The sequence below is a fragment of the Streptomyces sp. XD-27 genome, from assembly GCF_030553055.1.
In the GTDB taxonomy this organism is placed as follows: domain Bacteria; phylum Actinomycetota; class Actinomycetes; order Streptomycetales; family Streptomycetaceae; genus Streptomyces.
Genome location: NZ_CP130713.1, coordinates 4,846,375 through 4,904,045, shown reverse-complemented (window position 1 = coordinate 4,904,045; position 57,671 = coordinate 4,846,375). Strand labels below are relative to the sequence as shown.

Annotated in this window: 43 protein-coding genes and 4 pseudogenes (2 of these 47 only partly in view); 20 read left to right on the top strand and 27 right to left on the bottom strand. The window is 73.5% G+C overall.

Features of this window, described 5'->3' with window-relative positions:
• A protein-coding gene (locus tag Q3Y56_RS21275; protein ID WP_304463450.1) for a FadD3 family acyl-CoA ligase crosses the window boundary here: on the bottom strand, positions 1-1,181 show its 5' portion. 421 nt of this gene lie to the left of the window's left edge; the window shows 1,181 of its 1,602 coding nt (coding positions 1-1,181); its start codon is at positions 1,179-1,181; the stop codon falls past the left edge of the window.
• Between the two features lie 146 nt (positions 1,182-1,327).
• Between Q3Y56_RS21275 and Q3Y56_RS21270 the strand changes: the two genes are divergently transcribed.
• The 3 genes from Q3Y56_RS21270 to Q3Y56_RS21260 are packed head-to-tail and all read left to right on the top strand — an operon-like array spanning position 1,328 to position 3,711.
• The gene (locus Q3Y56_RS21270) at positions 1,328-2,479 is read left to right on the top strand and encodes a lipid-transfer protein (protein WP_304463449.1); all 1,152 of its coding nucleotides are present in this window, start codon (positions 1,328-1,330) and stop codon (positions 2,477-2,479) included.
• A gap of 6 nt (positions 2,480-2,485) precedes the next feature.
• On the top strand, positions 2,486-2,950 hold the full coding sequence (locus Q3Y56_RS21265; protein WP_304463448.1) for a Zn-ribbon domain-containing OB-fold protein: 465 nt from the start codon (positions 2,486-2,488) through the stop codon (positions 2,948-2,950).
• The gene (locus tag Q3Y56_RS21260) at positions 2,947-3,711 is read left to right on the top strand and encodes an enoyl-CoA hydratase/isomerase family protein (RefSeq protein WP_304463447.1); all 765 of its coding nucleotides are present in this window, start codon (positions 2,947-2,949) and stop codon (positions 3,709-3,711) included. Before Q3Y56_RS21265 ends, Q3Y56_RS21260 begins: the two co-directional genes overlap by 4 nt.
• 3 nt (positions 3,712-3,714) lie before the next feature.
• Here Q3Y56_RS21260 and Q3Y56_RS21255 read toward each other — a convergent pair whose 3' ends face one another.
• The 3 genes and pseudogenes from Q3Y56_RS21255 to Q3Y56_RS21245 form a co-directional block, all read right to left on the bottom strand.
• Entirely contained in the window at positions 3,715-4,284 is a 570-nt protein-coding gene (locus Q3Y56_RS21255) for a hypothetical protein (RefSeq protein WP_304463446.1), read from the bottom strand.
• 133 nt (positions 4,285-4,417) lie between these two features.
• Positions 4,418-7,269 (bottom strand): annotated as a pseudogene (locus Q3Y56_RS21250) (PQQ-binding-like beta-propeller repeat protein).
• A 202-nt stretch (positions 7,270-7,471) separates the two neighbouring features.
• A complete protein-coding gene (locus tag Q3Y56_RS21245) occupies positions 7,472-8,323 on the bottom strand; it encodes a VOC family protein (protein ID WP_304463445.1) in 852 nt (283 codons plus the stop codon).
• Between the two features lie 278 nt (positions 8,324-8,601).
• On the opposite strand from Q3Y56_RS21245, the gene Q3Y56_RS21240 reads away from it, so the two are divergent.
• Positions 8,602-9,249, top strand: a complete 648-nt coding sequence (locus Q3Y56_RS21240) for a TetR family transcriptional regulator (protein ID WP_304463444.1) — start codon at positions 8,602-8,604, stop codon at positions 9,247-9,249.
• A gap of 252 nt (positions 9,250-9,501) precedes the next feature.
• On the opposite strand, the gene Q3Y56_RS21235 is transcribed toward Q3Y56_RS21240, so the two are convergent.
• Together Q3Y56_RS21235 and Q3Y56_RS21230 are read right to left on the bottom strand one after the other, a co-directional pair.
• Positions 9,502-10,029: a nitroreductase family deazaflavin-dependent oxidoreductase gene (locus Q3Y56_RS21235; RefSeq protein ID WP_304463443.1), complete on the bottom strand. Its 528-nt coding sequence runs from the start codon at positions 10,027-10,029 to the stop codon at positions 9,502-9,504.
• Positions 10,029-11,252, bottom strand: a complete 1,224-nt coding sequence (locus Q3Y56_RS21230; protein WP_304463442.1) for an acyl-CoA dehydrogenase family protein — start codon at positions 11,250-11,252, stop codon at positions 10,029-10,031. The genes Q3Y56_RS21235 and Q3Y56_RS21230 overlap by 1 nt, the downstream gene beginning before the upstream one ends.
• Positions 11,253-11,370: 118 nt before the next feature.
• Here Q3Y56_RS21230 and Q3Y56_RS21225 point away from each other — a divergent pair, with 118 nt between their 5' ends.
• Positions 11,371-12,612 carry an acetyl-CoA acetyltransferase gene (locus Q3Y56_RS21225; RefSeq protein WP_304463441.1) on the top strand — a complete coding sequence of 414 codons (1,242 nt, stop codon included), beginning with the start codon at positions 11,371-11,373 and terminating at the stop codon, positions 12,610-12,612.
• On the opposite strand, the gene Q3Y56_RS21220 is transcribed toward Q3Y56_RS21225, so the two are convergent.
• Positions 12,593-13,060 carry a Zn-ribbon domain-containing OB-fold protein gene (locus Q3Y56_RS21220; RefSeq protein WP_304463440.1) on the bottom strand — a complete coding sequence of 156 codons (468 nt, stop codon included), beginning with the start codon at positions 13,058-13,060 and terminating at the stop codon, positions 12,593-12,595. The two genes, Q3Y56_RS21225 and Q3Y56_RS21220, sit on opposite strands and share 20 nt — an antisense overlap.
• A gap of 152 nt (positions 13,061-13,212) precedes the next feature.
• On the opposite strand from Q3Y56_RS21220, the pseudogene Q3Y56_RS21215 reads away from it, so the two are divergent.
• From Q3Y56_RS21215 to Q3Y56_RS21200, 4 genes and pseudogenes are all read left to right on the top strand, one after another.
• Positions 13,213-14,384, top strand: a pseudogene (locus Q3Y56_RS21215) (flavin-containing monooxygenase).
• Positions 14,385-14,490: 106 nt separating this feature from the next.
• A complete protein-coding gene (locus Q3Y56_RS21210; RefSeq protein WP_304463439.1) occupies positions 14,491-16,722 on the top strand; it encodes an acetate--CoA ligase family protein in 2,232 nt (743 codons plus the stop codon).
• A gap of 121 nt (positions 16,723-16,843) precedes the next feature.
• Positions 16,844-17,689 (top strand): enoyl-CoA hydratase/isomerase family protein, encoded by an 846-nt coding sequence (locus Q3Y56_RS21205; RefSeq protein WP_304465715.1) that lies wholly within the window; start codon positions 16,844-16,846, stop codon positions 17,687-17,689.
• Positions 17,690-17,752: 63 nt separating this feature from the next.
• Entirely contained in the window at positions 17,753-18,433 is a 681-nt protein-coding gene (locus tag Q3Y56_RS21200) for a flavin reductase family protein (protein ID WP_304463438.1), read from the top strand.
• A gap of 48 nt (positions 18,434-18,481) precedes the next feature.
• Here the strand turns inward: Q3Y56_RS21200 and Q3Y56_RS21195 are convergent, their stop codons facing one another.
• On the bottom strand, positions 18,482-19,738 hold the full coding sequence (locus Q3Y56_RS21195) for an MFS transporter (protein ID WP_304463437.1): 1,257 nt from the start codon (positions 19,736-19,738) through the stop codon (positions 18,482-18,484).
• A gap of 128 nt (positions 19,739-19,866) precedes the next feature.
• On the opposite strand from Q3Y56_RS21195, the gene Q3Y56_RS21190 reads away from it, so the two are divergent.
• Positions 19,867-20,751, top strand: a complete 885-nt coding sequence (locus Q3Y56_RS21190; protein WP_304465714.1) for a winged helix-turn-helix transcriptional regulator — start codon at positions 19,867-19,869, stop codon at positions 20,749-20,751.
• Between the two features lie 130 nt (positions 20,752-20,881).
• Here Q3Y56_RS21190 and Q3Y56_RS21185 read toward each other — a convergent pair whose 3' ends face one another.
• Positions 20,882-22,225 carry an MFS transporter gene (locus Q3Y56_RS21185; protein WP_304463436.1) on the bottom strand — a complete coding sequence of 448 codons (1,344 nt, stop codon included), beginning with the start codon at positions 22,223-22,225 and terminating at the stop codon, positions 20,882-20,884.
• Positions 22,226-22,340: 115 nt separating this feature from the next.
• Between Q3Y56_RS21185 and Q3Y56_RS21180 the strand changes: the two genes are divergently transcribed.
• Positions 22,341-23,339, top strand: a complete 999-nt coding sequence (locus Q3Y56_RS21180; protein WP_304465713.1) for a GlxA family transcriptional regulator — start codon at positions 22,341-22,343, stop codon at positions 23,337-23,339.
• Here the strand turns inward: Q3Y56_RS21180 and Q3Y56_RS21175 are convergent.
• From Q3Y56_RS21175 to Q3Y56_RS21160, 4 genes are all read right to left on the bottom strand, one after another.
• Positions 23,329-24,396 (bottom strand): Zn-dependent alcohol dehydrogenase, encoded by a 1,068-nt coding sequence (locus tag Q3Y56_RS21175; protein WP_304463435.1) that lies wholly within the window; start codon positions 24,394-24,396, stop codon positions 23,329-23,331. The two genes, Q3Y56_RS21180 and Q3Y56_RS21175, sit on opposite strands and share 11 nt — an antisense overlap.
• 70 nt (positions 24,397-24,466) lie before the next feature.
• The gene (locus Q3Y56_RS21170) at positions 24,467-25,933 is read right to left on the bottom strand and encodes an aldehyde dehydrogenase (protein WP_304463434.1); all 1,467 of its coding nucleotides are present in this window, start codon (positions 25,931-25,933) and stop codon (positions 24,467-24,469) included.
• Positions 25,930-27,168, bottom strand: coding sequence for an acyl-CoA dehydrogenase family protein (locus Q3Y56_RS21165; protein WP_304463433.1), 1,239 nt, complete (start codon positions 27,166-27,168; stop codon positions 25,930-25,932). The genes Q3Y56_RS21170 and Q3Y56_RS21165 overlap by 4 nt, the downstream gene beginning before the upstream one ends.
• Positions 27,169-27,228: 60 nt before the next feature.
• Entirely contained in the window at positions 27,229-28,140 is a 912-nt protein-coding gene (locus Q3Y56_RS21160) for an SDR family oxidoreductase (protein ID WP_304463432.1), read from the bottom strand.
• 138 nt (positions 28,141-28,278) lie between these two features.
• Between Q3Y56_RS21160 and Q3Y56_RS21155 the strand changes: the two genes are divergently transcribed.
• Positions 28,279-29,205: a cyclase family protein gene (locus tag Q3Y56_RS21155; RefSeq protein ID WP_304463431.1), complete on the top strand. Its 927-nt coding sequence runs from the start codon at positions 28,279-28,281 to the stop codon at positions 29,203-29,205.
• A gap of 278 nt (positions 29,206-29,483) precedes the next feature.
• On the opposite strand, the gene Q3Y56_RS21150 is transcribed toward Q3Y56_RS21155, so the two are convergent.
• From Q3Y56_RS21150 to Q3Y56_RS21135, 4 genes are all read right to left on the bottom strand, one after another.
• The gene (locus Q3Y56_RS21150) at positions 29,484-29,987 is read right to left on the bottom strand and encodes an ATP-binding protein (protein ID WP_304463430.1); all 504 of its coding nucleotides are present in this window, start codon (positions 29,985-29,987) and stop codon (positions 29,484-29,486) included.
• A gap of 444 nt (positions 29,988-30,431) precedes the next feature.
• Positions 30,432-31,499 (bottom strand): acyl-CoA dehydrogenase family protein, encoded by a 1,068-nt coding sequence (locus Q3Y56_RS21145; RefSeq protein WP_304463429.1) that lies wholly within the window; start codon positions 31,497-31,499, stop codon positions 30,432-30,434.
• Between the two features lie 6 nt (positions 31,500-31,505).
• Entirely contained in the window at positions 31,506-32,663 is a 1,158-nt protein-coding gene (locus tag Q3Y56_RS21140; RefSeq protein WP_304463428.1) for an acyl-CoA dehydrogenase family protein, read from the bottom strand.
• Positions 32,663-33,877: an amidohydrolase family protein gene (locus tag Q3Y56_RS21135; RefSeq protein WP_304463427.1), complete on the bottom strand. Its 1,215-nt coding sequence runs from the start codon at positions 33,875-33,877 to the stop codon at positions 32,663-32,665. Before Q3Y56_RS21135 ends, Q3Y56_RS21140 begins: the two co-directional genes overlap by 1 nt.
• A gap of 187 nt (positions 33,878-34,064) precedes the next feature.
• Between Q3Y56_RS21135 and Q3Y56_RS21130 the strand changes: the two are divergent.
• Positions 34,065-35,683, top strand: a pseudogene (locus Q3Y56_RS21130) (class I adenylate-forming enzyme family protein).
• Between the two features lie 27 nt (positions 35,684-35,710).
• On the opposite strand, the gene Q3Y56_RS21125 reads toward Q3Y56_RS21130, so the two are convergent.
• Both Q3Y56_RS21125 and Q3Y56_RS21120 read right to left on the bottom strand, forming a co-directional pair.
• Positions 35,711-38,104 carry a protein kinase gene (locus tag Q3Y56_RS21125; protein WP_304463426.1) on the bottom strand — a complete coding sequence of 798 codons (2,394 nt, stop codon included), beginning with the start codon at positions 38,102-38,104 and terminating at the stop codon, positions 35,711-35,713.
• Positions 38,105-38,363: 259 nt separating this feature from the next.
• Positions 38,364-40,304, bottom strand: a complete 1,941-nt coding sequence (locus tag Q3Y56_RS21120; RefSeq protein ID WP_304463425.1) for a serine/threonine-protein kinase — start codon at positions 40,302-40,304, stop codon at positions 38,364-38,366.
• A gap of 272 nt (positions 40,305-40,576) precedes the next feature.
• Here Q3Y56_RS21120 and Q3Y56_RS21115 point away from each other — a divergent pair, with 272 nt between their 5' ends.
• A complete protein-coding gene (locus tag Q3Y56_RS21115; protein ID WP_304463424.1) occupies positions 40,577-41,785 on the top strand; it encodes a serine hydrolase in 1,209 nt (402 codons plus the stop codon).
• A 127-nt stretch (positions 41,786-41,912) separates the two neighbouring features.
• Here the strand turns inward: Q3Y56_RS21115 and Q3Y56_RS21110 are convergent, their stop codons facing one another.
• Positions 41,913-43,634, bottom strand: coding sequence for a glycerol-3-phosphate dehydrogenase/oxidase (locus Q3Y56_RS21110; protein ID WP_304463423.1), 1,722 nt, complete (start codon positions 43,632-43,634; stop codon positions 41,913-41,915).
• 350 nt (positions 43,635-43,984) lie between these two features.
• On the opposite strand from Q3Y56_RS21110, the gene Q3Y56_RS21105 reads away from it, so the two are divergent.
• A complete protein-coding gene (locus tag Q3Y56_RS21105) occupies positions 43,985-45,247 on the top strand; it encodes a nucleotide sugar dehydrogenase (RefSeq protein ID WP_304463422.1) in 1,263 nt (420 codons plus the stop codon).
• Between the two features lie 230 nt (positions 45,248-45,477).
• Positions 45,478-45,945, top strand: a pseudogene (locus Q3Y56_RS21100) (DedA family protein); the annotation flags it as partial.
• A gap of 131 nt (positions 45,946-46,076) precedes the next feature.
• Here Q3Y56_RS21100 and Q3Y56_RS21095 read toward each other — a convergent pair.
• Positions 46,077-48,794, bottom strand: a complete 2,718-nt coding sequence (locus Q3Y56_RS21095) for a DUF6049 family protein (RefSeq protein ID WP_304463421.1) — start codon at positions 48,792-48,794, stop codon at positions 46,077-46,079.
• Between the two features lie 373 nt (positions 48,795-49,167).
• Between Q3Y56_RS21095 and Q3Y56_RS21090 the strand changes: the two genes are divergently transcribed.
• On the top strand, positions 49,168-49,674 hold the full coding sequence (locus Q3Y56_RS21090) for an NUDIX hydrolase (protein ID WP_304465712.1): 507 nt from the start codon (positions 49,168-49,170) through the stop codon (positions 49,672-49,674).
• A gap of 187 nt (positions 49,675-49,861) precedes the next feature.
• Here the strand turns inward: Q3Y56_RS21090 and Q3Y56_RS21085 are convergent, their stop codons facing one another.
• Entirely contained in the window at positions 49,862-51,010 is a 1,149-nt protein-coding gene (locus Q3Y56_RS21085) for a rod shape-determining protein (protein WP_304463420.1), read from the bottom strand.
• A gap of 103 nt (positions 51,011-51,113) precedes the next feature.
• Between Q3Y56_RS21085 and Q3Y56_RS21080 the strand changes: the two genes are divergently transcribed.
• Both Q3Y56_RS21080 and Q3Y56_RS21075 read left to right on the top strand, forming a co-directional pair.
• Positions 51,114-51,287 carry a hypothetical protein gene (locus Q3Y56_RS21080; protein WP_304463419.1) on the top strand — a complete coding sequence of 58 codons (174 nt, stop codon included), beginning with the start codon at positions 51,114-51,116 and terminating at the stop codon, positions 51,285-51,287.
• 185 nt (positions 51,288-51,472) lie between these two features.
• A complete protein-coding gene (locus Q3Y56_RS21075; protein ID WP_304463418.1) occupies positions 51,473-52,057 on the top strand; it encodes a hypothetical protein in 585 nt (194 codons plus the stop codon).
• An 86-nt stretch (positions 52,058-52,143) separates the two neighbouring features.
• Here Q3Y56_RS21075 and Q3Y56_RS21070 read toward each other — a convergent pair whose 3' ends face one another.
• From Q3Y56_RS21070 to Q3Y56_RS21055, 4 genes are all read right to left on the bottom strand, one after another.
• A complete protein-coding gene (locus tag Q3Y56_RS21070; RefSeq protein WP_304463417.1) occupies positions 52,144-53,274 on the bottom strand; it encodes a GuaB3 family IMP dehydrogenase-related protein in 1,131 nt (376 codons plus the stop codon).
• A 119-nt stretch (positions 53,275-53,393) separates the two neighbouring features.
• Positions 53,394-54,896: an IMP dehydrogenase gene (guaB, locus tag Q3Y56_RS21065; protein ID WP_304463416.1), complete on the bottom strand. Its 1,503-nt coding sequence runs from the start codon at positions 54,894-54,896 to the stop codon at positions 53,394-53,396.
• Positions 54,897-55,060: 164 nt separating this feature from the next.
• The gene (locus Q3Y56_RS21060; protein WP_304463415.1) at positions 55,061-55,666 is read right to left on the bottom strand and encodes a sigma-70 family RNA polymerase sigma factor; all 606 of its coding nucleotides are present in this window, start codon (positions 55,664-55,666) and stop codon (positions 55,061-55,063) included.
• Positions 55,667-56,131: 465 nt separating this feature from the next.
• Positions 56,132-56,743, bottom strand: coding sequence for a response regulator transcription factor (locus Q3Y56_RS21055; RefSeq protein WP_003948568.1), 612 nt, complete (start codon positions 56,741-56,743; stop codon positions 56,132-56,134).
• A gap of 386 nt (positions 56,744-57,129) precedes the next feature.
• Here Q3Y56_RS21055 and Q3Y56_RS21050 point away from each other — a divergent pair, with 386 nt between their 5' ends.
• Complete coding sequence (locus Q3Y56_RS21050) at positions 57,130-57,444, top strand: WhiB family transcriptional regulator (RefSeq protein WP_304463414.1); 315 nt, start codon at positions 57,130-57,132, stop codon at positions 57,442-57,444.
• 120 nt (positions 57,445-57,564) lie between these two features.
• Here the strand turns inward: Q3Y56_RS21050 and Q3Y56_RS21045 are convergent, their stop codons facing one another.
• Positions 57,565-57,671, bottom strand: partial view of a LysR family transcriptional regulator gene (locus Q3Y56_RS21045; protein WP_304463413.1) — the 3' end only. 805 nt of this gene lie beyond the right edge of the window; 107 of the gene's 912 nt are visible here — the last part of the coding sequence; its start codon lies beyond the right edge, outside the window; it ends in the stop codon at positions 57,565-57,567.

Genomic DNA, 57,671 nt, shown 5'->3' with positions numbered 1-57,671 from the left:
GACATGACGTGGTAGCCGCGAACCAGGACCTCCCCGGGGGTGCCGGTCGGGACCGCCCGACCGTCCGGCGCGGCCACCCTCACCTCCGTACCCGGAAGGGGACGTCCGGAGGTCCGCGCGATGACCTCGGGCGGGTCGTCGCGGCGGCACATGGTGACGGTGCCGGACGCCTCCGACAGTCCGTACGCGGTCAGCACGGTGGCCACGCCCAGTTCGGCGCGCAGGCGCCTGACCAGTTCCAGCGGGACCACGGCCGCGCCGGTGACCACCAGCCGCAGCGTCGACAGGTCATGGGCGCCGCGGGCCGGATGGTCCAGGATCGCCTGGTGGAGGGTGGGCGGCCCCGGCAGCACGCTGACGCGTTCGGCCGCGATGTTGGCCAGCGCCGTCTCCGCGGTGAAGACGGGCTGCGGCACCATCGTCGCGCCGCGCAGCAGGCAGGCGATCACGCCCGCCTTGTAGCCGAAGGTGTGGAAGAACGGGTTGACGATCAGATAGCGGTCGCCGCGCTCCAGGCCCGCCAGTCCGCTCCACTCGGCGTACACGCGCAGGGTCTGCCCATGAGTGATGACCACGCCCTTGGGGTGGCCGGTAGTGCCGGAGGTGAAGGTGATGTCGGAGGGGTCTTCGGGGCGTACGGCATCGGCGACGGCCCGCACGGCGGAGGACGGCACGCGCGCGCCCGCCGCCAGGAACTCCCGCCACGTACGGAAGCCTTCCGGCGCGTCGCCGGACAGGACGACGGCCGCGCGCAGGTGGGGCAGCCCGGGCAGCGGGCCGCGGCCGGGCCCCTCCCCCGCCGCCCGGCGCAGCGACGCCACGTAGGAGGCGCCGAGGAAGGTGCCGGTCACGAAGAGGGCGGTGGCCCGCGTCCGGCGCAGCACCTCGGCCGCCTCGGCGCCCTTGAACCGGGTGTTGACCGGGACGAGCACGGCTCCGGCCGTCACGGCGCCGAGCGCGCAGACGATCCAGTCGGTGGTGTTGGGCGCCCAGACGGCGACCCGGTCGCCGCGTCGCACCCCGGCGGCGACACAGCTCGCGGCGGCCCGTTCGACGCGCTCGCCGAGCGCCGTGTACGTCAGGCGGGTGCGGCCTTCGGCGACGGCCTCGGCGGGTCCATACCGCTGCGCGGCCCAGCGGACGAGCCGGGGAACGGTCCTCGGTGCCGCGTCTTCCCCCACCGGTGGCTCCCCTCGGCACACGGCGTCCCCGGCGGAGCCGAGCGGATCTCCCCCGGGTCCACCGGAACACGCTAGCTGACTAAGCGTCAGATTAGCGGTAGCCTCCCCGACTGTCAGCACCTGCGGCCCGACCACGGAGGTGGGCGATGGGGGCAGCCCTCAAGGACGCGACCGCCATAGTCGGCATCGGCCGGACCGAATTCGCCCGTCATCTGGCCGAGTCCGAGAAGACCCTGGCCTGCCGCGCGGTCCTGGCCGCGCTGGACGACGCCGGGATCGCCCCGTCCGAGGTGGACGCCTTCGCCTCGTACACCATGGAGGCGACCGACGAGGTCGAGCTCGCCAAGGCGATCGGCGCGGGCGACGTCACCTTCTTCAGCAAGGTCGGCTACGGCGGCGGAGGCTCCTGCGCGACCGTCGCCCACCTCGCCGCCGCCATCGCCACCGGACAGGCCGGGGTCGGCGTCGCCTGGCGGTCACGCAAGCGCGGCAGCGGCCCGCGGCCGTGGACCGACACCCGCGCGCAACTGCCCACCCCCGCCCAGTGGACCCGCCCCTTCGGGCTGCTGCGCCCGGTCGACGAGATCGGCCTGCTGGCCCGCCGCTACATGCACCAGTACGGCGCGACCCGCGACCATCTGTTCAATGTGGCGCTGGCCTGCCGCAACCGGGCCAACCAGAACCCCGCCGCGATCATGTACGACCGGCCGCTGACCCGCGAGATGTACATGACCGCGCGCTGGATCAGCGAGCCGCTGTGCCTGTACGACAACTGCCTGGAGACCGACGGGGCGCTCGCCTGCGTCGTGGTCTCCGCCCAGCGGGCGCGCGACTGCCGCCACCGGCCGGTGTACGTGCACGCCGCCGCCCAGGGCCTGCCCGCCCAGGTCCACGGAATGGTCAACTACTGGTCCGACGACCCGCTCACCGGGCCCGCGTGGACCGCCGCCCGCCAGCTGTGGAAGTCCGCCGACCTCGGGCCCCAGGACGTGGACGTGGCCCAGATCTACGACGCGTTCACCGCGCTCATCCCGCTCTCCCTGGAGGGCTACGGCTTCTGCGGGCGCGGCGAGGGCGCCGCCTTCACCGAGGGCGGCGCTCTGGAGATCGGCGGGCGGCTGCCGCTCAACACCAGCGGCGGCGGGCTCAGCGAGGCGTACGTCCACGGCTTCAACCTCATCACCGAAGGCGTCCGGCAACTGCGCGGCACCAGCACCGCGCAGGTCCCGGGAGCCACCACGTGCCTGGTCACCGCGGGCGAGGGGGTCCCCACCTCGGCCCTGCTGCTGAGGAGTTGAGCACTCATGGCCACCATCGTGACCGACCCCACTGACAACGCCCTCCTGTCGCCGATCACCGACGAGGACGGGGCGCCGTTCTGGGAGTACGCGGCCCGTGGCGAACTGCGCGTCCAGGGGTGCGCCGGATGCGGGCGGCTCCGCTTCCCGCCCCGGCCCTGCTGCCCGCACTGCCAGTCGTTCGCGAGCGCGTGGCGGCGGACGAGCGGACGGGGCCGCATCTGGTCGTATGTGGTGCCCCACCCGCCGCTGCTGCCCGCCTATGCCGCGCGGGCGCCGTACCCCGTGGTCCTCGTCGAGCTCGCCGACGCCCCGGGCATCCGGCTCGTCGGCAACCTGGTCGCCGCGCCCGACGCGCCGCTGGACTCCGTCGACCCGGCGCGGATCCGGATCGGCGCCCCGGTGTGGGTCGCCTTCCACACGCCGCCGCAGGGCGTGACCGTGCCGCGCTGGCTGCTGGAGCGGCCGTGAGCGTGACCTGCGAGGGGGCCGACGGGATCGCGGTCGTCACCCTCGACCGGCCCGCACGGCTCAACGCGATCGACGTGGAGACGGCGGACGCGCTGGCGGCGGTGTGGCGGCGGCTGCGCCGGGACGAGACGGTGCGCGCGGTGGTCCTGACCGGCGCGGGCGGCCGGGCCTTCTGCACCGGCCTGGACCGGGCGGCATCGGTGCCGCAGCCGCCGTCCCCGTACGCGATCGACGACCCGCTGCTGGCCATCGGCCCGAAGGCGAACGACCTGTGGAAGCCGGTGATCGCCGCCGTCGACGGGATGGCCTGCGGCGGGGCGTTCTACCTGCTGGGCGAGGCGGAGTTCATCGTGGCGGGCGAGGACGCCACCTTCTTCGACCCGCACACCGGCTACGGGATGGTCAGCGCCTACGAGGCCGTCGCCATGGCACAGCGCATGCCGATCGGCGAGGTGGCGCGCATGGCCCTGATGGGTACGGCCGAGCGGATCTCGGCGCGCCGGGCGTACGAGACGGGCCTGGTCAGCGAGGTCACGGCGGCGGGCGAGGCGCTCCCGGCCGCGCTGCGCGCCGCCTCCGTCATCGCCGGGTATCCGACGGAGGCGGTCCAGGGGACGGTCCGCGCTGTGTGGGCGGCGCGGGAGGCGGCACGGGCGCAGGCGCTGGCGCACGCCCCGCAGTTGATCGCGCTGGGGAACCTGCCGCCGGAGCGGCAGGCGGAGCTGTTCGCCGCCCGCGGCCGGGAGTTCCGGGTGCGCTGAGGATCAGGCCGGGCTCTTGAACGCGTTGCCGACCTGGCAGCGGTACTCCTTGTACCTGTCGAAGGTGGTGGAGGTGTCCGCCGCCGTGAACGTCCTGGTCGACCCCGGCAGGACGGTGATGTTCTTGCTGTCGTAGCCGACGAGACCGCCGCCCTGGGTCCAGCTGACCGAGATGCTGTAGGAGAAGCTCCGCGTGGTGTCCGTGTTGGTGATGGTGATGGTGAACTTGAGCTGGCCGGTCGACTGGTCGTACGTGCAGTTGTCGGCATCCAGGTCGGCGTTGGCGTTCGGGTTGTAGGTCGCGGGCGGGGAGTAGCTGGGCGACGGCGTGTAGGACGGGACGTCGCTCGGCATGCCCGTGGGCATGCCGGAGGGCATGCCGCTGGGCATTCCGGTGGGCATGTCGGTGGGGATGTTGCCGCCGGTGACTCCCCCGCTCAGTCCCCCGTGGTCCCCGCCGCCGAAGCCGTGGTCGCCGCCGCCGCGGCTCTTCTTGCAGCCAGTCGCCAGACCGGTCACGGCGAGCACGCCGACCAGGGTGGCGGCGGACAGGCGCAGAGCACGGCTTCGCATGGAGATTCCCCCGTCGTACAGGCATGATCAGGCCAACTGCGATCCAGTTGACGAGTGCACGCCACCCTAGCCAACGGGGTTCCCTACCCCCAAGTCACGTCCACAGGACCGGAACGGATTCCTGACCGTGCCGTTACGGGCGCGGCGGGCGGGACTGGCCCGTGCCCTTCGCCGCGTCCAGCGCGTACACGCAGCGATCCTTGCTGCACGCGTAGACCACGCCTCCGGAGGCCACCGGGGAGCCGGTGATCTCGCCGCCGGTCGCCAGCTTCCAGCGCAGCTGTCCGCCCGCCGCGTCCACGGTGTACAGGCAGTGGTCCGCCGAGCCGAAGTGCAGCCGGCCGTCCGCGACCACCGGCGCGCCGATGACCTCGCCGCCCGCCGCGAACCGCCACCTCGGCGTGCCGGTGACCGCGTCGAGCGTGTACAGCGCGCTGCCGCTGCCCAGGTGCACCGACCCGTCGGCGACCAGCACCGGTTCGATCGACTGCCGGGACTCGGTCGCGATCCGCCACCGGTCGCGCCCGTTGGCCGCGTCCAGCGCGTAGACCGTGCCCAGGTAGTCGGCGATGTAGACGCCGCCGCCGGTGACCGCCGGGCCCGGCGCGTACGCCGGGGCGCACAGGAACACCGCGGGCGCCTCGAATCTCCAGCGCACCTCCCCGCGCGCGATGTCGATCGCCAGCACGCGCGTCCCCGCGGCGACATAGACCACGCCGTCGGGGGCCGAGAGCAGCCGGATCGGGACGCCGCCGCAGGACGCCGCGTCGCCCACGGGGTAGGACCAGCGCTCGGCGCCCGTACGCGCCTCCAGCGCGCGCAGCCGCGCGTCGGACCACACGTACACGGTGCCGTCGTGGATGACCGGTCCTGACTCGGGCGTCTCGAAGTCGGTCTGCGCGCCCTGCATCTCCCACAGCAGCTCGCCGTTGGCGGCCTCCCATGCCTGGACGCCGCCGCCGCGGGTGCCGGTCACGACCGTGCCGCGGTCGACCTTCAGGGAGTACACCCAGCCGTCCATCGACAGCCGCCACCGCTCGGCGCCGTCCGCCGCGTCCAGCGCGTACAGCGTGGGGCCGTCCGAGGCGTGGATGCGGCCGTCGGCGACGGCCATGGCCCACGCCACGTCGCGGGTCTTGAACTGGCGGCGGCCGGTGGCCACGTCCAGCGCGTGCACCTCGAAGGACGTCACGTACAGCAGGTCACCGGCGACTGCCGGGGTGCCCCAGACGTCGTTGGACATCCGGAACCGCCAGGGGCGCCAGCGAGCCGGTCCCGGAGGCTCCGCCGGGACGGCGTCCGGCATGGGGCCGGGGGCGCGGGCTGCGGCGGCACGCCTGCGGGCGCGGGGCCGCCCGCGCCGTCGGGCGGGCGCACCCAGTGGGTGCCGGGCGCGGGGGGCTCGTGCCGGGACCGCGGCTCGTGCGTATCGGCGACGCGCGGGCCGGGGCCGATCGGCACCTGCGAGCCCGCCAGCCGGACGGCGGAGTCGGCGGCCGCGGCCGCCGGTACGGGGGCCGGGGCGGGGCCGGGACCGTGGGTACCGGGGCCGTGCGGGCCGTGGCCGTGGGACCCCGGGGCGTGCGAGTGCGGCCCCTGGGAGCCCGGGCCGTGGGCCCCGGGCCCCTGGGAGTGCGGGCCGTGGGAAGCGGGTCCGGACGCACCCGGACCGTGCGACGCGGGACCGTGCGCGGCCGGGCCTTGAGGCGAAGGGGCGTGGGACGCGGGGCCGTGTGAAGCGGGCCCAGCCCCGCCCGGGCCGTGCGACACGGGGCCGGACACGCCCGGGCCATGGGACGCGGGGCCGTGCGCCGCGTGCCGACCGGGCGGGCTGGCCGAGCTGACCTGGCTCGCCGGGCTCGCGGCCGCAGGCTGGCGCAGGCCGCCGCGCGGGTCGCCGGCCGCCGCGGGCTCCCAGCCCGAGCCGCCCGCGGGCGCACCGGCGCCGCCGTGCCGTCCGCCTCGCCCGCCGTCCGGGCCCTGGGCGTGACTGGGCGGGCGCTGCGGGGGCGCGGGCCGGTCGGCGCCGGAGCCTCCGGCGCGCGGACCGGCGGCGCCGGAGCGCCCCGCGGGGCGCGCGGCGGCGGGCCGTCCGCCCCTGCGGCCCTCGATGAGCGCGACGGCGCTGGTCGGCAGCCACGCGGAGGCCGTGCCGCTGTCGTCGCTTCCGGAGGCGAAGAGGTGCGGTGCGAGCTGCGACTGGAGGTCGGCGGGGCTGGGCCGCCGGTCGGCCTCCATCTGCATACAGGACTCGATCAGCGGCCGCAGCTCGTCCGGGAGACCGGACAGGTCGGGGCCCTCGCGCAGCAGCATGAACACCGTCTCGACGGGGTTCGCGCCGTGGTACGGGGCGTGTCCGGTGGCGGCGAAGGTCAGGGTGGAGCCCAGCGAGAAGATGTCGCTCGCGCCGGTCACGCTGCGTGAGTCGCGGGCCTGCTCGGGCGACATGTACGCAGGGGTGCCCACGGCGACGTTGGTCATCGTCAGCCGGGTGTTGGAGACGCCGGAGGCGATTCCGAAGTCGATCACCCGCGGCCCGTCCTCCACGACGAGCACGTTCGACGGCTTGAGGTCGCGGTGGACAAGTCCGGCGCCGTGGATGGACTGGAGCGCCTCGGCGACCCCGGCCGCCAGCCAGCGCACCGCCTGGGCGGGCAGCGGCCCGCATTCATTCACTATCTCTTCAAGAGAAGGCGCGGGCACGTAGGCCGTGGCCAGCCAGGGGACGGGGGCCCGGGGATCGGCGTCGACCACGGCGGCGGTGTAGAAACCGCTGACCGCGCGGGCCGCCTCGACCTCACGCGTGAAACGGACCCGGAACAGCTGGTCCTCGGCGAGCTCGGTCCGCACGGTCTTGATCGCGACCCGCCGGCCGGACGCCGAACGTGCGAGATAGACCAGACCCATGCCGCCCGCACCGAGCCGGCCCAGCACCTCGAAAGGGCCGATCCGCCTCGGGTCGTGCTGCGTCAGCTGCTCCACCACTTGCCTGCCACCTCCCCGTAGGGCTCGAAATTAACAGCCCCGTGCAGCGTCTCACCGACAAACCAACCGGCGGCACGCAACCTGCATTCTCTCTGGCGAAGGCGACGGTTGCGAACCCGGGGCCGATTCGTCATGTCATCGGCGGATACGTAGTGGATACGCCACGGACCGGTACGTGTTCAGTTCGTAGGGATCCGTGATGCTATGCCGCTTTGGCCGTGTCGACAACGGCGAAATTGGCACCCTGATTGTCGACCACGATCGCGAATCGGCCATACGGCGTGTCCTGCGGCCCGGCGACGAGCCGGCCGCCCAGCCGCCGCACCGCCTCCACCGCGCCGTCGCAGTCCGCGACGGCGAAGTAGACCAGGAAATGGGCGGGAAGTTCGGCCGGAACGTCGTCGCCGAGGACGGCGCGGCCACCGATCGCGGTGCCCGTGCCCACGGGCTGTCCGGCCGGGGACCAGACGGCGAAGTCGAATCCGGCGCTCTCCGGCGGAGGCTCGGCCCCCGGTTCCGGTTCCGGCTCCGGCTCCGGCTCCGGCTCTGCCTGCGACTGCGGCAAGGACTGGGTGCCGTACCCGAAGACCTCCGTGTAGAAGGCGTCCACGGCCTCCTTGTCGCGGGTGTAGACCTCGGTCCAGATGTACGAGCCCGGCTCGCCCTGCTTCTCGAAGCCGTTGTGGGTGCCGGCCTGCCAGAGGCCGAAGACCGCTCCGCCGGGGTCGGCGGCCGTCGCGATCGTGCCGAAGTCCCCGACCGGCACAGGGGCGATGATCACCTGGCCGCCTGCCTCGCGGATGCGGGCGGTGGTCGCGGCGGCGTCGTCGACGGCGAAGTAGATGTTCCATACCGTGGGCATCCGCCCGTCGGCCTTGGGGGCGAGGGCCGCCACGTTCTTCCCCTCGTGGAACGCCTGCACATAGAAGCCGTGCGCCACCTCGCCCGGCTCGAAGGTCCAGCCGAACAGCTCCCCGTAGAACCGCTTGCCCGCCTCGACGTCGGCAAGCGTCGCATCGGTCCAGCAGGGCACGCCTTCCTGGAATGCCGCCATGGGTCCGGCCCTTCCGTGCGCGAGGATGCTCCTGTTCGCCACGCTAATGGGGGACGGCGGTTTCCGCCCCTTGTCCACCAGCGTTATCCACAGACTGTGGATAATCGGATTTCCCTCGTTATCGGCGACCTCGCCGCCGCCGCGGCACCGGGCCCGACCCCGCTCCGTAGACCACCCGGAACTGCCTGTTCACAGCGGTGTGAGCCGGGGCCCCGGCGCCGAACCCCATTTGCACGCAGTCGAATAGCGCTCTGATCACCCCTCGGTAAGCTGACGGCATGACAGGACAAGTTCGAACCGTCGACGGACGGGTCGCCGGGCGTCGCGGGCAGGCGACGCGGCAGAAGCTGCTCGACTGCCTCGGCGAGATGCTCAGCTCGTCCCCGTACCGCGATGTGAAGGTCATCGATGTCGCGCGCAAGGCCGGTACGTCGCCCGCGACCTTCTACCAGTACTTCCCCGATGTCGAGGGCGCCGTCCTCGAGATCGCGGAGGAGATGGCGAAGGAGGGCGCGGCGCTCACCGACCTGGTCGCCGGACGCTCCTGGGCCGGCAAGTCCGGGGCGCAGACGGCGGAGGAGCTGGTGGACGGCTTCCTCACGTTCTGGCGCAAGCACGACGCGATCCTGCGGGTGGTCGACCTCGGCGCAGCCGAGGGCGACAAGCGGTTCTACAAGATCCGCATGAAGATCCTCAACGCCGTGACCAACTCCCTGACGGACTCCGTCAAGGAGCTCCAGGCCAAGGGGCGCGTCGACAAGGACGTCAACCCGGCCGCGGTCGCGGGCTCCCTGGTGGCGATGCTGGCCGCGGTCGCCTCACACCAGAAGGGCTTCCAGAGCTGGGGTGTGAAGCAGGCTGAGCTCAAGCCGAGCCTGACGCTCCTGGTGCACCTGGGGATCACCGGCAGGAAACCGACGAAGTAGCCGCCCAAGGCGCCGACTTCGTGGGCCGGGGGGCGGGTACGACTCGGCCCCGTACGGCTCGCGGCACGGGCCGGCGCAGACGGCGCCCGACACCCCGACCGGCGATCCTCCGCAGCTTCAAGTCCTGTCATCTCCTGTCATCACGGCGGCGGATCGCCCAGCGCGTACAGTCCGGAATCAGTTCCCTACGTGGAGTGTCCGCCGCGCGGGGAATCGCCGTCGGGCGGGGAGTGGCCGCCGGGCGGGTCATGGTCATCGCACGGGGACGTCGCGCGGCGTGAGCCGGAAGATCCGGATCCGCCGCTCCACCCGCGCCTGGTACGTCCCGTACGGCGGCCAGAAGCGCAGCACCTCGGCCCAGACCGCCTCCCGTTCCGCGCCCTCCAGCAGCCGCGCCCGTACCGGGATGTCGCGGCCCCGCCAGCTGATCTCCGCGTCGGGGTGCCGGAGCAGGTTCCCGGTCCACGCCGGTTCGCCCGGGCGTCCGAAGTTGCTGCCGACGAGCACCCAGGTACCGCCGGCCTCCGGCATACAGGCCAGTGGGGTCCGCCGGGGCAGCCCGCTCCTCGCCCCCGTGGCGGTCAGCACCACGCCGGGCAGCAGCGCGGCGGCGGGCAGCACCCGGCCCCGCGTCAGCCGGTGCACGGTCCGGTCCACCGCCGGGACGACGTACGGCGCCACCCTCGCGAACGCGCGGCTCGCGGAGATCCGCTGCACCAGCCCCAGCAGCCGCCCGCGCCCCGCGGCCCCGGGACGCGGCGTGTGCCCCGTGCGCGCCATCAGACCACCACCATCGCCGTCCGGTCCTCGTCGCCGCCATGGCCCGCCGCGAACAGTCCCGCGCGCTCCGCCGCCCGGGCCCGCAGCCGGTGCACGGGCCCGAACAGCAGCTCGTCGGACGCCGCGCGCTTGAAGAACAGGTGCGCGTCGTGCTCCCACGTGAAACCGATGCCGCCGTGCAACTGCACGGCCTCGGCCGCCACCGCGCGCAACGCCTCCAGCGCCTGGGCGAGCGCGAGGCCGCCCGCCGGTCCGGTGCCCGACCACGCCGCGTAGTACGCCGCGGAGCGGGCGGCCTCCACCTGGACGTACAGATCGGCCAGCCGGTGCTGGACGGCCTGGAAGGAGCCGATGGCCCGGCCGAACTGCCGGCGGGCCCGTACGTACTCGACCGTGCGCGCCAGCACCCGGTCCGCCGCGCCCACGGCCTCCGCCGCGAGCGCCGCGCCGGCGGCCCCGCCCAGTCGGGCCAGGGCCGCGGCCGGGGCCGTACCGTCCGCCGCCTCCGCGCCCGCCGCACCCAGTGGCTCCGCGGCCACGTTCCGCAGTTCGACGCGGGCCTGAGCCCGGGTCTCGTCCAGCGCGGTCCGCCGCACGCGCACCAGCCCGGGTGTTCCCGCCCGTACGGCGAACAGGGACGTCCGGCCCCGGGTGTAGCCGCCGGTACGCGCGGCGACGAGCAGCAGCCCGGCGCTGTGCCCGTCGAGGACCCGGTCCGCCTGCCCGTACAGCCGCCAGCCGTCCGCCGTCCTACGGGCCTGGACGCCGCCCGCGCGTCCCCCGCCCGCCCAGTCCTCGGGGCGCGGTCCCGTGAGGCCGAGCACCTCGGGCAGCGTGGCGCCGGACACCACCAGCGTGGCCGTCAGCGTGCCGTCCGCCATCCGCGGCAGCAGCGCGGCGCGCTGAGCCGGGCTGCCGAGGGCGGCGACGAGCGGCGCGGCGAGGACGGCGGTGGCCAGGAGCGGGGACGGCAGCAGCGCCCGCCCGGTCTCCTCACAGGCCAGCGCCAGCTCGGTGGGGCCGCAGCCCACCCCGCCGTACTCCTGGGCGACGGCCAGGCCGGGCAGGCCGAGCCGGTGCGCGAGTGACCGCCAGAGGGCGGTGTCGTACCCGGCGGGGGTACGGACCGCCGCCTTGACGTCGTCCGTGCCGCAGCGCTTGGCGAGCAGGTCGCGCAGGGTGCGGCGGATCTCTTCCTGCTCCTCGGTGAACGCGGCGTCCATCGGCGGCTCCTCCGATCCTCACCGGGTCGGCCCGGTGCCTGACGGCCCGTCATGGTAGGGAGACCGGCCGCACTTTCCCAGCCCTCGCCCACCGCAAAACTGATGTACCGTCAGATTCATGCCTGATGCTGACGCTGCCGACGCCATACGTGCGGACATCACCGAGGACGGCACATCGGGAAGCCCGACCGGAAGCGGCCGACGGCGGCGCGTCGCCGTCGTCGGTGCCGCCCTCGCGGACTGCGGACGCGTCGAAGGCGCCACCGCCTACGCCCTGCACGCCCAGGCCGCCCGCCGCGCCCTCGCCGACTCCGGCCTGGACCGGTCGGTCGTCGACGGGTTCGCGTCGGCCGGACTCGGCACCCTGGCGCCCGCCGAGGTCGCCGACTACCTGGGACTGCGGCCCGCATGGGCCGACTCCACCTCCCTCGGCGGCGCGACCTGGGAGGTGATGGCCGCGCACGCGGCCGACGCCATCGCCGCAGGGCACGCCCGCGCCGTACTCCTGGTCTACGGCTCCACCGCCCGCTCCGACCTCAAGGCGGGCCGCCGCACCGCCGACCTCTCCTTCGGCGCGGACGGGCCGCTCCAGTTCGAAGTCCCGTACGGGCACACGCTGATCGCGAAGTACGCCATGGCCGCCCGCCGCCACATGCACGAGTACGGCACCACACTGGAGCAGCTCGCCGACGTCGCCGTGCAAGCGCGCGCCAACGCCGCCCGCAATCCGGAAGCGATGTTCCGAACTCCGATCACCGTGGACGAGGTGCTCGGCGGGCCCGTGATCGCCGACCCGTTCACCAAGCTCCAGTGCTGCATCCGGTCCGACGGCGGGTGCGCGGTGCTGCTCGCGGCGGAGGAGTGCGTACCGGACACGGCGCGGGCGCCGGTGTGGGTGCTGGGTTCGGGCACCGCCGTCTCCCATACGGCCATGTCGCAGTGGGCGGATTTCACCGTCTCCCCCGCGGCCCGGTCCGGCCGGGCGGCCTTCGCCCGGGCGGGCGTCCGGCCGGAGGACATCGACCTGGCCGAGCTGTACGACGCCTTCACCTACATGACCCTGGTGACCCTGGAGGACCTCGGTTTCTGCGCGAAGGGCGAGGGCGGCGCGTTCGCGGCAGGGGACCGGTTGACCCTGAGCGGCGCCCTGCCCGTCAACACCGACGGCGGCGGCCTGTCCGCCTGCCACCCGGGGATGCGGGGGCTGTTCCTGCTGGTGGAGGCGGTACGGCAGCTACGCGGCGACGCGGGCGAGCGGCAGGTGCGGAAGGCGGACGGGGCGCTGCCGCGACTGGCCGTCGCCTCGGGCACGGGCGGCTGGTTCTGCTCCTCCGGGACGATCATCCTCGGGCGCGACTGAGCGGCCCCTGCCCGCCGCGGCCGATCGGCCGGAAGACGGGAACCGTGACCGGCGGGTCGGCGGACTGGGCCCGGAAGGACACCCGCAGTTCCATGCCGATCCGGAGGTCCGCGGCGGCGCAGTCGACGACCTCGGTCATCATGCGCGGCCCCTCGGCGAGGTCGACGACGGCGGCGGTGTAGGGCACGCGGCCGGCGAAGGGCGGCAGGTCGTTCCGGTGCACCACGGACCAGGTGTAGAGGGTGGCCGCGCCGGACGCCCGCTCCCAGCGGACGTCCTCGCTCCAGCAGTGAGGGCAGAACGGGCGCGGGTAGTGGTGCGCGCGGGCACAGGTCGCGCAGCGCCGGATGAGCAGGTGGCCGTCGGCGGCGGCGTCCCAGTAGCGGCGGGTGAAGGCGTCGGCCACGGGCAGGTCGCGCCGCGGCTGCTCGGGTGGGCGTGCGCTCAAGGAGACCTCCCTCACGACCCTGTCCTGACAGCACGCCAGTTCAGCGGATGGCGGCGCGAGGGCACAAGGGGGTGACGACCCGTGACCCATCCGCAACCGATTCGGAATCGTTTTGACCGATACCCGTCAATTACCCGACTACGCTCACCCCCATGGCCGACAAAACGCACCCATACCCCGCCCCCGTCTACGTGATCGGCGGCGGGCCGGGCGGGCTGGCCACCGCGGCGGCGCTGGCCGAGCGAGGCATACGCACCATGGTGCTGGAGCGGTCCGGGGCCCTGGGCGCGTCCTGGCGGGGCCACTACGACCGGCTGCGGCTGCACACCACCCGGCGTCGGTCGGCGCTCCCGGGTCTGCCGATCCCCCGGTCGTACGGGAGGTGGGTCGCCCGCGACGACCTCGTCCGCTACCTGGAGCGGTACGCGGACCACCACGACCTGGAGGTCGTCACCGGAGTGGCCGTCTCGCGCGTCGAACGGGCCCCGGACGGCCCCGGATGGCTGTTGCGGGCCACCGGCGGGCGCGAACTGATCTCCCCCACAGTGATCGTCGCCACCGGCCGCAACCACACCCCCGGCTCCCGGACTGGCCCGGGAGCGACACCTACACCGGCTCCCTGGCGCACGCCCGCGACTACCGCACCCCGGAGCCGTACCGCGGCATGGACGTCCTCGTGGCCGGCGCGGGCAACTCGGGCGCGGAGATCGCCGTGGACCTCGTCGAGGGCGGCGCGGCGCGGGTCCGGCTGGCGGTGCGCACCGCCCCGCACATCCTGCGCCGATCGACGGCCGGCTGGTCCGCCCAGTCCGCCTGCACCCTCGGGCGACGGCTGCCCAGGAGGATCGCGGACCGGACAGCGCGGACCCTGGCCGGGGCGACCGTGCCGGACCTGTCCGCCCAGGGGCTGCCCCGACCCGCTACCGGCCTGCACTCGCGGGCACGGCAGGGCGCGTACCCGGTCCTGGACACCGGCCTGGTCGCCGCGGTGAGGACCGGCCGGGTGGAGGTGGTCGCCGCCGTCGAGGCGCTCGACGGGGACAAGGTGCTGCTGGCGGACGGCGAGCGGATCACCCCGGAGGCGATCGTCGCGGCGACCGGCTACGAGCCCGGACTGGACGGCCTGGTCGGGCACCTGGACGTCCTGGACGACCGCGGCCGCCCGCTCGCCCACGGCCCACGCACCGTTGCCTCCGCCCCCGGACTGCACTTCACTGGGTATTCGGACCCCGTGAGCGGCACGCTGCGCGAGCTCGCGATCGACGCCCGCAGGATCGCCCGGGCCGTCGCCCGCACGGCGGCGACAGACACCGGCCGAGGCTGACCCGTCCGGCAACCAGCACCGCACTCCCCATTCCTGACGGAGCGTCAGTTCAGTAACCTGACCAAGCGTCACCTATTCGGTCGACCATCAGGAGTGGGCGAGAACGATGCTCGGATCGACTCACGGCACCCTCACCACCAACTCCCGTCACGCCCGCGTCGTCGCCTGCGGCGAACATCCCGGCCCCGCAGTCCGCGTCCACGACGTGGCCGAGTCGACCGGTGACCTGGACGTCAGCGGCCGCCCGCTGCACGCCCCCGTACCCGACCTGGACCGCCTGTTCCGCCCCGAAGCGGTGGCCATCGTCGGCGCCTCGGACGCCGAAGGCCGCCCCCACACCGGCATCACCCGGCAGCTTCTGGACTGGGCCGACCGGGTCGGCGCCCGCGTCCATCCCGTACATCCCACCCGTAGCACCGTCTTCGGCCTCCCCTGTCGTCCTTCCGTCGCCGACCTGTCCGGGCAGGTCGACCTCGCCGTGCTGCTCGTCAAAGACCCCCTCCCGCTCATCGGGCAACTGGCCGAGGCCAAGGTGCGGTTCGCCGTCGCCTTCGCCTCGGGCTTCGCGGAGACCGGCCCGGAGGGCGCCGCCGCGCAGGACCGGCTGGCGGACGCCGTGCACCGCTCCGGGCTGCGGCTGTTGGGGCCCAACACCAACCTCAACGCCTTCGAGCGGTTCCGCGACGACCTGGACGGACCGGCCATCGCCCTCATCACCCAGTCCGGCCACCAGGGCCGCCCCGTCTTCACTCTCCAGGAGCTCGGCATCCGGCTCAGCCATTGGGCCCCCACCGGCAACGAGGCCGACCTGGAGTCCGCCGACTTCCTCTCCTACTTCGCCTCACGACCCGAGGTCGGGGCCGTCGCCATGTATGTGGAAGGGCTCAAGGACGGGCGCCGCTTCCTGCTGGCCGCCGACCGCGCCGCCCGCGCCAAGGTGCCCGTCGTCGCCGTCAAGGTCGGCCGCACCGAGACCGGCTCTCGCACCGCCGCCTCCCACACCGGCAAGCTGACCGGTTCGGACGCGGTGGTGGACGCGGCCATGCGGCAGTTCGGCGTGATCCGCGTGGACGGTCTGGACGAACTCCAGGACACCGCGGCCCTGCTCGCCCGCGCCCGGCCACCGCGCGCCGAGGGCGTCGCCGTCTATTCGATCTCCGGGGGCACCGGCGCCCACTTCGCCGATCTCGCGGCGGCCGCCGGCCTCCCGCTGCCCACGCTCTCCGCCGCCAAGCAGGCCGAGCTGCACCAGTGGATCCCCGACGATCTCAGCGTCGCCAACCCGGTCGACAGCGGCGGGCACCCGGTCGGCGACTGGCGGGGCCGGAAGATCATCGACGCGCTGCTGGCCGACCCGGACGTCGGGGTGCTGGTCTGCCCCATCACCGGCCCCTTCCCGCCGATGAGCGACAAGCTGGCGCAGGACCTGGTGGACGCGGCGGAACAGACGGACAAGCCGGTGTGCGTGGTGTGGGGCTCGCCGCTCGGCACGGAGGACGCCTACCGCTCCACCCTGCTCGGCTCGTCCCGCGTCGCCACGTTCCGCACCTTCGCCAACTGCGTGACGGCCGTCCGCGCCTACCTCGGCCACCACCGCTTCGCCGCCGGGTACCGCTCGCCCTTCGAGGACGCACCGCGCACCCCGTCGCCGTCGGCGCGCAAGGCACGTGCGCTGCTGCGCCCGGGGACCCGGCTCAGCGAGCACGCCGCCAAGCAACTGCTGCGGGCGTACGGCATCCGCGTACCCCGCGAACAGCTGGTGACCAGCGCCGCCGCGGCCGTGCGCGCGGCGGGCCTCGTCGGCTACCCCGTCGTCATGAAGGCGTCCGCCCCGCAGCTCGCCCACAAGACCGAACTGGGCCTGGTCAAGATCGGGCTGACCTCCGCCAGCCAGGTCCGCGACGGCTACCGCGAGCTCGTCGACATCGCCCGCTATGAGGGCGTGGAACTGGACGGCGTGCTGGTCTGCCAGATGGTGGAGCGGGGCGTGGAGATGGTCGTCGGGGTCAGCCACGACAGCCTCTTCGGCCCCACGGTGACGGTCGGGCTCGGCGGCGTACTCGTGGAGGTGCTGAACGACGTGGCCGTGCGCGTGCCGCCGTTCGGCGAGGACCAGGCGCGCGCGATGCTCGGTGAACTGCGGGGGCACGCGCTCCTCGGCGGCGTCCGGGGCGCGCCCCCGGCCGATGTCGACGCCCTGGTGGAAGTCGTCCTGCGGATCCAGCGCATGGCCCTCGAACTCGGCGACGACCTCGCCGAGCTGGACGTCAATCCGCTGATGGTGCTGCCGCGCGGGCAGGGCGCGGTGGCGCTGGACGCGCTCGCCGTGTGCCGCTGAACGGCACGCCGAACGCGTCCGCCACCTCCGCCACCAGCGCCCCGCGAAACGGAGCACTCCCATGCCCGACCGACCCGCCTCCGGCGGCGCCACGTCCGGCGGCCCCGTGCCTGACTCCCCCATGTCCGGCTCCCCCTCTCATGGCGGTTCCTCCCCCGAAGAACCACCTGACTCCGTTGTACGGCACGCCACTGACAACGGCGTCGCCTGGATCACTCTCAACCGCCCGGAAGTCCTCAACGCCATCACCCCTGACCAGCGGGAATGCCTGATCTCGCGGCTTGGAGAAGCCTCCGCGGACCCGGCCGTCCGGGCGGTCGTCCTCACCGCCACCGGCCGCGGGTTCTGCGCCGGCGCCGACCTGCGAGGCGGAGCCGCGGGCGCCGGCAGCGGGCGGGAGCGCGCCGCGGGCGACGTGGCCCGTACGATCCGGCTCGGCGCTCAGCGCCTCATCGCCGCGGTACTCGACTGCGAGAAGCCCGTCATCGCGGCGGTCAACGGCACGGCCGCCGGGCTCGGCGCCCATCTCGCGTTCGCCTGCGATCTGGTGCTGGCCGCCGAGTCCGCCGTGTTCGTCGAGGCGTTCGTGCGGCGCGGGCTGGTGCCCGACGGCGGCGGCGCGTATCTCCTTCCCCGGCTGATCGGCCCGCAGCGGGCCAAGGAGCTGATGTTCTTCGGCGACGCGCTGTCCGCCCCCGAGGCCGAGCGGCTCGGCCTGGTCAACCGCGTCGTACCGGCCGACGAACTGGCGAAGACGGCCCGCGCGTGGGCCGACCGCCTCGCCATCGGCCCCACCCGCGCCGTCGCCCTGACCAAACAGCTGGTCAACGCCTCCCTGGAGGCGGACCGGGCAGCAGCGTTCGCTGCCGAGGCCGCGGCTCAGGAGATCAACATGGCCACGACCGACGCCCGCGAGGGAGTCACGGCCTTCGTCGAACGCCGCGCCCCCCGCTTCCACGGCCGCTGACCGCCGCCCTCCACCACTTCCCACTCGACAACCCGCTTCCTATCTGACGAACCATCAGATTCAATGGGAGGCATGATGGGACATGCCGCCATGGCGGTCACCGCCGTGCGCTATCTGCGGTCTGCCGGCGCGGCGGAGCCGACGGCGCACGGCGTCGCCGCGACCGGCCAGGAGGCCCTGGTTCCGCTGCCGCCGCCCGCCTTGCGCGCCGTACGGGAGGACGAACGCCCGCCGCCGGACCCGGCCGAGTTCCGGCGCGTCCTCGGGCACTTCGCCAGCGGCGTCACCGTCGTCACCGCCCCCGCGGCGGAGCCCGGGGCAGGTCCGGCCGGGTTCGCCTGCCAGTCCTTCACCTCGCTCTCCCTCGAACCGCCGCTGGTGGCGTTCATGGTCGCCCGCACCTCCACCACCTGGCCGCGGATCGCCCGCGCCGGTGTGTTCTGCGTCAACGTCCTCGGCGCCGGGCAGCGGGAACTGTGCCGGGCCTTCGCGGTGAGCGGGGCCCGGTGTGCGGACAAGTTCGCGGGGGTGGCGTACGTGCCGTCGGCCGCTACCGGGTCGCCGCTGCTCGACGGCGTACCGGCGTGGATCGACTCCACGATCCACGCGGTGCACACCGGTGGCGACCATCTCGTCGTCGTGGGCCGGGTCGAGGCCCTCGGGACGGACGAAGCCGCCACGAGGCCGGGGCCGTTGCTCTTCCACCGCGGCTCGTTCGGCACGTTCACGCCCCTGCAAGGCTAGGGCCTGTCCGGTGGGTCGGATGACGGGTCCGACAGCGGAGCATACGTGTCAGGCGAAGTCCCGGCGGCGGCCCACCGGGACCGCGAGCAGGTACAGCGGCGGCAGGAGCGCGGCCGTGCACACCGTCCACAGGGCCGCGTGCGTCCCCGCGTACGTGGCGAGCAGGCCGGCGGTGAGGGCGCCGAGCGGCTGGGCGCCCCAGGAGACGAAGCGGACGGTGGCCATGACACGGGAGAGGAGCTCAGGCGGGGACTCGGTCTGGCGGTGGGTGCGGGTGGTGATCGACCCGATGACGATGCCGAAGGCGAAGCCGGCGTTGCCCAGGGCGAACCAGTACGCGTCGGCTGCGGACGTGGTCAGCGGGGCCAGCAGGGCGGCGGCGCCGCCGGTCAGCGCGGCCCCGACGAGCCCCCGGGCGGTGCCGAACCGCCGGGTCAGTCGGACCGCCACGGCGGATCCGGCGAGCGCGCCGATTCCGTCCATGGCGAGCACCAGGCCGAGTTGTACGGGCGTCAGTCCGGCCTCACGGACCAGGTAGAGGGGTGTGAGGGCGACCAGGGCGGCGCAGACGAAGTTGGTGGCGGTGGCCCAGAGCATGCAGGGCAGCATCACCGGGTGCCGCGTCACATACGTCCAGCCCTCGCGGATCAGCCGGAGGGCACCGTCGCCGGTGCGGGCGGCGGGACGGCGCTCGGGGAGGGTACGGAGCAGCACGGCGGAGAGCACGTAGCTGGCCGCGTCCACGAGGAGCGCGCCGACCGGGCCCGCGGCGTGCACGAGGAGGCCGCCTCCAGAGGGCCCTCCGGTCTCGGTGACGGCGTGCGTGCCGGACATCAGGCTGTTGCGGGCGGCGAGCTGCCGGGCCGGGACGACGGCGGGCAGAAAGGTCGAGTTGCCGATGTCGAAGAGTACGGTCGCGGCGCCGGTGACCAGCGCGGCGAGCAACAGGTGCGGGTAGCTGAGCCGGTCGAGCCACCAGGCGAGCGGGAGGGATCCGACGGCGACGAACCGTATGAGATCGAGGGTGACCTGGAGGCGGCGGAGCGGGACGCGCTGGGCGATCACTCCGGCCGGGAGGCTGAGCAGCAGCCAGGAGATCTGTCCGGCGGCGGCGAGCAGGGCGGCCTGGAGCGCGGTGGCGTCGAGGACCGTGAGGGCGACCAGGGGTAGCGCGAGGGCGGTGACGGCGGTGCCCGCGTCGCTGACGGTGGCAGCGGCCCAGTAGCGCCAGAAGACGGCCGGGGGCGAGGTCGCGTGGTGGGTGCTGCGGCGATGGTGCTCCAGGACCGTCGGTGTCTCGCTCATGCGGCGCCCACCCTCCAGTGAGTCTCTTATGGGAACTTACTTGTGCGATTGAGTTCCTATCCGGAACTGACCACATGGCGCAAGATGGTTTCCAGGACTGGACGCTGCATCCGGAGGACAGGAGACCCATGGTCAGGTCGGTGCCAGAGCGGGACGCCGCCTGTGCGATCGCGCAGGCGGCGGCGGTGGTCGGCGACTGGTGGAGCCTGCTCCTGGTGCGGGAGACCGCACGCGGGCACCACCGGTTCGACGCGCTCCAGGGGGAACTGGGGATCTCCCGCAAGGTGCTGACCGAGCGCCTTGCGCACCTGGTGGAGGCGGAGGTCCTGGAGAAGGTTCCGTATCAGAGCGGCCCGGTGCGGTACGAGTACCGACTGACGGAGAGCGGGCGGGGGCTGCTGCCCGTGCTGCTCTCGATGCAGGACTGGGCGGACCGCTGGCTGCTCGGCGACGGCTCGCTGAGCGGCACGGCCGACGAGGACAGTGCCGAGGCGCGGCGGGTGGCGGGCTTGGTGGGCGAGTGGCTGCCGCGCCTCGAACTGCCGGGGCACCGGGACGGTGAGCCGCTGGACCCGGTGGCCGAGGCTGCGGCCACCGTCCTGTTCTGCTACCCGGCGACCGGTCACCCCGGCCCGTTGCCGGACGGCTGGGCCGACATCCCGGGCGCCGTCGGCTGCACGCTGGAGAACCGGCTGTTCCGGGACGCGTACGACGACTTCCGCGCGGCGGGCGCCGAGGTACGCGGCGTGAGCACCCAACGCCCGGACGAGCAGCGGGGGTTCGCGGTCGAGGAGGGCATCCCCTTCACCCTGCTCTCGGACGTCGACCTGCGCCTCGCCGCCGCTCTGCGGCTACCGGTGTTCCGCGCCGGGCAGGCACTGCGGCTGAAGCGGGCGGTGCTGGTCGTGGACCGCGAACGCGTGGTGCGCCAGGCGCGCTTCCCGGTGACGGACATCCCGGGGGCAGTGCGCGAGGCGCTGGCGGTGGTACGGCGGGTGGCGGCGGAGAGATGACGGGTGCGGGCGCGGGGACGGCCGGGACGATCCCTCGGACAGGGCAGAGCGGCGCTCCGTACGAGGAACGACTGACCCGCCGGACACGGCCTGGTCCGTCGGCCCGGGGGCCCGGCCCGAGGGGCCCGCGTCAGGCCGCCAACGGCACGGCCCCCGCCTCCTCCGTGTCCCGCCGCCTGATCACCAGCGCCATCAGCGCCGCCACCGCGCACAGTCCGCCCGAGGCGTACCAGACCACGTCGTACGAGCCGAAGGCGTCCCGCGCGACGCCGCCGAGGAAGGCGACCAGGCCGGCGCCCACCTGGTGGGAGGCGAGCACCCAGCCGAAGACGATCGCGCTGTCGGCGCCGTACTGCTCTCGGCACAGCGCGATGGTCGGCGGCACGGTCGCGACCCAGTCCAGTCCGTAGAAGACGATGAAGAGCACCATCGGCGGGTGAACGTGATCGGACATCAGCATCGGCAGGAACATCAGGGACAGGCCGCGCAGCGCGTAATAGACGGCCAGGAGCCGCCGCGCGTCGAACCGGTCGGTGAACCAGCCGGAGGCGATGGTGCCGATGATGTCGAAGACCCCGACGACCGCGAGCAGCCCGGCCGCGGCCGTGACCGCCATCCCATGGTCGTGCGCGGCGGGCACGAAGTGCGTCTTGACCAGTCCGTTGGTGGTCGCGCCGCAGATGGCGAAGGTGCCGGCCAGCAGCCAGAAGGTGCCGGTCCGGGAGGCCTCCACGAGCGCGCGCACGGCACGCCTGGCGGCACCGCGGCGAGGCTCGGGACGCAGCTCGGGCGGGCCCTCGGCGCCGTAGGCCGCCAGCCCCACGTCCACCGGGTAGTCGCGCATGAGCAGCCAGACGAAGGGCACGACGGCGAGCGCGGCCAGTGCCACGGTGACAGCGGCCGGGCGCCAGTCGTGGTGGTCGACGATCCAGGAGAGCGACGGCAGGAAGATCAGCTGTCCGGAGGCGCCCGCCGCGGTGAGGACGCCGGTGACCAGGCCGCGCCGTTTGACGAACCACCGGTCGCTGACCGTCGCGGCGAAGGCGAGCGCCATGGAGCCGCTGCCCAGGCCCACGAGCACGCCCCAGCACAGGACCAGCTGCCAGCTCTCTGTCATGAAGACGGTGAGGACCGCGCCCGTGGCGATGACCGTGAGCGCGCAGGCGACGACCTTGCGGATGCCGAAGCGATCCATGAGCGCGGCGGCGAACGGCGCGGTGAGCCCGTAGAGAGCGAGGTTCACGGAGACCGCGAACCCGATGGTGCCGCGGGACCAGTCGAACTCCTCGTGCAACGGCTCGATGAGCAGGCCCGGCAGCGACGCGAATCCGGCCGCGCCGATGATCGTCACGAAGGCGACGGCCGCCACCCACCAGGCTCGGTGCAACGGCCGTATGCGGCGTCGGCGCGCCTTGCGGGAGCCGGGTCCGGGCGTGCGGTCACGCCGTTCGGGATGCGGGGCTGTCTGCGTCACCGACCCAGGATCGGGAATGGTCCCGTCCCGGACGAGTGGCCGGTGGGACAGCATTCATCAGGATCGGGCCATGGCGGAGGTACGCTGGGCGGCCCTGACGAGCCGGAGGGACCGTATGCCGCTGGACGACGCGACCACAGGCGGCCCGCACCGGGTCGCCGTCCTCGTACTGCCGGGAGTCATACCGTTCGAGCTCGGCATCCCGTACCGCATCTTCGGCAAGGCCCGCTCGCCCGAGGGCACACGGCTCTACGAGGTGGTCACCTGCACGCCGGAGCCCGGACCGGTGCCGACGGACGCCGATTTCACGATCATGGTCGAACGGGGTCCCGAGGCGCTCGCGGACGCGCACACCGTCGTGGTCCCCGCCTCCTACGCGCTCGGTCCCGTGTACCGCGAGGGGCGGCTGACCGAGCCGCTGGCCGGCGCGTTCGCGAGGATCCGGCCCGGCACGCGCATGATGTCGATCTGTACGGGAAGTTACGTACTGGCCGCCGCCGGGCTGCTCGACGGCCGCCCCGCCACCACCCATTGGCACAGCGCCGACCATTTCCAGCAGCTCTTCCCCTCGGTCAAGGTCGACCCTGATGTCCTGTTCGTCGACGACGGCGACGTGCTGACCTCCGCCGGGGTCGCCTCGGGCGTCGACCTGTGCCTGCACGTGGTGCGCCGCGACCACGGCGCGGCTGTCGCCAACGAGGTCGCGCGGCGCAGCGTGGTGCCGCCGCACCGCGACGGCGGCCAGGCGCAGTACATCGAGCGCCCCGTCCCGGAACTCCAGCTGGCGACCACGACGTCGGCGCGCGCCTGGGCGTTGGAGCGGCTGGACCGGCCGATCTCCCTGCGCGAGCTGGCCGAGCAGGAGGCGATGAGCGTGCGGACGTTCACCCGCCGGTTCCGTGAGGAGGTGGGGGTCAGCCCTGGCCAGTGGTTGGTGCGGCAGCGGGTGGAGCGTGCGCGGCATCTGCTGGAGTCGACCGACCTGTCGGTGGACCAGGTGGCGCGGGACGCCGGTTTCGGTACGGCGGCGTCGATGCGGCACCACCTGCAGACGGCACTCGGGGTCTCCCCGACCGCCTACCGTCGGACGTTCCGTTCCGCGGTCAGAAGGTGAGGACCGCGCGCAGCACCCGTCCGTCGCGCAGGTCCTGTACCGCTTTCGCGAAGTCCGCCACCGGATGGGTGGCGGTGACGAGTTCGTCGAGCAGCAGTCGGCCGTCGCGGTAGAGGTCGGCGTACAGCGCGATGTCGTGCTGCGGACGGGAGGATCCGTACCGGCAGCCAAGAATCGACTTGTCGAGAAAGAGGGACGTGGCGGGGAACGATGCCTCGGCGGTGCCCGCCGGGACGCCGAGCAGCACCGCCTGGCCATGCCGGTCGAGCAGGTCGACGGCCTGCCGGATGAGCCGGGTGCTGCCGACGCACTCGAAGACGTGGTCGGCCCCGGTCGGCAGGATTCGGCGGACGGCGGCGGAGGGGTCGGGCTCGGCAGAGGCGTCGATGAAGTGCGTGGCGCCGAAGCGGCGGGCCGGCTCCGCCTTGGCGGGGTTGGTGTCGACGGCCACGACGGTCAGGGCGCCGGCGATCCGGGCTCCTTGCAGCACGTTCAGTCCGATGCCGCCGACGCCGAGGACGACGACGGTGTCGCCGCGGTCGACGCGGGCGCGGTTGAGGACGGCCCCGACGCCGGTGAGTACGCCGCAGCCGAGGAGGGCGGCCGAGGCCAGGGGGACGCCCGTGGGGATCCGCACCGCCTGGACGGCCTTGACGAGGGTGCGTTCGGCGAAGGCGGAGGTGGCGGCGAACGCGTACAGCGGCTCCCCGCGCCGGGTGAACGGCCGGCCGGGTCTGCCGATGGCGGACCTGCACATGGTGGGGCGGCCGCGGTCGCAGTCGGCGCACGTGCCGCAGTTGGCGAGGGTGGAGAGCGCGACGTGGTCGCCGGGGGCGACGTGGGTGACGCCGGGGCCGGTCGCCTCGACCACGCCCGCACCCTCGTGGCCGAGGACGACGGGGGTGGGGAAGGGGATCGTGCCGTCGAGCACCGACAGGTCGCTGTGGCACAGTCCGGCGGCGGCCACGGCCACCAGGACCTCGCCGGGGCCGGGGGCGCGCACCTCCAGGTCATCGGCGACCTGGGATGCTCTGCCGTCGAAGACGACGCCTCTCATCGCCTTTCTCCTCTCTCCTGCCGGCGGGGCGGTACGGGGGCCGATCCGGGGCGGCGCCGGTGCGGGCCGGTCAGGACGTCCAGACGACCGATTGGAGTTCGGAGTAGGCGTGCAGCCCGAACGATCCGCCGTCCCGGCCGACTCCGCTGTCCTTGAAGCCGCCGAAGGGCGTCTCGGGGTGGCGCTGCACGGTGTTGATGCCGACGTTGCCGCTGCGCAGCCGGGCGGCGAGCGCCCAGGCGCGGCCGGTGTCGGCGGTGAAGAGGTAGTCGTAGAGGCCGTATGGGGTGCCGTTGGCGATCCGGACCGCTTCGTCCTCGTCGTCGAAGGGAAGGGCGACGACGACGGGTCCGAAGACCTCCTCCTGCGCGACGGTCATCGCCGGGTCGGCGTCGGTGATGAGGGTCGGCGCGGCGTAGAACCCGGACGTGACGTCGGGGCGGTGGCCGCCGGCGGCGATGCGCGCGCCCTGCTCGCGGGCTTCCGCGACATAGCCTTCGACGCGGTCGCGCTGTGCGGCGGAGATCAGCGGGCCGACGATCGTGGAGTTATCCACAGGGTCCCCGATTGTCAGTGACGCAGCGTAATCTCGGAGATCGGTGACGACCCGCTCGTACAGCGATCGATGGACGAGCACACGGGTCGGTGCCGTGCAGATCTGTCCGCTGTGGAAGGACCAGACCGAACCGACCCCCACGACCGCCGACCTGAGCACCGTGTCGTCGGCGTCTCGCAGGACGATGGCCGCGCCCTTGCCGCCCAGTTCCATCAGGGTGCGTTTCATCGACCGCCCCGCGGTCTCGGCGATCCGCTTTCCCACGGCGGTGGATCCGGTGAAGCTCACCAGGTCGGTGTCCGGGTGCGCGACGAGCGCCGCGCCCGCGTCCGGGCCCGGTCCGGTGATCACGTTGAAGGCGCCGTCGGGCAGCCCGGCCTCCTTGAGGATCGGGCCGAGTTCCAGGCACGCCAGGGGGTCCTGCGGGGCGGGCTTGGCCACGACGGTGTTGCCCATGGCGAGGGCGGGCGCGGCCTTGCCGACGAGGTTGACGAGCGGGAAGTTGTAGGAGGTGATGCAGACGACGACACCGATCGGGCGGCGGGCGGCGGCCGCGCCGATCAGCCCACCGGGGGCGAGCGGGGTGGCGCCCACCGGCTGCGGGGCGAGTGGCACGGTGGCGGGTTCGGCGGCGCCGCGCGCGTAGCGGCGGAAGCGGTCGACGGCGGTGGGCAGTTGCATGCGGGCCGTCAGCCGCAGTGTCGCGCCGGTCTCGGCCTGGAGCAGCGGCACCAGCTCGGGGGCGCGCTCGGTCAGCAGGGTGGCGGCACGATCGAGTACGGCGGCGCGCTCACGGGGGTCGGTGCGCGACCAGAGAGGGAAGGCGGTGCGGGCGGCGTCCACGGCCGCCGCGACCTCGGCCGGGGCGGCGTCGGGGGCGTGGCCGACCGGCTGCTCGGTGGCGGGGTTGACGACCGGGTAGTGGCCTCGGGCGGGGGTGTGCCAGGAGCCGTTGATCCACAGGCGGTAGGTCCTGGTCATGCCGGTGAGCCCTTCTGGTGCGCGGTCGGCGAACGGGGCGGGGCCACGGGCGGCGGCCCTGGCCGGTGCGCGGCGGGGCGGGGCTCCTTGGGCAGGTGCAGCGCGCGCTCGGCGATGACGGAGCGCTGGATCTCGTCCGAGCCGCCGTAGATGGTGTCGGCGCGGCTGAAGAGGAACAGCCGCTGGAGGGAGTCGAGTTCATAGGTCCCGTCATCGGCCCAGTCCGCCGGGCCGAGGGCCGCCGCGGCGCCGCGCACCTGCACCGCCAGTTCGCCGAGCCGCCGGTGCCAGCCGCTCCACAGCAGCTTGGCGACGCTGGGCGCGCCCTGGTCACCGGTGGCGCCGAGGGTGCGCAGGGCGTTCCAGCGCAGGGTCTGCAGCTCGGCCCACTGCCGCACGAGCCGGTCCCGCAGCACCGGGTCGCCCGCGGTGCCGGTCCGCAGGGCCAGCCGCACGACCTGGCCCAGCTCTTCGGCGAAGCCGATCTGCTGGGCGAGCGTGGAGACTCCGCGCTCCATCGCGAGCAGGCCCATGGCGACGCGCCAGCCGTGGCCCGCGCCGCCGACGAGGTGGTCGGCGCGGGCGGCCGCGCCGTCGAAGAACACCTCGTTGAACTCAGCCGTTCCGGTCAGCTGCCGGATCGGTCGGATCTCGATGCGACCTGGCTGGTCCATCGGCACAAGCAGGAAGGAGAGTCCCTGATGGCGCCTGGAGTCGGGTTCGGTACGCGCCAGGACGAAACACCAGTCGGCCTCGCCCGCCAGCGAGGTCCAGATCTTCTGTCCGGTGACACGGTAGCCGCCGTCGGCGGGGTCGCGGACGGCGGTGGTGCGCAGCGCGGCGAGGTCGGAACCGGCTTCCGGCTCGCTGTAGCCCTGGCACCACAGTTCCTCGCCGCGCGCCACGGGCGGCAGGAAGCGGGCGCGTTGGGCCTCGTCGCCGAAGGCGAGCAGGGTGGGGGCGAGGAGGTTCTCGCCGATGTGGCCGAGCCGGGCGGGGGCCTGGGCACGGGCGTACTCCTCGGCCCAGACGACCTGTTGGGTCAGGGTGGCGGCCCGGTTGCCGTAGCCGCCGTGGGCGCGGTCCCAGCCGAGGCCGATCCAGCCGGCGGCACCCAGCTGCCGCTCCCAGGCCCGGCGGCCCTGGGGGGTCGCCTCACCGGGGCGGTGTTCGGCCAGCCAGCTGCGGGCCTCGTGGCGGAACCGCTCGTCCTCCGGGCCGAATGCGAAGTCCACGACGTCTCCTCTCGCGCTGCCTCAGCTGCCGTGCGCGCCATCGGCGGGCCGGCTCGGGTCCTACGCGTTGGGGCGCTGTCCTGTCGCCGCGGCGGCGGCCATCGCGTCGAGGCGGGCCAGCATCGGCATGGGGTCGGTGCCGACCGTGCCCGGCAGGAAGTCGGCGATCTTCTCCGGGGTCCAGGTGCCGTCCGCGTATCCGGCGCGCAGTTCGCGCGGCTGCGCCCAGACCGCGATCTTGGGTCCGGCGACCGTGTAGACCTGACCGGTGATGTCCTCCGATCGGGCGCGGTCGCTGAGCAGGTAGACCACCAGGGGCGCCACGTCCTCCGGTTCGCCGATCTCCTTGAGCTCCATGGGGACTCCGGCCGACATCCGGGTACGGGCCACGGGGGCGACGCAGTTCGCCGTCACCCCGTACTTGTACAGCCCCAGGGCGGCGCTGCGGACCAGCGAGATGACGCCGCCCTTGGCGGCGGCGTAGTTGGCCTGGGCCACGCTGCCCTGGTGGTTGCCGCTGGTGAAGCCGATGAGGGTGCCGGACCGCTGGCGGCGCATCGCGGCGGCCGCGGCGCGGAAGACGGTGAAGGTGCCTTTCAGGTGGGTGGCGACGACCGGGTCCCACTCCTCCTCGGTCATGTTGAACAGCATCCGCTCGCGCAGGATGCCGGCCGCGCACACCACACCGTCGATGCGGCCGAACCGGTCCCGTGCCGTCGACACGACACGCTCGCCGCCCGCCATGGTCGACACGTCGTCCGCGACGGCCGCGGCCTCGCCGCCCGCCGACTCGATCTGCTGAACCACCGATGCCGCGATCTCACTGGCGGGTTCGCCGCCGTGGACGGCGACGCCGTAGTCGTTGACGACGACCTTCGCGCCCTCGGCCGCGCAGGCGAGCGCGACGGCCCGCCCGATGCCGCGCCCCGCCCCGGTGACGGCGACCACCTTGCCTGCCAAGAAGCTGCCCACGTCCCGTCCCCTCCCGGAGTATCTGACGGTCCGTTAGATTTTTGGGCAGACCGAGGGCGAGCACAAGCCCCCGGCCGCCTCCGAAACCCGAACGCCGGGGCGGGGAAGCGGGAATCCGAACCGAAGCGAGGAGGCTCCATGTCACTGCCGCCCGCGTTCCACGACATCGCCGAGCGCGTCAACAACTGGGGCCGCTGGGGAGAGGACGACGAGATCGGCACCCTCAACCTGATCACCGACGCCACGGTCCGGGCGGCCGCCGCGACGGTGACCCGCGGGCATCGCGTCCCGCTCGCCGTTCCGCTCCGGCACGACGGCATCCAGACCGGCATGATCCCCGGCCGGGTCAACCCCCTGCACACCATGATCGCGGTCAACACCGAGCTCTTCGGCCCCGACACGGTGGCCACCAGCGACGACACGGTGACGATGGGGCTGCAGGCCGGCACCCACTGGGACGGCCTCACGCACGTCTCGCACTCGGGGAAGATCTACAACGGCCGCCCCGCGACCTCCGTCACCGCCCATGGCCGCGCCGCGTTCAGCGGGATCGAGACCGCCCGGCACGTCGTCGCGCGCGGCGTCCTGCTGGATGTGGCCCGCGCCCGCGGCGAGAGCCGCCTGCCGGGCGGGCATGCCGTCACCCCCGAGGACCTCGCGGCGGCCGAGGAACTGGCCGGGGCGCGGGTCCGCTCCGGTGACATCGTGCTCGTGCGGACCGGGCAGATCCAGCGGTATCTGGAGGGCGACCGGGAGGCGTACGCGTTCCCCTCCCCCGGCCTGTCGATCCGCACCCCGGAGTGGTTCCATGCCCGGGACGTGGCGGCCGTGGCCAACGACACGCTCACCTTCGAGATCTTCCCGCCGGAGATCGAGGGGCTGTGGCTGGGCGTGCACGCGCTTCATCTCGTGGAGATGGGGATGCCGCAGGGGCAGAACTGGAACCTGGAGGAGCTGTCGGAGGCGTGTGCCGCCGAGCGGCGCTACACGTTCCTGCTGTCCGCCACGCCCGAGCCGTTCACCGGAGGGGCGGGGGCCCCGGTGGCCCCCGTCGCGGTCCTGTGACCCCGGCACGCGGCAGGGGCGGTGTCCGCCCGAGGGGGCAGGCGGGTCGGTCGGGCGGCGGCACGCCGATGCGCGCCCCGAGCACGGCATGGCGCGCCGCCGCCCGATCCCGACGCCGATGCCCTGGATCCGCGTCGGGCCGCGACCCGCACTCGCCGAGGAACAGCCCTGCCGGACATGGGACCGCAGGGACCTCGGCGTCCCCTCGCGACGAATCGCTGCGTCCTAGAGTGATCAGACGTGCACCGCACGTCAACACCTGGTCTGGACTTGCCTGCTCAGACGTGGTTCGCCGCGGGGTAGGACGGCTCGTAGGCGCCCGCCGCCAGCAGCGGTTCGCTGCGGTCGATCTCGCACCAGATGCGCTTGCCGGTGCCCTCGCGCTGCCAGCCCCAGCGGTCGGCCAGCCCGTCGACCAGTTCCAGCCCGCGCCCGTTGGTGGCGGCCTCGTCGGCGTGCCGCTGCCGGGGCGCGCGTGCGCTGACGTCCGCGACCTCGACCCGGACCGTGCAGGCCGGCACCTCGGCTCCGGCGGCGGCTCCGGCGGAAAGGGGCCGCACGCTCGGGGGCGGCTCGGGCAGCAGCATCCGCAGCACGGCGGGGCAGCCCGTATGCACGACAGCGTTGGTGACCAGCTCGGAAATCAACAGGATGAGCGTTTCAGCGAGCGGCTCGTCCGCGCCTATCCCGGACCCGGCGAGCCGCGAACGGGCCCACCGCCGGGCACGCCCCACCTCCGCGGGGTCGGGCCGGACCTCCAACTGCACCTGAAGCACCTGCACCGTTCACACCATCCGAACCGGCGGACACATCGCCTCGCGCCTCGAAAGGATCACGGACCGTGACTCCCTTCCGGGACAGCATGGTTGACGTACAGTCACCCCAACAAGCGCTTCGGGCATATACCAGCGCTTAGGAGTACGGGCACCGAAGACTGTGCGACGCGCACCGCGGGGAGTCGAACAGCGGGGCACCGCACCCTTCCACCCCGCGCGAGCGGGGCGCATTCGATATCCCGGCGCGACCGCAACGGCCACTCCGGGATCACTGCGCCTCGGAACCACTCGCACCCAACGGAGGGTACCCGAGGCCACCCCCGACTCCCCCCTGTAACGAGTCACACCTAGGACACAACGCGATATCAACGCTCGGTGACCTGGCGGGTCCGAGAGCATCCCGTAAGAAACGGACACCACCGATGCCACCCCACCACCACAACATTTACGTCACTTGCCGACAAATCCGACATCTTGCTCTGCCAAGAGTGCTGCGGCGAGGTGCTCTTCGGCCTCGGCCGCCGTCCCCCACAGCTCAGCCCGAACCCACGCCCGCTTGAGGTGCAGATGGACATCCGATTCCCAGGTGAAACCCATGCCGCCGTAGATCTGAAGACAGTCACGCGCGTTACGGACCGCGGCCTCGTCGGCGAGCAGTCCGGCCGCGGCGATCTCCGTCGGCGCGTCCAGGACGGCGGCGGCGTACACCGCGGCCCTGGCGACCTCCACGCGTACGAGCATCTCCGCGCACAGGTGCTGGACGGCTTGGAAGGAGCCGATCGGCCGGCCGAACTGGGTGCGCCGCCGCGCGTGCTCCACCGCCGTCTCGACGGTACGGGCGGCACTGCCGAGCTGTTGGGCGGCGCTGAGCAGCTTGGCCTCCGCGCGAAACCGCCTGGCCGCGGCTCCGGGGTCGGCGGCCGCCCCGGTCTCCTCCGGCCCGCGCGCCGCGGAGGGCTGCGGGGCGGAGAAGGCGGCAGCCGGTGGGAGGGAGCGGAGCGGCACCACGTCCAACGCGGTGCCGGGATCCACGGACCGTACGGACCGCGCCGCGCTTCGCACGACGGACGCGGGCAGTGTCCGCGTGCTCGCGCCGTCCACGGCCATGACGACGTCGGCGACGTCCAGATGCGCCACGAGCACCTCCCGGTCCGGATCGCCGCGCGCCTGCCCCAGGTCCATCGCCGTGACCGGCGTGTCGCCCTCGGCCGCGCCCGGCACGCCGCCGGCCGCCAGATGCGTCGCCACCAGCGGGCCGGGGAGCAGGGACCTTCCCGCCTCCTCGAAGACCAGCGCCGCCTCGGGCAGCCCCAGCCCGACGCCACCGTCGGCTTCGGGCAGCCGCAGGGCGAAGAACCCCGCCGCGCCCAGCTCCCGCCACACCGCGCGGACGGTTCCCTCGCCGCCCCGCGCCGGCGGCCCGGACGGCTCCCGCGCGGCGGACGCGGTGTGCCGGGCCAGCAGTTCGCGCATGCCCGCGCGCAGCGCCCGCTGGTCCTCGTCGAGCCGGAAGTCCACGGCGGCTCACCGCCCCTTCGGCAGGCCGAGGATGCGCTCGGCCACGATGTTCCGCTGGATCTGCGTCGTGCCCGCGGCGATGGTGTACGACAGCGACGACAGCCGGTCCGCGGTCCACGGGTGGTCCGCGTCCAGCGCCTGGGGGCCCAGCACCGCGGCCGCCGCGTCGTACAGCTCCTGCCGCACCTGGGCGTAGCGCAGTTTGAACACCGAGCCGCCGACCCCCGGCACGCCGCCGCCGGAGTGCTGGGCCTCGCTCACGTTCCACTGGGTCAGCCGCCACAGCGCGGTGAAGTCGGCCGCCAGCCGGCCCAGTCGCCGCCGGAGGACCGGGTCGTCCCACCGGCCGTTCGCCCGGGCGGTCCGCGCGAGCTCGCCCAGGACCCGCCGGCAGGCCACCACCTCGCCGACGAAGGCGGTGCCGCGCTCGAAGGACAGCGTCACCATGGTGACGCGCCAGCCGTCGTTCTCCGCGCCGACCCGGTTGGCGACGGGCACCGGCACCTCGTCCAGGAACACCTCGGCGAACTCCGCGGTCCCGGCGAGCGTGCGCAGCGGCCGTACCGTCACGCCGGGCGCGTCCATCGGCAGGGCGAGCCAGCTGATCCCCCGGTGCTTCGGGGCGTCGGCGTCGGTGCGGACCAGCAGTTCGCACCAGTCGGCGACCTCCGCGTGCGAGGTCCAGATCTTGCTGCCCGTCACCAGGTAGTGGTCGCCGTCGCGCACCGCCCGGGTCCGCAGGGCCGCCAGGTCGGATCCGGCCTCCGGTTCGGAGAAGCCCTGGCACCACACCTGCTCGCCGCGCAGGATCGGCGGCAGCCAGCGCGCGCGCTGCCCGGCCGTCCCCTCGGCGATGATGGTGGGCCCGGCGTGCAGCAGGCCGACGAAACCGGCGCCGACATAGGGCGCGCCCGCACGCTCGGTCTCCTCCAGGAAGATCAGGTGCTGGGTGGGGGTCGCGCCCTGCCCGCCCGCCTCGGCGGGCCAGTGGAGTCCGGCGTATCCCGCGTCGTACAGCATGCGCTGCCAGCCGCAGTCGTAACGCCGGCGCGCCGGCCAGTCCTCGGGCGCGGGCTTGGGCGGCAGCGTGGGGAGCACCGTACGCAGCCAGCGCCGCAGGCCCGCCCGGAACTCCTCCTCCGCTTCGGTGTACGCCAGGTCCATCAGCGGTCGGCGTCCAGGTTCAGGTCCAGGTCCAGGTCCAGCATCCGGATCGCGTTGCCTCGCATCAGCTTGTGGACCGTCTCGTCGTCCAGATCCCGTACGTGGTCCAGCGCGACCCGCTCGGTCTCGGGGAACGTGGAGTCGACATGCGGGTAGTCGGTCTCGAAGGTGGCGTTGTCGACGCCGACCGTGTCGAGCGCTTCGATGCCGTGCTTGTCGCGGAAGAAGCAGCAGTAGATCTGCCGGTAGTAGTAGGTGGAAGGGGGTTCGGGGATCAGGTCGCGGACACCGCCCCACGCGCGGTGCTCCTCCCACACGTCGTCGGCGCGCTCCAGGGCGTACGGGATCCAGCCCATCTGCCCTTCGGCATAAGCGAGCTTGAGCCGGGGGAAGCGGACCAGGACGCCGCTGAAGAGGAAGTCCGTCATCGAGGCCATGGCGTTGTTGAAGCTGAGCGTGGCCTGTACGGCGGGCGGCGCGTCCGGGGACGCGGCGGGCATCTGCGAGGAGGACCCGATGTGCATGCACACGACCGTCCCCGTCGCCTCGCACTCGGCGAAGAACGGGTCCCAGTAGCCGCTGTGGATGCTCGGCAGGCCCAGGCACGTCGGTATCTCGCTGAAGGTCACCGCCCGCACGCCGCGAGCGGCGTTCCTCCGGATCTCCGCGACCGCGAGGTCGATGTCCCACAGCGGGATCAGGCACAGCGGAATCAGCCGGCCCCCGCTGTCGCCGCACCACTCCTCCACCATCCAGTCGTTGTACGCCCGCACACAGGCGAGGCCGACCTCCTTGTCGCGGGCCTCGGCGAACGTCTGCCCGCAAAAGCGCGGGAAGGTCGGGAAGCACAGCGACGCCTCGACATGGTTGAGGTCCATGTCCGCCAGCCGGGCCTTCGGATCCCAGCACCCCCGCCGCATCTCCTCACGGGTGATCCCCTCCAGGGTCATCTCGTCCCGGGAGAAGCCCACGGCCGCGATGATCCGCTTGTACGGGAACAGGTCGCCCTCGTACTCCCACCAGTCCGTGAGCGGACCGTCCGGGTCGGTCGTGATCCGGTACCGCCCGCCGACGTACGCCAGCTCCCCGATGCCCGCGGTCAGCGGGCGCGGGCCCCGGTCCCGGTACTTGGCCGGCAGCCAGGTCTCGAAGAGGTGCGCGGGCTCGATCACATGGTCGTCGACGCTCACGATGCGCGGCAGCGGCTGCTTCATCGCCCATCCCTTCGGCGGCTGCTCTTGGTCACCAGCACTGGCGGTCCGGCGATTCCGGACCCAGATTCTCTGACGGTTCGTCAGATTCTCTCGTTCGAGGCTAGCCCGCGACCCCTGGACCGACAAGGCGCGGAGCCCTACGCTTCCCCACCAAATCTGACGCAACGTCAGTTCACTGGAGGTCGGTATGCCCGACAGCACACGGGGACACGGCGCCGCGACCGCGCTCGACACTTCGGCGACCTTGTGGGAACTGCTGGAGCGCCGCGCCGAACGCACCCCGGACGCCCCCGCCCTGCTCCAGGCCGCCGAATCGGCCCGGCACGATCGGAGGGTGAGCTTCGGCGCCTTGCGCGTCCGCGCCGAGCGCACCGCCGCCGGGCTCGCCGCACTGGGCGTACGCCCCGGCAGCCGTGTCGCCTGGCAGTTGCCCACCCGTGTCGAGACGGTCGTGCTGTCGCTGGCCCTGGCGCGGCTCGGCGCCGTCCAGAGCCCGCTGATCCCGTCGTACCGCGAGCACGAGGCCGGATTCGCGCTGCGCGCCGCGCGGGCGGAGTTCGTCGCCGTCCCCGGCACCTGGCGCGGCTTCGACCACACCGCCATGGCCCACCGCCTCGCGGCCCGGCTGCCCACGCCGCCCCGCGTCTTCGCGGCGTACGACACGCTGCCCGAAGGCGACCCCGCGCTGCTGCCGCCGCCGCCCGCCGACGGCACGGCCGTGCGCTGGATCTACTGGACCTCCGGCACCACCGCCGACCCCAAGGGCGTGCTGCACACCGACCGGAGCCTCATCGCCGCCGGGTCCTGCCTGGCCCGTGCGCTGCGGCCGGGGCCGGACGACGTGGGGTCGATGGCGTTTCCGTACGCCCACGTCGCCGGGCCCGACTACACGGTGATGCTGCTGCTGTGCGGCTTCCCCGCCATGTTGCTGGAGCACTTCGCGCTGCCCGGCGCCCTCGCCGCGTACCGTCGGCACGGCGTCACGATCGCGGGCGGCAGCACGGCCTTCTACTCGATGTTCCTGGCCGAGCAGCGGAAGGCTCCGGGGCGCCCCCTCCTGCCCGCCCTGCGGCTGCTGGCGGGCGGCGGCGCCCCGAAGCCGCCCGAGCTGTACCACGAGGTGGTCCGCGAACTGGGGTGCGGGCTCACGCACGGCTACGGCATGACCGAGGCACCCATGATCACCATGGGGGCGCCGGACGACGCACCGGACCGGCTCGCCACCACCGAGGGACGGCCGCCCGCGGAGATGGAGATCCGGGTCACCGGCCGGGACGGCGCGGTCCTGCCCGCGGGCGAGGACGGGGAGATATGGCTGCGCGGGGAGGCCGTCTGCGCCGGATACCTCGATCCCGCACAGACCGCCGAGGCGTTCGACGCCGACGGCTTCCTGCGCACCGGGGACCTGGGGCATCTCACCGAGGACGGCTATCTCGTCCTGACCGGCCGGGCCAAGGACATCATCATCCGCAAGGGGAGAACATCTCGGCCAAGGAGATCGAGCAGCTGCTGTACGGGCATCCGGACGTGCGGGACGCCGCCGTCATAGGACTGCCGGACGCGGCCCGCGGCGAACTGGTCTGCGCCGTCGTCGAACAGCCCCCGGGCGCCGCGCCGCTCACCCTCGACGCCGTCACGACGTACCTGCGCGGGATGGGGCTGGCCGGGCACAAGATCCCGGAACGGCTGGAGGTGGTGGAGGGGCTACCGCGCAACGACACGTTGCGGAAGGTGCTCAAGTACAAGCTGCGGGAGCGGTTCGGGGGTGACGCGCGGGGCCGGGATGCGCCGCCCTCGGGCAGATGACCGGGTCGCGGTGGCGTCTTCGGCGCGTCAGTCGGCGGTGGTGGCGGCGTACGTGGCCGCCGCCTGCTCGGCGAAGCGTGCCACGGCGCGGTGTTCGTCGCTCGGGCCGATCACCTGGACGACGTGGTAGCGGCCGTTCAGCAGCATCGCGGCGTTGCGCGCGCAGACCTCGCGCCCGCCGCCGTCCCGCCACCGGAACTCGCCCTCGGCCATCGCCGTCTCCCCGACGTCGGTCCGGCGCAGCCCGGAGGCCGAGGCCCAGGAGGCGGCGCGGTAGGCGGCCAGTTCGGGCTCGTGGGACTGCTGGTACGCCATCGGGTCGGCGCCGAACTCGGCCGCCGCGTCCCGTCCGGGCACCACGATCAGCTCGAACGCGCCGCGCACGTAACGGATCTGACCGCGCTGGTTCTCGGGGCGGCGCTGCCACGTCTCGTGGACCGCGACCTGGAAGCCCGCGGGGTCCTTGCGGACGGCGAACCCCTCGGCCAGGTCGGCGCGCTGGGTGGACTGGGGTGACGTGGCGGCGCCTTCGCCGTTCGCGCCTCCCCCGCTCGCCGCGCGCCCCTCGTCCTTCGTGGAGCCGTCGCCCTTGGCGGAGGTCGAGGCCGACGCGCCCGCCGGACCCGTGTCCCGCCGTCCCTCGTCCTGCTCCGCCTTGGGCATGAACAGCATCGCGAAGGCCAGGCCGGCGACCAGCAGCAGAAGGATGGCCAGGAGCAGCACCCGGCCGAGGTTGCGCGGGCCGCGCTCCCGCCCCAGCCGGGGCTCGCGCGGACCGTGCGTCATACGAGGCTCACGGGGGCCGCGAGCCATACGGGCCTCACGGGGTTCGCGGTGGGCCCTGGTCGCGTCGTGCGCACGCTCATCACGCGGCGGCCGGGCGCGCTTGTGACGCCCGTGCGGGCCGACCGGTACGGCCGACCCCCGGCTCCTGCCCCAACCCCGGCCCCGGCCCCGGCCCCGGCGCACGAGCCAGCCGCGGCGGCGCACCACGGGCAGCCGCGCCGGGTCGGAAGGCCCGCTGGCGCCGGACGCCGGGACCACGACCGTACGGCTGCCGACGTCCGGCTCCGGCGCGGTACGGATCACGCCGCGCAGCCAGCCGCGCAGCGACTCGAAGTCGGGCCGCTCCGCCGGGTTCCGGCGCATCAGCGACTCGACGACGGGGCGCAGCACGCCGCATTCGTCGGCGTACGCGGGCGCGCGGGAACCCACCAGCCGCACCAGCTCCGCCGCGTTCTCCTCGGGGTACGGGGCATGGCCCTGGACCGCCCGGAAGAGCAGCGCACCGACCGCCCAGAGGTCGGCGGCGGGGCCGACGGGGGACACCGGCGCCCCGTCCGGGTACGGCGTACCGGCCTGCTCCGGCGCCCAGCGCTCGGTGACCGCGCCGATGACGACGATCCGCGCCTCCCGGGCCCGTTCCGCGGCCCGCGCGGCGGCCCGCTCGGCACCGGGCCCGTCCGCCGGCCCCTGGCTCACGCCCTCTTGGCCCGCTCTGCCGCCCGGCACCGCGTGACCGCCGTCCGCGGGACCACGCGCGCCACCCGGCCCGGCGCCGAGGCCAGCGCCCGCGCCGATGGCAGCGTCCGCGCCCGCGCCCGGGCCTATGGCAGCGTCGCGTGCCGCGTGTGAGTGCCGCGTCTCGTGTGACTCGCGTGGCGCGGGGACGCCGCCCGCCGGGCCCTGGTCGCGGTACAGCGGCCCGCGCGCGGCCCCGGCCGCGCCGACCACCCCGGCGCGGCCGGCGCTGCCGGCGCCCGCAGCGGGCTGGGGTCTCGTGGGAGACGGCGGGGAGAGCGGTTGCAGCGGCTCGGCCGGGCGCGGGTCGTACCCGCACAGGGCCTCTTGCGCCGCGCCCGCCGCCAGCCCCGTCAGCATGGCGCGGCCGTCATCGCAGATCAGGACCGTACGCGCGGTGATGTTGCGGTGGATCCAGCCGTGGGCGTGCAGGGCGCGCAGCGCGGTCAGGACATCCGCGGCGATCTCGGCGGCGCGGTGCGGGCTCAGCGGTCGCCCGGCGAGGAGCGCGGCGAGCGGGCGCCCGGCCACGAACTCGCTGACGATCCACAGGCTTCCGGCCTCCGCGAAGACGTGGAAGACCTGGTCGAGGCGCGGATGGTCGGGAATCGCGGCGGCGGCGGTCGCCGCGTCGATCGCCCGCCGTACCAACGGGTCGTCACTGCCGCGCGCCGCGCGGACGGTCCGCGGGGAGCGGCCGCCGCCGGGGCGCTCTCCCGGGTCGCCGACCACCTCCGCCTCGACGACCTCCGGCAGCGGGATCTGCCGGACCAGCACTTCCTGTCCGCTGTAGGTGTCAAACGCGCGTGTCTCGGCCGGTTCGTGCGGTTCGTGCGCGTCGGATGGCGGGAGCGGCAGCCGGTAGCGGTCCGCCAGTATCCGTCCCGCGTAGTCGTCCACGACGCCTCACCCTCGCGCTCCCCGGCAACCGCGTCAATTCCGGTCGATTTTCTGTCGATTGCGGTCTATTGCAGCCGAGTCTGGTTCAGTTCACGGCCTCTCACGATACGTGCCGAAGGCCGGGATGCCGAGTGGAGTGCCTGAGGACGCCGAGTGGAGTGCCCGAGGACACCGGGCGCAGTGTCCGGGGGCGTCGTGCGGAGTGCCCGAGGGCCCGCGCCGAGTGCTCGAGGGCGCCGCGTCGCGGGTCCGGCGGTTCCTAGTCCACCACCCGGAACGTACGGAACGCCGTCTTCTGGAGGGTCCGGCACTCCTCCTCGTCCCACTTGCCCCGTTCGCAGGTGATCATGATGGCGTAGCCGTGGTCGTCGTCCACCTTGAAGCCGCGGTTGAGCACCCGTACCGTCTCGCCGCGCTGCTCGCGCTCGAACCGCCAGTCGGCGACGGTGGGGTACTTCCGCCAGTCGAGCGGGGCGATCCCCAGGCCCCGGTACCCGGACATGGTGCTCTTGGCGCCCGGCTCGGCGGCGCGCCAGGCGGCGGCCGCGTCCGACTTCGGCCTGTCGTTGAAGTCGACCTGTATCCGGGGGAACTCGGCGTCGCCGCGGTAGATACGGCCCCCGCTGTAGCCCGGTATCCCGTGCCCGGACCAGCCCTTGGGCAGCGCCATCTCGAAGTGGTGCCGGTCGTCGGTGAGCCGCCGGTAGCCGTCCGGCAGCGCGCCCTTGCGGGCCGCGTCGTCCGCCTTGTCCTCTGCGTCGTCGCCCTCGTCGTCGTCCGCGCCCTGCTCGGCGCCGTCCGCTCCCGTGCCGCCCTGGCCCGATTCCTGTGGTGTACCCGACGTGCCCGGCCCAGCCGACGTACCGGTGTCCTTCTTGCCGTCCCCGTCGGTGCCGCCGGCCCCGGCCGAGGTGCCCGGGGAATCCTTCTTGCCGCTGTCTGCCTTGTCGTCGTTGCTCAGCGCGAACGCCAGCACCGTGCCGAGGACGGCGAGCGCCACCACGACCGCGACGATGACCAGCGTGCGGCGCGGCACCACGTCCGTGATCGAGGCGCGCGGCGGCGTGGGCGGGGCGCCCAGCAGGGTGGCGGACGCCGCCTTGGACTCCCTCGGCGGCTTGGGCTGCTTGGCCGGCTTGGGCTGCTTCGCCGGCTTCGGCGGATTGGCCTGCCGCTGCTGCTGGGGCGGCGCCTGCGCGGCCGCCGCGTTGCGGACCGACCGCAGGGCGCCGCGCACCCGATCGGCCGGTTCCGGTCCGGTGGGCGGCTGCGCGGGAGTGTGCGCGGGCGGGGGCGGCGCGGACGGCAGCGTCATGGTCCGCGTGGCCTCGGCGGCGAGAGGCGCGCCCGCCCCGTCCTCCGGAGCGGCCAGCGCCGCCTTCAGCAGCGCCCGCGCGCCCGCGTCGTCCAGCCGCCGCTCGGGGTCCTTGTTGAGCAGCCCGTAGATGACCTCTTCCAGCGCACCGGCGTTCTTCGGCCGGTCCAGGGGTTCGGTCATCACGGCGGTGAGCGTGGCGATGGCCGTGCTCTTGTCGTACGGAGGCACGCCCTCCACCGCCGCGTACAGCAGTCCGCCGAGCGACCACAGGTCGGCGGGCGGCCCCGGCTTGTGGCCGCGCGCCCGCTCCGGCGAGATGTAGGAGGGGGCGCCGACGAGCATGCCGGTGGAGGTGACCGACGGGTCGCCCTCGACCTGGGCGATGCCGAAGTCGGTGAGCACGACCCGGCCGTCGTCGGAGATCAGCACGTTGGACGGCTTCACGTCGCGGTGCAGGATGCCCTCGCGGTGCGCGGCGCGCAGCACGTCGAGGACGGCGAGGCCGACCTCGGCGGCCCGGTGCGGGGTCAGCGGGCCGTCGTCGCGCACGGCGTCGGCGAGCGAGCGGCCCTCGATCAGCTCCATGACGATCCACGGCCGGTCGTCCTCGTCGACCACGTCGTAGACCGTGACGGCGCCGTTGCTGCGGATCCGGGCGATGGCCTTGGCCTCGCGCAGCGTCCGCGTGATCAGCCGCCTCTTCTCGTCCTCGTCGACGCTGGACGGGAACCGCAGTTCCTTGACCGCGACCGTACGGCCCAGGGTCTCGTCCACGGCACGCCAGACCGTGCCCATGCCGCCCCGGCCGAGGACCTCTCCGAGCCGGTACCGCCCTGCGAGGAGGCGCCCGGTGGTGTCCTGCGTCTGCTCCGCCTCCGACATGCGACCCCTCTGAACTTCTGCGACCTGACCCACCCTGGCAGGGCGCCCATTGTCCCCCATCCGCGGACTGGTGGAAGTCCCGGGTCCGGAGGCGGTGGAGCGGGCACGGAAGGACCTGGCAGGATCGGGGAATTGGCCTCGGACGGAGAGACGGGGGTGGAGCGATGCCGGTCCGGTGCCGGTCGGCGCTCGCCGCCGTTCGGAGGAGGGTCCTGACGACGGCCCGGAGGACCGCCCGGACGGCGCTCCTGACGACGGCCCGGACGACAGCCGTGACGACAGCTCTGGCGACGGCCTTGACGGCGGCAATGGCCGCCGGGGCACTGGCCGGGTGCGGCGCCGGAGCCGGGCCTTCCGGCTCCAGTACACGGACGCTGCCGCACGGGAAGCGCGCCCCGGAGCCCGGCGGCGCGGACCTGTCCGGGCCGCTGCGGCGGCTGCTGACGGCGAGCCGGGCTCCGGGCGGCGCGGTGCTGGTACGGGCCGACGGCCGCACCCGTTACACGGCGGCCGGCACGTCGGACGTCCACACCGGGCGCGGCGTCCGGCGCGCGGACCGCTTCCGCGGCGGCAGCCTGACCAAGACGTTCGTGGCGACGGTCGTCCTCCAGCTCGCGGCGGAGGACCGGCTGGGACTGGACGACCGGGTGACACGCCATCTGCCGGGCGTGCTGGGCGGCGGTGGAGGCACGGAGGGCGCGGGCGGGCACGGGCTCGGGCGAAGCATCACGATTCGTCAGCTTCTCAACCACACCAGCGGGCTCTTCGACTACACCCGGGACCGAGCGCTGGCCCGAGAGCTGTTCGGGGAGGGCTTCGCCCGGCACCGGTTCGAGACCCGTACGCCGGAGGAACTGGTGCGGACCGCGCTCGCGCACCGGCCGGCCTTCGACCCGCCCGGCACCGGCTGGCGCTACTCCAACACCGACTACCTGGTGCTGGGCATGGTGATCGAGAAGGTCACCGGGCACGACTACGCGGACGAGGTCCGGCGCCGGATCATCAAGCCCCTCCGCTTGAAGGGCACATCCTTTCCCGGCACCCGCAGCACCCTGCCCGCACCGCACGGCCGCGCGTACACCACGGCCGCCGGCAGCGCGCCGCGCGACGTCACCGACCTGAACCCCTCCGCGGCGGGGGCGGCCGGCGAGGTGGTCTCCACGCTGGACGACCTGAGCCGGTTCTACGGCGCGCTGCTGGGCGGCGAGGTCCTCGGCGCGCGGCAGCTGAGACTGATGCTGGACACCACCGGCACATACGACCAGTACGGCATGGGGCTGTTCCCGATCCCCCTGGCCTGCGGAATCCTGTGGGGCCACAACGGCGTCATCAACGGCTCGTCCGCGCTCGTGGCGAGCAGCCGCACCGGCGGGCACGTGCTGGCCTACCACCTCAACACCGACGCGGCCGCGGGCCGCGATGCGGAAAGGGCACTCCTGCGCGCCGAGTTCTGCGGTCAGCCGAGGTCGACCGGCCCGTAGCGGGCGGCCGCCGCTCCGGTCATCAGGGCCCAGTAGCGGCAACCGGCCGAACCCGCCCGACCGGCCAGGCCAGACGAACCAGCCGAAGACGAACCGGCCGAGGACGAACCGGCCAAGGACGAACCCGCTAGACCGGCTGGATGTCCGGCGCGCCCAGGCGGGCCGCGTCCGCCGTCAGGTCGTCCGGCTGGCGCTGCGACTCGCGTTCGGCCTCCACCCGCTTCTCGTAGTGCTCGACCTCCCGCTCGACGCGGCCGCGGTCCCAACCCAGCACCGGCGCCATCAGCTCCGCCGCCTCGCGGGCGCAGCGCGTGCCGCGGTCGAAGGTTTCGATGGAGATCCGGGTGCGCCGGGTCAGTACGTCGTCCAGGTGGCGCGCGCCCTCGTGGGAGGCGGCGTAGACGACCTCGGCGCGCAGGTAGTCCTCCGCGCCGGTCAGGGGTTCGGCCAGCGCCGGATCGGCGGCGATCAGCGCCAGGATCTCCTCCGTCAGCGAGCCGTAGCGGCCCAGGAGGTGTTCGATCCGGGCGACGTGCAGGCCGGAGCGCTGCGCCAGCCGGGCCCGGGTGTTCCACAGCGCCCGGTAGCCCTCCGCGCCCGCCAGCGGCACCTCCTCCGTACAGCAGTCGGCGACCCGGCGGTCCAGGCCGTGCACCGCCTCGTCGACGGCGTCCTTGGCCATCACCCGGTACGTGGTGTACTTGCCGCCCGCGACCACCACCAGGCCGGGCGCCGGGTGCGCCACCGTGTGCTCGCGCGACAGCTTGCTGGTGGCGTCCGACTCCCCGGCGAGCAGCGGGCGCAGGCCCGCGTACACGCCCTCCACGTCCTCGCGGGTCAGCGGCACCGCCAGCACCGCGTTGACGTGGTCCAGCAGGTAGTCGATGTCGGCGCTGGAGGCGGCCGGGTGCGCCTTGTCCAGGTCCCAGCCGGTGTCGGTGGTGCCGACGATCCAGTGCCTGCCCCAGGGGATGACGAACAGCACGCTCTTCTCGGTGCGCAGGATCAGCCCGGTGGTGGAGTGGATGCGGTCCTTGGGGACGACGAGGTGGATGCCCTTGGAGGCCCGTACGTGGAACTGGCCGCGCTCGCCGATCATCGCCTGGGTGTCGTCGGTCCACACACCGGTGGCGTTGACCACCTGGCGGGCCCGGACCTCGAACTCGGCGCCCGCTTCCCCGGACGGTGCCTCCAGGTCGCGGACCCGCGCGCCGACCACCCGCTCCCCCTCGCGGAGGAAGCCGACGACGCGGGCCCGGTTGGCGACATCGGCGCCGTAGGAGGCGGCGGTGCGCACCAAGGTGGTGACGAAGCGGGCGTCGTCCATCTGCGCGTCGTAGTACTGGAGCGCCCCGACCAGGGCGTCCTTGCGCAGGCAGGGGGCGACGCGCAGCGCCCGCTTGCGGGTGAGGTGGCGGTGGACGGGCAGGCCGCGCCCGTGCCCGGAGGAGACCGACATGGCGTCGTACAGGGCCACGCCGGTGCCCGCGTACAGCCGCTCCCAGCCCAGGTGCCGGAGCGGGTAGAGGAAGGGCACCGGGCGGACCAGATGCGGGGCCAGCCGCTCCAACAGCAGCCCGCGCTCCTTGAGCGCCTCCCGTACGAGCGCGAAGTCCAGCATCTCCAGATAGCGCAGGCCGCCGTGGATCAGCTTGCTCGACCGGCTGGAGGTGCCCGCGGCCCAGTCCCGCGCCTCGACCAGGGCGGTCGCCAGCCCGCGGGTCGCGGCGTCCAGCGCGGTGCCCGCACCGACCACGCCGCCGCCGACGACCAGGACGTCCAGCTCCCGTTCGGCCATCCGGGTCAGTGCCGCGCCGCGCTCGGCCGGTCCCAGGGTCGGTGTCCTCACCGCTGCCTCCCGTAGTGATCGCGGTCACACCAGCTTCTCGTCGATTCTGGCGGCGCCCCGGACGGGCGGCCAGCCCGCGCGGGCGCGCGGTTGCGCCAAGTGCGGCCGACCCGCGCGGCCACCGCCACCGACACCTGCGCCGACCACCTGCGCCGACCACTCGTGCCAACCACCCGCGCCGACCACCCGCGCCGACCACTCGTGCCAACCACCTGTGCCGACGCGGACCACTCGACCCCGCGCCAATACGCGCGCCAACACCGACCACCAATACTGAATACGAGTCATATTTCCGCTTAGTCTTCATTTGCGCCATCCGGAATCGTCCCCGGGAAGGACGGCACGACGCCATGCCCGCAGATCTCGCCGTCATCGGACTCGGCCATCTCGGCCTGCCACTCGCCCAGGCCGCCACCGCCGTCGGCATCGCCACCGTCGGCTACGACACCGATCCGCACACCGTCGACGAACTCGAGGCGGGCCGGCCTCCGGTCGAGGGCTCGCTGTCCGCCGCCGACGTGCGCCGGATGCTCTCCGGCGGGTTCACGGCCAGCACCGACCCGGCCGAGCTGGGCCGGGTCCGTACCGCCGTGATCTGCGCCCCGACCCCGCTCGACCAGGACCGGGCGCCGGACCTCACCGCGGTCGGCGAGGCGGCCAGGACGCTGGCGACGCGGCTGCGCCCGCACACCACCGTCCTGCTGGAGTCGAGCGTGCACCCCGGCACGACCGAGGGGTTCGTGCGCGGCATCCTGGAGCAGGGCTCCGGGCTGAACGCCGGGCGCGACTTCCATCTGGCCTACTCCCCCACCCGCCTCGACCCGGGCAACCGCGCCTACGGCTTCGCCAACACCCCCAAGGTCATCGGCGGCCTCACCCCCGCGTGTACGGAGGCGGCCGCCGCCTTCTACGGGCGGTTCACCGAGAAGGTGGTCCGCGCCCGCGGCCCGCGCGAGGCGGAGGCCGTCAAGCTGCTGGAGACCAACTACCGGCACGTCAACATCGCGCTCGTCAACGAGATGGCGGTGTTCTGCCACGACTTCGGCATCGACCTGTGGGACGTCGTACGGTGCGCCGAGACCAAGCCGTTCGGCTTCCACGCCTTCCGGCCGGGACCGGGCGTCGGCGGCCACGGCGCCCCCATCGACCCCGGCCGCCAGCCGCACTCCGGCCGCGGCCTCGGCGACCCGCCGCGCATGGTGGAGCTGGCGCGGGAGATCAACGAGCGGATGCCGCGCTACGTCACCCAGCGCGCCGCGGCCCTGCTCAACGAACACGGCAAGTCGGCGCGCGGCGCGCGGGTACTGCTGCTCGGCGTCACCTACAAGGCGGACGTCGACGTGCAGGAGGGCTCACCCGCGAACGAGATCGCCCGCCGGCTGGCGGAACTGGGGGCGCTGCTCAGCTACCACGATCCGTACGTGCCGCGGTGGCGGGTACTCGGCCAGTCGGTGCCGCGCGCCGACGCGCCGTACGAGGCGGCGGCCGTGGCCGACCTGACGGTGCTGCTCCAGCAGCACCGGGCGTACGACCTGCAGGGGCTGGCGGTGAAGGCGCAGCTGCTGCTGGACACGCGGGGGGCGAGCCCGGCGGGCATGGCGCACCGGCTGTGAACGGCGGCCACGCTGCCACCCCGCTCCGTGAACGAGACCGCCCCGCTCCCGCCGGCTGGTGGCCGCAGCCATGCGGTTGCCGTGCGGTTGCCATGCCGCTGCCGTGCCGCTGCCGTGCCGTTGCCGTTGCCGGGTCCCCCGAACGGGTGTAAAATTCAGTGTCGGATGAATTAATCGGTATCGGCCATCAGTGAGGTGCCGCGAGGTGCCTCGGGCGAGGAGGTACCGCCATGGGCGCCACGGAATGGCTGAGCGATCTGCTGCTGTCCCTTCCGGGGTGGAGCGTGCTCGCTCTGGTGTTCCTCGTCCCCGCCCTGGAAGCCGCGGCCTTCCCCGGCGTCCTGATGCCCGGCCAGTCCACCGTCCTCATCGGCGGCGCCCTCGCCCAGCTGGGCCGCGCCCCGCTCGCCTCCGTCCTGCTCGCCGCCGCGCTGGGCGCGATCATCGGCCCGAGCATCGGCTACGGCATCGGCCGCAGATGGGGCCACCCCATGGCGGCGCGGCTGCCGCGGCGCCTGGTGGCACCGGAGGACGTCGCCCGCGTCGAGGCACTGGTGCGCAGGCTCAGCGGCCCCGCCCTGGTCGCCGCCCGGTTCGTCGCGCTGCTGCGCACCCTGGTGCCCGCCCTGAGCGGCGCGGCCCGCGTCCCGTACCGCCGCTTCCTGGTGTGGAACGCCGTCGGCGGGGTCGTCTGGGCCGTCGGCTGCGGGCTGGCCGGATTCCAGCTCGGTGGCAGCTGGGAGGCGGTGCGCTCCGGCACCACCACCGCCGCGTGGGCGGCGGGCGGCGCGCTGGTGCTCCTGATCCTGCTGACGGTCGCGCTCCGGCATCAGCGGTCGCGGCGTACCCAGCGAGCGGCTCGGGGATCCCGAGGCGGTGGGCCGCCCCGTCCGGTGGCCCGCCGCCGGGACGCACCCCCTTCCGCGAGCCGCTGCCCGGACATGCCGCGTTCGGCGACCCGCCGCCTGCGCACGCGCAGCTCGGCCGCCAGCCGTCGAGCCGTTCCCCGCTCCGCGGCCCGCCGCCGGCGCGCCCTGCCCAGCTGGAACACCACGGCCAGCACGATGAGCAGCACCCCGACCGCGACGATCGCGACGGCTCCGGAGTCGACCGCGCGGACATCGGCGGTGAACGAGATCGGCTTGCCCCAGCGCTTGCCGTCCGAGGCCGTGTAGAGCTGCGCGGTGAGCCGGACGGGGCCGTTGGCGTGCGCGCCCACCTCGACCCGTACGGTGCGGCTCGCCGCCCGTGACACCTGTACCGCCGGCGCCCCGTCGTGCACCGTCACCCGCTCCGGGTGACTGGACACCACCCGCACCTCGAGGTCGTCGACGGGCTGCTGGAGCCCGTTCTCGATGGTGACCGGGATGGTCGCGGAGTCCCCGGCCACCGTCACCGTCGACTTGGGCACGAGCCGCACCGACGCCGTCGACGCGGCCAGGAACCCGGTCAGGCCGCGCGCGTAGGCCCGGTTCCCGGCGTGCTTCCCGCGCCAGCCCGTCGACACCGCGCGCGCCAGGGCGGCCCGTACGGACGCGGTGGTGTGCGACGGGTCCGTCAGCACCTGGGCGAGCCGCCGCAGCCGCTGCCCGGACGCGGCCACCGCTGTCAGCCGCCCGGCCGGGGGCTCGGTGGCACGCAGCGCGGGCGGATACGCCGCGACCGCCGCGGGGCGAGCGGGGCCGGGCGCCGGATCCCGCAGCGCGGCGGCCAGCCCCACCGGCTCCAGCAGGCCGGCCTTCCCCGCGTCCGCCAGGGCACCGGACAGGGCGCGGGCGGCCGCGCCGGACATCCGGCGCGGCGGCACGACGACCAGACCGCGGGAGGCGTACGGGGCCTCCCGTACCGCGGTGAGGAACTCGGCGAGCAGCCGCTGCCGGGCCGTCGGCACCGCGTGCGGTGGCACCTCGGCGAGCAGGCCGGTGAGCGTGGTGTCGTAGGTGAGCGCGGTCAGCGCGGGACGCCCGAGTTCGCGCCCGGCGCCGACACCACCACCGCGCGAGTCGGTGGCGCGACGGGGGGTGGACCCGTCGCCGCGCGAGTCGGTCGCGCGACGGGGCGTGGACCCGTCGCCGCGCGAGTCGGTGGCACGACGGGCGGTGGACCCGTCGCCGCGCGAGGTGGACGTCCCGGCGCCCGCACCACCCCCCGCGCCGACACCCGCACCACCCCCCGCGCCGTCATCCAGCAACGTCACCGAGGCGTCGTCGGTGCGGTCGAAGCCGTCCGGCCCGCCGCTCAGCCCCTGTCCGGAGGCGAGCACCGACCGCAGGCCGAGCCGCCGCGCGAGCGCGGTCACCGAGGTGTCGAGCGCGCCGCCCTCCGGCCAGGCGAGGCCGCGGCGGGCATCGGTGCCGAGCGCCTCGTCGACGACCGCCTTGCCGTCGACGCCCCCCTGCTGCGCCAGATCGCCGCGCCGGTGGTGGGCGAGCGCGGCCAGATCGGGGTCCGCGTACGGAAGCGCGACGACCTCCCGCCCGTCCACCGCCTCCTCCAACGCCTCCAGCCAGCTCGCCGCCGCCTCCGCCCCGCCGCCCTCGACGCTGTCCCGGGGGTCGGTGGTGTCGGGGGTACGGGCGACCCGGTAGCCGTCCGCCATCGCCTCCGCCTGGACGATCAGATCCGGGTCGATCACCCAGGTGACCGGCCGACCGACTCCCGCCTCCACCATCTGCCGCAGTCGGCCGCCCGCGGCGAGGGAGTCCGCCAGGGCGTCGTCACGGAAGACCGGCCGCGCGCCGCCGCCCGTACCCAGGGTCAGCGCCTGCATGTGCGGGACATCGGTGAGCGGCCAGAGCACCGTGGTACGCAGCGGCTCGGCCCCCGTGTCCCGCGGATACCAGGAGAGAAACGTACGGCCCACGCCGCGCACGCTGCCGTCGCGATCGGTCACCGTCACGGCCAGGGCGTACGCGCCGGGCGCGCCGAGGCGGAGCTCGGAGACCGGCACGGTCAGCCGGAACCCGACCTCCGCCGCGGGCCGCAACCGCTCCCCGGGGACGGCATCCCCGCTGACCTCCGCCCCGTCCGCCCGCACCAGGGTGCTCCGCGCGGCCACGGCGGCAAGCCCACTGCGCGTCCCGACCGCCCCGTCCGAACCGGCCCGAAGCCCCACGCGGGCCCCGGCGACACCCTCGCGGGAGGTGTTGGTGAGAGTCCCACTGACGCTCACGACCTCGTCCCCCTCCCCCACCACGACGGGCGCGACGGCCCGGATGGCGACGCGTACGGGATACGGAGGCTCGTCGCGCGGCGCGGCGGCCGCCTGGGATCCGGCCCCGCCCGGAGACGCGTCCGACCGCGCGCCGGGGCCGGGGACGGGGACGGCCCCGCTCGCGTCGAGGGCGGGGGCGGGAGCGGCGCGACTCGCGTCGAGGGCGGGGGCGGGAGCGGCGCGACTCGCGTCGAGGGCGGGGGCGGGAGCGGCGCGACTCGCGTCGGGGGCGGGATCGGCCCCGCAGGCCAGGAGCGCGAGGGCAAGGGCGATGGCGACCACAAGGGCGATGGCGACCGCCCCGGCCCGCGCACACACCCCGACCCGCGCCATCGCTGTCCCCTCGGCCTCGGTCCTCCGCGGACGTCCCGCACGGAACCACCCGCGACCGTACGCAACGAGCATGGCCGACCGCTCGCCCCCAGAGCGCACCCACGAGGGCAAACACGCACGGCGTGTCGCCTCGGCACGCCTGCCGGTGGTCGGCTCAGACGAGGGCGCCGACGCGATGGGCGAAGCCGCGTACGCCGGGGAGGGCGCGATCGTGCCGCATCAGGCCGACAGCCATGGTGCGCACGGAGCCGCGGCGAGCCTCCTGCGGCGCGGCACGCTCGGCGGCCAGCAGAGCGCGCTTGAGGGCGTGGCACTCACTCTGTCCACACGTATCCGCGCAACCCTCGCCGAGCTGGAGAAGGTCAAGGACCAGATGGGCATCGATGCCAGGTTCAGCGAGGGTCACGCGCATCTGTCGGTCTTCCGCTTCGAGGACGACCCCAACGCCCCGGCCGCGAACAGTCTGGTCCCGGCCGCCTCCGCTGTCGTCGTCGACGCTGCCGGACGCATTCTCCTCCAGCGCAGGGCAGACAACGGAATGTGGGCACTGCCCGGAGGCGCGATGCACATCGGCGAATCGCTGTCGGACTGCGCGATCCGAGAGACCCGCGAAGAGACCGGGATCGACATCGAAGTAACCGGCATCGTCGGCACCTACACCAACCCCGGACACGTCTTCGCGTACGACGACGGCGAGGTACGTCAGGAGTTCTCCATCTGCTTCCTGGCGCGGCCAGTCGCCGGGGACCTGGCAGTCTCCGAGGAATCGACGCAGGTGCGCTGGTTCGCGCCCGAGGAAGTCGACGCGCTACCGATGGTCCCCAGCATCCGAAAGCGAGTGGACGACTGGCGATACGGCAACATGCCTGCCGCCCGATGAGCGGATACTCACCGCAGGCTGAAGTCCCCGGCGCCGGGCGGCTCCAGGGCCGGGCGCCATCCCCGACCCCGAGCCTGGGCCCGGGGCCGGGGATGGCGCCCGGAGCCTAGGACAGCAACAGCCAAGGGGCGGGCCGGGGCCACTGCGGGGCCCGGGCCAGGGGCGGCCCCGGCCCGGGGAGCAGCGGTTACAGACGTGCCGTGCCCGCCGCCATGCGCGGCTTCGCGTCGAGGACCGTGCGGAGCGCCGCGTAGTTCTCCACGCACCGGCCGGTGCCGACCGCCACGCAGTCCAACGGGGCGTCGGCGAGCAGTACGGGGATGTCCAGCTCTCGGCTGAGCCGGACGTCCATGCCGCGCAGCAGCGCTCCGCCGCCGGTCAGCACGATGCCGCGGTCCATGATGTCGCCGGCCAGCTCGGGCGGGGTCTCGTCCAGCGTCGAGCGGACGGCGTCGACGATCGCGTCGACCGGCTCGGCCAAGGCGTGCCGGACCTCGTCGGCGGTCAGTTCGAGCACCTTGGGCAGCCCGCTCACCTGATCACGACCGCGAACCGTGCAGCGCTCCGGCGGCAGCAGGCCCTGGGTCTGCTCCGGGTCGCCGTCCGGCTCCGGAAGGCTCACGTGCCGGGACTCGGGCTGCTGGGCCAGGCCGGCCCCGGCCCACGCCCCGCCGGGCGCGGCCGATCCGATGCGCATCTTGATCTCCTCGGCGGTGCGCTCCCCGATGGCCATGGCGTACTGCTTCTTCACGTACGCGATGATCGCGGCGTCCATCGCGTCGCCGGCGGTGCGGACCGAGCGCGCCGTGACGATCCCGCCGAGCGAGATGACCGCGACCTCGGCCGTGCCGCCGCCGATGTCCACGACCATGCTGCCGGTCGGCTCGCCGACCGGCAGCCCCGCACCGATCGCGGCCGCCATCGGCTCCTCGACGAGGTGCACCTGCCGCGCCCCGGCCTGCGAGGCGGCCTCGATGACCGCGCGCCGCTCGACGCCCGTGATGCCGGAGGGCACACAGACGACGACGCGGGGCCGGGCAAGCAGCCGACTGCCCGTCACCTTCTTGATGAAGTACCGCAGCATCCGCTCGGCGATCTCGAAGTCCGCTATCACTCCGTCCCGCAGTGGGCGGACCGCGACGATGTGCGAGGGGGTCCTGCCGATCGTCTCCTTCGCCTCCGAGCCGACCGACAACACACTTCCGTCGACCGCGTTGACCGCGACGACCGACGGCTCGTTGAGCACCACTCCCTTCCCCCGTACGTACACCAGCGTGTTCGCGGTGCCGAGGTCGATACCCATGTCCCGTCCGGTGAACGACTTACTTTGCGCCATAAGTTGAGATTATTGCTTATGCCCGGTTCCCCGTGGCGCGCCGCGTCCCCCGTTTCCGCCACGCCCTCACTCCAAAGGAGCGGCCGCTGCTACCGTGCGTTCCATGATCACGCCGATTGCCCGCCCAGGACGCTGCATCGCGGCGGACACTCCGACCGGGCACTTCAGGCTGGTTCTCGACTACTGGCACGAGGAGGTGTTGGGTAGGAACGATCCGGCGGTCTACACCGTTGCAGATGTGGAGAGTTACCTGGCGGCGAAGCGCGTCACCGAATAGGTCCACATAATCCCCATATAGAGGACGGGTTGTCTCCATCCGGTCCCAGCCGTGTCACGGACGTCAGACGCGGCTTGTCGGATTGTCATGCCCTGCTGTTAGTTTGAAGGTGCACTTTCCGCCGCACTCCAAGCAGCACCTGTCCCCGGAGCGCGGCCCATCACCTTCATCCCCGGGGGATTGTCATGAGCCAGAACTGGCAGCAGCCGCCTCAGCAGCCGGGCGGATACGGCTACCCGCAGCAGCCCCAGCAGCCGGGCTACGGCCAGCCGCAGGCCCCGTACGGCGGCGGCTTCCCGCCGCCCCCGCCCCCGGCCCCTCAGGGCAACGCCGGCATGGCGCTGCTCGCCGGTCTGGCCGTCGCCGTCGTCGGCATGTTCGCCTACGGCTTCCTGATGAGCGCCATGACCGACACGGACGAGATCCCGGTCGAGGTCACCCAGTTCTCCTACGCGGGCATCGCCGTCAGCGCCCTCATCGGCCTGGTGATCGGCAAGCTCGGTGGCCGCAACTCCGGCCTGTGGGTGGTCGGCGCCATCTTCGCCGCCGCCGCCGTGTTCTTCGGCGAGCTCTGGGGTTACGCCTGCATCCAGGCGGACCTCGCTGAGGGCACGCCTGGTGCGCCGGGTGCCTTCGAGATCTTCACCGACTACTTCAGCGACAACTTCGAGACATGGAAGAAAAACGTCGAAGGTCTGACGTACGTCTTCATCGCTCTGGCGCCGGTGGCGGCCTTCGGCACCGCCTACCGCGTCGCGAACAGCCGCTGACGCGGACCCGTTCCGCACGAGGGGCCCCGACCGCATCCGCGGTCGGGGCCCCTCGCCGTATACGCGTGAAACCGTCCGTCAGGACGTCACCGCTTGCCGTGGTCCGCAGCCGGAGCCACCGTGACCTCCACCCGCTGGAATTCCTTCAGCTCGCTGTAGCCGGTCGTGGCCATCGCCCGGCGCAGGGCGCCGAAGAAGTTCATCGAGCCGTCCGGGGTGTGGGAGGGGCCGAGGAGGACCTCCTCCATCGTGCCGACCGTGCCCAGGTTCATGCGCTTGCCGCGCGGCACGTCCTCGTGGACGGCTTCCATTCCCCAGTGGTGGCCGCGGCCGGGGGCGTCCGTCGCGCGGGCCAGGGGGGAGCCGATCATGACCGCGTCCGCGCCGCACGCGATGGCCTTCGGCAGGTCGCCGGACCAGCCGACGCCGCCGTCGGCGATGACGTGCACGTACCGGCCGCCGGACTCGTCCATGTAGTCCCGGCGGGCGGCCGCGACGTCCGCCACGGCGGTGGCCATCGGGACCTGGATGCCCAGCACGTTGCGGGTGGTGTGCGCGGCGCCGCCGCCGAAGCCGACCAGGACACCGGCCGCGCCCGTGCGCATCAGGTGGAGCGCGGCGGTGTACGTGGCGCAGCCGCCGACGATCACCGGCACGTCGAGCTCGTAGATGAACTGCTTGAGGTTCAGCGGCTCGGCGGCGCCGGAGACGTGCTCGGCGGAGACCGTCGTGCCGCGGATCACGAAGATGTCGACGCCCGCGTCCACCACGGCCTTGGAGAACTGGGCGGTGCGCTGCGGGGAGAGCGCCGCCGCGGTGACCACGCCCGAGTCGCGCACCTCCTTGATGCGCTGCCCGATCAGCTCCTCCTTGATCGGCTCGGCGTAGATCTCCTGCATCCGGCGGGTCGCGGTCCGCTCGTCCAGCTCGGCGATCTCCGCGAGCAGCGGCTCGGGGTCCTCGTACCGCGTCCACAGACCTTCGAGGTTGAGCACCCCGAGCCCGCCCAGCTCACCGATGCGGATCGCGGTCTGCGGCGAGACCACCGAGTCCATCGGAGCGGCCAGGAACGGCAGCTCGAAGCGGTACGCGTCGATCTGCCAGGCGATCGAGACCTCCTTGGGGTCCCGCGTACGACGACTGGGGACGACGGCGATCTCGTCGAACGCGTACGCCCTGCGGCCGCGCTTCCCGCGCCCGATCTCGATCTCAGTCACGTGTGTGCCTTCCTCTTGTCTATGCCCCACCAGTATCACCGACGGGCACATCGGAAGCCCGCGGCTGTCCACAGCCGCGGGCTTCCGGTCATACAAACTGCCTCGATGCGAGCGGTTCGCTACCGCCGCGTGTAGTTCGGGGCTTCCGTCACCATCTGCACGTCGTGCGGGTGGCTCTCCTTGAGCCCGGCCGCCGTGATGCGCACGAAGCGGCCCTTCTCCTTCAGCTCCGGCACCGTGGCCGAGCCGACGTACCCCATGGAGGCGCGCAGGCCGCCGACCAGCTGGTGGGCGACGGAGGCCAGCGGGCCGCGGTAGGGCACCTGGCCCTCGATGCCCTCGGGGACCAGCTTGTCCTCGGAGAGCACGTTGTCCTGGAAGTAGCGGTCCTTGGAGAACGAACGGGCCTGCCCGCGCGACTGCATCGCGCCCAGCGACCCCATGCCCCGGTAGGACTTGAACTGCTTGCCGTTGATGAAGACCATCTCGCCCGGCGACTCCTCGCACCCGGCCAGCAGGCTGCCCAGCATGACCGTGTCCGCGCCCGCAGCGATCGCCTTCGCGATGTCGCCCGAGTACTGCAGGCCGCCGTCGCCGATGAGCGGCACACCGGCCGCCTGGCAGGCCAGGCCCGCCTCGTAGATCGCGGTCACCTGCGGGACGCCGATGCCGGCGACCACCCGGGTGGTGCAGATGGAGCCCGGGCCGACGCCGACCTTGACGCCGTCCACGCCCGCGTCGATCAGCGCCTGGGCGCCGTCGCGGGTGGCGACGTTGCCGCCGACCACGTCGACCGAGATGTTGGACTTGATCTTGGCGATCATGTCGAGGATGCCCCGGCTGTGGCCGTGCGCGCTGTCCACGACCAGGAAGTCCGCACCGGCCTCGACCAGCGCCTGGGCCCGGTCGTACGCCTCGTCGCCGACGCCGACCGCGGCACCGACGATCAGCCGGCCCTCCGCGTCCTTGGCGGCGTTCGGGTACTGCTCGGCCTTGACGAAGTCCTTGACCGTGATCAGGCCCTTGAGCAGACCGGCGTCGTCGACCAGCGGCAGCTTCTCGATCTTGTGCCGGCGCAGCAGCTGCATCGCGTCCTCGCCGGAGATCCCGACCCGGCCGGTGACCAGCGGCATGGGGGTCATGACCTCGCGGACCTGGCGGCTGCGGTCCAGCTCGAAGGCCATGTCGCGGTTGGTGACGATGCCCAGCAGCTTGCCCGCCGCGTCGGTCACCGGCACGCCGCTGATCCGGAACTTCGCGCAGAGCGCGTCCGCCTCGTGCAGCGTGGCGTCCGGGCGGACGGTGATCGGGTCGGTGACCATGCCGGACTCCGACCGCTTGACCAGGTCGACCTGGTTGGCCTGGTCCTCGACCGACAGGTTGCGGTGCAGGACGCCCGCGCCACCCTGCCGGGCCATCGCGATGGCCATCCGCGACTCGGTGACCTTGTCCATCGCCGCGGACAGCAGCGGGATGTTGACCCGCACGTTCCGGGTGATCCGGGACGAGGTGTCGACCGCGTTCGGCAGCACCTCGGAGGCGCCCGGCAGCAGCAGCACGTCGTCGTACGTCAGCCCGAGCATCGCGAACTTCTCAGGCACCCCGTCGACGTTGTCAGTCATGACACCCTTCCAAATGGTCTTGCCCCAGCGCGGACTCCCATGCTAACGGCCTCCGCCGGTGGCTCATTCCACGATTGATGAGGGCCCCGTCACTTGTACGTTCAGACGACGTCGTACGTTCATACGGGTCTGGCATACGGATCTGGCAGCCGGTCGGCATGCGCTCACTGCTCGGCGAGTGCCCGCAGTCGGCTCAGCGCACGGTGCTGGGCGACGCGGACCGCGCCCGGCGACATCCCCAGCATCTGCCCGGTCTCCTCGGCCGTGAGCCCGACCGCGACCCGCAGCAGCACCAGCTCGCGCTGGTTCTCCGGGAGGTTGGCCAGCAGCTTCTTGGCCCATTCGGCGTCGCTGCTCAGCAGCGCCCGCTCCTCCGGGCCGAGCGAGTCGTCCGGCTGCTCCGGCATCTCGTCCGACGGCACCGCCGTACTCCCCGGGTGCCGCATGGCGGCCCGCTGCAGATCGGCGACCTTGTGGGCGGCGATGGCCACGACGAACGCCTCGAAGGGCCGCCCCGTGTCGCGGTAGCGCGGCAGCGCGCACAGCACGGCGAGGCACACCTCCTGTGCCAGGTCGTCCACGAAGTGCCGGGCGTCACCCGGCAGCCGGGACAGCCGGGTGCGGCAATAGCGCAGGGCGAGCGGGTGCACACGGGCGAGCAAGTCGTGTGTGGCGCGCTCGTCGCCGTCGACTGCGCGTCGGACGAGGGCACCGATGTCCCCAGGGCCCGCGGCGGCCAGGGGCGACCCCAGGTTCTCGTCGTCGCGCATCGGTCCATGGTGCCTTGGCCGCTCATGATCTACGGCACTGGCCTCAAGGTTGTGCACCGAACCGTTACGTGTCGGTGTTTTCGCACTCACGTCCCGCGCCTCCCCCTTTCGGGTATACCCGCCCCGTGCCCACGACTCCACCGATAGCTTCTGCCCGTGCCACGCGGCCTCGAACAGCGCTTGTCCGTCGTGGGGTCTCTGACCGAGCGAGTTGCCGCGGTCCCAGCCGGGGAGGAGTCACACCTCAAGGATGCGGCATCCGGTGAGGTTTCGGCGTACGGCTCCTGTCGTCACCCTTCGTGGTGCACGTCGGCGGCCGTTCACCGCGGCTGTCAGCGGCGGTGTTCCACCGCGGCCGTTCAGCGGCGACCTTCCGCCGCGACCGCTGGTGGCGGCCTTGTGCCGCGACCGCTGCGGCCGGAGGTGGCGCGCACCGCGACCATCACGTTGCGCGCCACGAAGAGATCAGCGGACCAGGCCCCAGCGGAAGCCGAGTGCCACCGCGTGCGCCCGGTCGGAGGCGCCGAGCTTTTTGAACAACCGCCGCGCGTGGGTCTTCACCGTGTCCTCGGAGAGGAACAGCTCCCGGCCGATCTCCGCGTTCGACCGGCCGTGGCTCATCCCTTCCAGCACCTGAATCTCGCGCGCGGTGAGCGTCGGGGCGGCGCCCATCTCCGCGGAGCGCAGCCGGCGCGGGGCAAGCCGCCAGGTGGGGTCGGCGAGCGCCTGGGTCACGGTCGCACGCAGTTCCGCACGGGACGCGTCCTTGTGCAGATAGCCGCGGGCCCCGGCGGCGACCGCGAGCGCGACGCCGTCCAGGTCCTCGGCGACCGTGAGCATGATGATGCGCGCGCCGGGGTCGGCGGAGAGCAGCCGACGCACGGTCTCGACGCCGCCGAGCCCGGGCATCCGTACGTCCATCAGAATCAGGTCCGAGCGGTCGGCGCCCCAGCGGCGGAGGACTTCCTCGCCGTTGGCCGCCGTCGTCACGCGCTCGACGCCGGGCACGGTCGCGACCGCGCGACGCAGCGCCTCTCGGGCAAGCGGGGAGTCGTCGCAGACGAGGACGGATGTCATGGCCGCCCTCCGCAGCTGATGAGCGTCACCTTGTGCCTCCAGGCTGTACGTATCGTCACCTGAGCGATTGACCGCCTCGGACACCCGTCCGAGAGCTTCATCCATCAACCGCCTCCGCACTCTCAACGACGGTCACCCGAAAGAGTTACGGGCTTCGGCGGCCACCTTCGACACTCTACGTGAGGGCACGGACACGGAGCCGCTTCACCACTCGCGTCGCCCTGTCCGGGCGCCATGCCCCGATGAGTGGCATTTGGCGACCTTGCTTCCCATCTGACGCCATGTGTGGCTAGATTCGCAATGAGTCATATTTTCATCTGCTTACACAGCGGATGTACGGTCGTGAGCACGCGGCCACACCCGTTCGCATCGAGGGGATAGAAGCAATGGCCGATTTCTCCCGCCTTCCCGGTCCCAACGCCGACCTGTGGGACTGGCAGCTCCTCGCCGCGTGCCGCGGAGTCGACAGTTCCCTCTTCTTCCACCCCGAGGGCGAGCGCGGGGCGGCCCGCAGCGCCCGCGAGTCCTCGGCGAAGGAGGTCTGCATGCGCTGCCCGGTGCGCGCGGAGTGCGCGGCGCACGCACTCGCGGTGCGGGAGCCCTACGGCGTATGGGGCGGACTCACCGAGGACGAACGAGAAGAGCTCATGGGGCGTGCGCGGCATCGGGTCATCGCCGCGTCCGGCGCGCAGAAGACGTGACGGTGCGGTGTTCGCCGTGAGACGGAGGCCGGGGGTGCGGCTGCTATGCCTTGCGGGTCCGGCGCGCGGGACTGAGGAAACGTTTCTTCTTCCGGGTGCGGCCCTGGCTGACGGACGCCGTCAGCGGCGGGCCGCGTGTTCCAGGCGGTCCAGCATCGCCGCCACCGCCGGTACCCGGGCCAGGTCCGGCAGCGTGAGCGCGACCACTTCGCGCTGTACGACGGGCT

Coding starts and splice junctions, on each gene's coding strand:
- Q3Y56_RS21170 (WP_304463434.1), bottom strand. CDS start 25,933: ATGACCAGGACCTACCGCCTGTGGATCAACGGCTCCTGGCACACCCCC.
- Q3Y56_RS21060 (WP_304463415.1), bottom strand. CDS start 55,666: ATGCGCGACGACGAGAACCTGGGGTCGCCCCTGGCCGCCGCGGGCCCT.
- Q3Y56_RS21235 (WP_304463443.1), bottom strand. CDS start 10,029: ATGGCGCGCACGGGGCACACGCCGCGTCCCGGGGCCGCGGGGCGCGGG.
- Q3Y56_RS21120 (WP_304463425.1), bottom strand. CDS start 40,304: ATGTCGGAGGCGGAGCAGACGCAGGACACCACCGGGCGCCTCCTCGCA.
- Q3Y56_RS21200 (WP_304463438.1), top strand. CDS start 17,753: ATGGGAGGCATGATGGGACATGCCGCCATGGCGGTCACCGCCGTGCGC.
- Q3Y56_RS21050 (WP_304463414.1), top strand. CDS start 57,130: ATGGCCGATTTCTCCCGCCTTCCCGGTCCCAACGCCGACCTGTGGGAC.
- Q3Y56_RS21175 (WP_304463435.1), bottom strand. CDS start 24,396: ATGAGAGGCGTCGTCTTCGACGGCAGAGCATCCCAGGTCGCCGATGAC.
- Q3Y56_RS21255 (WP_304463446.1), bottom strand. CDS start 4,284: ATGCGAAGCCGTGCTCTGCGCCTGTCCGCCGCCACCCTGGTCGGCGTG.
- Q3Y56_RS21085 (WP_304463420.1), bottom strand. CDS start 51,010: ATGGCGCAAAGTAAGTCGTTCACCGGACGGGACATGGGTATCGACCTC.
- Q3Y56_RS21140 (WP_304463428.1), bottom strand. CDS start 32,663: ATGGACCTGGCGTACACCGAAGCGGAGGAGGAGTTCCGGGCGGGCCTG.
- Q3Y56_RS21080 (WP_304463419.1), top strand. CDS start 51,114: ATGATCACGCCGATTGCCCGCCCAGGACGCTGCATCGCGGCGGACACT.
- Q3Y56_RS21190 (WP_304465714.1), top strand. CDS start 19,867: ATGGTCAGGTCGGTGCCAGAGCGGGACGCCGCCTGTGCGATCGCGCAG.
- Q3Y56_RS21155 (WP_304463431.1), top strand. CDS start 28,279: ATGTCACTGCCGCCCGCGTTCCACGACATCGCCGAGCGCGTCAACAAC.
- Q3Y56_RS21210 (WP_304463439.1), top strand. CDS start 14,491: ATGCTCGGATCGACTCACGGCACCCTCACCACCAACTCCCGTCACGCC.
- Q3Y56_RS21205 (WP_304465715.1), top strand. CDS start 16,844: ATGTCCGGCTCCCCCTCTCATGGCGGTTCCTCCCCCGAAGAACCACCT.
- guaB (WP_304463416.1), bottom strand. CDS start 54,896: ATGACTGACAACGTCGACGGGGTGCCTGAGAAGTTCGCGATGCTCGGG.
- Q3Y56_RS21195 (WP_304463437.1), bottom strand. CDS start 19,738: ATGAGCGAGACACCGACGGTCCTGGAGCACCATCGCCGCAGCACCCAC.
- Q3Y56_RS21225 (WP_304463441.1), top strand. CDS start 11,371: ATGCCTGATGCTGACGCTGCCGACGCCATACGTGCGGACATCACCGAG.
- Q3Y56_RS21230 (WP_304463442.1), bottom strand. CDS start 11,252: ATGGACGCCGCGTTCACCGAGGAGCAGGAAGAGATCCGCCGCACCCTG.
- Q3Y56_RS21090 (WP_304465712.1), top strand. CDS start 49,168: ATGGGCATCGATGCCAGGTTCAGCGAGGGTCACGCGCATCTGTCGGTC.
- Q3Y56_RS21240 (WP_304463444.1), top strand. CDS start 8,602: ATGACAGGACAAGTTCGAACCGTCGACGGACGGGTCGCCGGGCGTCGC.
- Q3Y56_RS21135 (WP_304463427.1), bottom strand. CDS start 33,877: ATGAAGCAGCCGCTGCCGCGCATCGTGAGCGTCGACGACCATGTGATC.
- Q3Y56_RS21055 (WP_003948568.1), bottom strand. CDS start 56,743: ATGACATCCGTCCTCGTCTGCGACGACTCCCCGCTTGCCCGAGAGGCG.
- Q3Y56_RS21265 (WP_304463448.1), top strand. CDS start 2,486: ATGGCCACCATCGTGACCGACCCCACTGACAACGCCCTCCTGTCGCCG.
- Q3Y56_RS21180 (WP_304465713.1), top strand. CDS start 22,341: ATGCCGCTGGACGACGCGACCACAGGCGGCCCGCACCGGGTCGCCGTC.
- Q3Y56_RS21095 (WP_304463421.1), bottom strand. CDS start 48,794: ATGGCGCGGGTCGGGGTGTGTGCGCGGGCCGGGGCGGTCGCCATCGCC.
- Q3Y56_RS21075 (WP_304463418.1), top strand. CDS start 51,473: ATGAGCCAGAACTGGCAGCAGCCGCCTCAGCAGCCGGGCGGATACGGC.
- Q3Y56_RS21105 (WP_304463422.1), top strand. CDS start 43,985: ATGCCCGCAGATCTCGCCGTCATCGGACTCGGCCATCTCGGCCTGCCA.
- Q3Y56_RS21270 (WP_304463449.1), top strand. CDS start 1,328: ATGGGGGCAGCCCTCAAGGACGCGACCGCCATAGTCGGCATCGGCCGG.
- Q3Y56_RS21245 (WP_304463445.1), bottom strand. CDS start 8,323: ATGGCGGCATTCCAGGAAGGCGTGCCCTGCTGGACCGATGCGACGCTT.